The following is a 47,307-nucleotide window of genomic DNA, read 5'->3' on the forward strand; positions in this document are numbered from 1 at the left end:
GGGATACCAGGATTTGAACCTGGGAATGCCAGGATCAAAACCTGGTGCCTTACCGCTTGGCGATATCCCAACAATAACAATTGATAGTTTTAATTCTTATCAAGAATTATGGTGCGGAAGGAGAGACTTGAACTCTCACATCCTAAGATACTGGAACCTAAATCCAGCGCGTCTACCAATTCCGCCACTCCCGCACACAAGGTAGTTATTTTAAACTCTTCATTGAGCAACAAAAAAATATGGTGGCTAAGACGGGATTTGAACCTGTGACCCCATCATTATGAGTGATGTGCTCTAACCAGCTGAGCTACTTAGCCATCTTTTTTTGTTAGCACTTCATCGCTGAGTGCGGGGCGTATTATGCTGATATGACCCAAATTCGTCAACACCTTTTTTGCAAAAAAACACTTAACTGTGTTTGTTTGCAGGAAAATTAAGCTAAGCGGCTAAATTTTAATAAAAATGATGATTTTTTGAGTGCAATCCACATACAAAATTTGTCGCTAAATAAAAAAAGCAAAAACCAATAGTTTGAAGCTGTTTGATTATTCAACAAATTATTACGCTCTGGTTAAATCTTAACATTAATTTGTTTAAGAGGTACTTATTATTGAGGTTTGATCTTCTGCGGAGTGTGTTTTTTAAATTAAACGTAGGCATTTAGGTTGGGGCTATATCAATTTTATAAGTTTATAACGTTGGAGGTACAAAAAAGGCTCGTAAAAACGAGCCTTTAAAATTATTACCAATACTAATTTGGTTTCATTTAACTTATACGTTGAACAAGAAGTTCATTACATCGCCGTCTTTAACAATGTACTCTTTACCTTCTTGACGCATCTTACCTGCTTCTTTTGCGCCGCTTTCACCTTTAAAGGCAACAAAGTCGTCAAAAGCAATCGTTTGCGCACGAATAAAGCCACGCTCGAAGTCGGTATGGATTTTACCCGCTGCTTGTGGCGCTGTTGCACCTACAGGGATTGTCCATGCACGCACTTCTTTAACACCCGCAGTGAAATAAGTTTGTAATTGTAGTAATTCATAACCACCACGAATAACAAGATTAAGGCCGGGCTCTTCTAAGCCAAGATCAGCCATAAACTCAAGCTTGTCTTCGTCATCTAATTCTGAAAGCTCAGATTCGATAGCAGCACATACAGGAACAACAATCGCATCTTCTGCTGCAGCAATAGCGCGTACACGGTCAAGGTATGGATTATTTTCAAAACCATCTTCAGCAACGTTTGCAATATACATAGTTGGTTTAATAGTTAAGAAGTTGATAGAGCTGATTGCTGCTTTTTCTTCTTTAGTTAATGCTAAAGCGCGTAAAGTTAAGCCTTCATCAAGATGCACTTTTACTTTTTCAAGTACTGCATTTTGCTCTTTGGCGTCTTTATCACCACCTTTTGCTTTTTTTGCGTTACGGAAAAGGGCTTTTTCAGCGCTATCCATATCAGCAAGTACTAACTCAGTGTTGATTACGTCAATATCGTCAGCAGGGTCAATAGTGCCTGCTACGTGAATGATGTTTTCATCTTCAAAACAGCGAACTACGTGGCCAATTGCATCGGTTTCACGAATGTTAGCTAAAAACTGGTTACCAAGGCCTTCACCTTTAGATGCGCCTTTTACTAAGCCAGCAATGTCTACAAATTCCATACTAGTGGTAAGAACTCGTTGAGGATTAACAATTTTAGCAAGTTCGTCTAGACGAGGATCTGGCACAGGTACCACACCTGTATTAGGCTCAATGGTACAAAAAGGAAAGTTAGCGGCTTCAATACCCGCTTTAGTTAGTGCATTGAAAAGCGTTGATTTACCTACGTTAGGCAAGCCAACGATGCCACATTTAAAACCCATAGTAAGATACCTTGTTTAGAATTCGTTTAAACGGTGTACTTGGACCCAAGTTACTAGGGTTTAAACGAATGTAGTCTGTTTTGTGCTTTTAACACACCATCTTTTGCAAGTATTTCCATGCAACGAACTGCTTCATCAACAGCAGCATCCATTTTTTCTTGGTCTTCTTTGGCCGCTTTTCCAAGCACCCAACCAGTTACCATTTCACGATGCCCCGGATGACCTACACCAATGCGCAAGCGCATAAAGTCTTTTTGATTTGCCATTTTTGCAATAATGTCTTTTAAACCATTATGACCGCCATGCCCGCCACCTTTTTTTAATTTGGCAACGCCTGGGTCTAAATCCAATTCGTCATGGGCAACTAAAATGTCCTCGACAGGGATTTTGAAAAAATTAGCTAAACTACTGACCGCTTTACCACTTAAATTCATGTAAGTAGTGGGGATCAATAATTTGAATTCTTGGCCTTGAATGATCACTTTGCCTGTAAGGCCGTGATATTTAGGATCGTGTTTTAGAGTGCAGTTATAGCGTGCAGCGATTTGCTCGATGAACCAAGCACCTGCATTGTGGCGTGTGTTTGCGTATTCGGGGCCTGGATTAGCCAGGCCCACAAGCATTTGAATAGAATTCAAGGTTGCGAGACCTTAAATATTATTCTGCTGCTGCAGCGTCGTCTTCAACTGGAGCTGCTTTGTTTGCTTTGATAGTCAGGATAGACTGATCATGGCCTTCGCCTTTAGCTAAATCTACAGAGCTAACGCCTTTAGGGAAAGTTAGGTCAGAGATATGAACTGAATCGCCAACAACAAACTTAGAAACATCTACTTCAATGAATTCTGGAAGTGCTTTTGGAAGACACGTAATTTCAACTTCAGTTAACTGGTGAACAACAGTTGCGCCAGCTTTAGTTACAATCTCTTCACCGATGAAGTGTAGAGGAACTTTAGTTTGAAATTTATGAGTAGCATCTACACGTTGGAAATCAAGGTGAGTAAGCTTAGGCTTGAATGGGTGACGTTGGATATCTTTTAAGATTACTTCAACAGCTTCGCCATCAACGTTAAGCGTAAGGATATGCGTGTAGAAACCTTCGTCTTCTTGAGCTTTGATCATATCTTTATGAGCAAAAGTAAGAGATAAAGCTTCTTTATCAGCTCCGTAAAGGATTGCAGGAACTTTGTCTTCGCGACGTAGGCGGCGGCTCGCACCAGTACCAGTTTCTACGCGAAGTTCAGCGTTATACGTATAAGTTTTGTTAGACATGATGTCTCCAGTTATTTAAATGTGTAGGGCCTTTGCGACCAAGGTCCCTAGCCAAAAGGCGCGCTATCATACCACCACGCCCAGATAAAATAAACATCGCTTACAAAAAAAGCGCCAAAAGGCGCTTTTATATTCAGGAATGTTTAATTTTAGTGTTCAAACATCGCTGAGATAGATTCTTCGTTACTAATACGACGAATAGTCTCTGCTAACATGTCAGCAAGCGTAAGTACCTTAACTTTATCAAGGGCTTTAAGCTCATCAGATAGCGGAATTGAGTCAGTTACAATTACTTCATCAATCATTGAGTCACGTAAGTTTTCGGCTGCTTTACCTGAAAGGATAGGGTGCGTTGCGTATGCAAATACACGCTTAGCGCCATGTTCTTTAAGTGCTTCTGCGGCTTTACACAATGTACCACCGGTATCAATCATATCATCTACGATAATACAATCACGACCTTCAACGTCACCAATAATGTGCATTACTTGAGAAACATTTGCTTGAGGGCGACGTTTATCAATGATTGCTAAATCGGTATCGTTTAGTAGTTTTGCAATTGCACGAGCACGTACAACACCACCAATATCTGGAGATACAACAACGACGTCTTCAAAGTCGCGTTCTTTCATATCTTCAAGTAATACAGGGCTGCCAAATACGTTATCTACAGGTACATCAAAGAAGCCTTGGATTTGTTCAGCGTGTAAATCAACCGTAAGAACACGGTCAACACCAACACTTGATAAGAAATCTGCAACAACTTTAGCGGTAATTGGAACACGAGCAGAACGTACACGACGGTCTTGGCGCGCATAACCAAAATAAGGAATGACGGCAGTAATACGACCTGCAGATGCACGACGTAGAGCATCAACCATAACGATAAGTTCCATAAGGTTATCGTTTGTAGGGGCACAGGTTGATTGCAAGATAAAAACGTCCGAGCCACGAACATTTTCATTTATTTGAACACTGATCTCACCGTCGCTAAAACGGCCAACAACAGCATCGCCTAATTCAATATATAAACGTTTTGCAACTTTTTGAGCTAACTCAGGTGTTGCGTTACCAGCGAAGAGCTTCATGTCAGGCACGGTAGGGTTCCTCAGGCACTGAATATTTGGACTAACGGGCAATGATAAATATCACTGCGGGTTAACTTATGATTACTTGTACGTTACTTCATTGATCGAATATGGCGGTTAACTCCGTATGAGCAGGTGAGACATTTGCGCTTGAAGCCACAAAACCCTGCCAAGTATGGGGGAGATTTTCAAGTACATCTTGTGCTTGAACTTGACTAGCAAATTCGACAAAACAACATGAACCTGTTCCGGTCATCTTCGACGGGGCGTATTTTAGCAACCACTGGAGGGTTTTTTCAACCTCGGGGCAAAGCTTTTTAACTAAAGGCTCACAATCGTTGGTCAAAGTATGGTGTTTCCAGTCGCCTATTATTTTTGGTGTGTCGCGTTTTAAATCTGGATGTGTAAATATTTTTGCGGTACTTACATGTTGGTTAGGGTGTACAACGCAGTACCATTTTTGTTCAAGTGTTACGTGGTGTAGTTTTTCACCAATACCGTGCGCTATGGCGCTTTGACCTTGTATGAACACTGGAACATCTGCCCCTAACTTGAGCCCTAGTTGAGCTAGTGTTTCTAAATTTAGTGCCAATTTCCATAACTTATTTAGGGCTAATAAAGTACTCGCTGCGTCAGATGAACCTCCTCCAACACCGCCCCCCATCGGCAAGCGCTTAATTAAATTTATTTTTACACCCAAAGAGGTTTTACAGTGTGTTTGTAATAATAAAGCCGCTTTATAGATAAGATTATCATTTAGAGGGATGTCTTTAGTATCACCACCGACAGAAATACTCCCATCTGTTGTTAACTCAAAATGCAGCTCATCACCAAAATTTAAAAAAGTAAATAAGGTTTCAAGTTCATGATAGCCATCTTCTCGGCGAGCATTAATGTGTAAAAATAAATTGAGTTTTGCCGGAGCAATAAGTGAAAAAGAGGTTTTGTTATTCATACTTATTTAAACTGCCAATCGTATAGTTGAATTTTAATTTTTATTTGTTGGTGCTTTAACGTCAGTTTAGTAGGTAACCAGTAACCTGCGTTTTGTACATAAGTGCCATAATCTATTTGCCATTTTTTGCCTGTATTATCAAACCATAATACTTGCTTTGCACGCCCAAGCTCATCAACAATTAAACTTTCATCGTCAATAGTGCCTTTAAGCCAGTTATCGGCATTATCAACCGGTAGTGTAAAACCCGTTAATCGTTTTAAAAGCTCTGCAGCGTTAGTATCAAAGTATTGTTCACCGTCAAACTCTAATTCAGCACCGTTAGCTGTTTGTTTAAGCGACAAAATACGAGTACCAATAAAAGTAGTCAGTATTAAATTATTGGAATTTGTTGTTTGCTGCCAATTTAAGTTTGCAGATTGACGCTCTTCTGGGCTAATAAATGCAAGTTTACCTTCTACTTGCCAAGTTTTTTGAGCAGCTAAACGTGGTTTCCAATCATCATAAAGTGTTGTTTTTGTATCAATTTGATGAGCACAGCCACCTAAAAACAAAAAAAACATGAATAAAATCAAATATTGTCGAATCAAATGTTGTTCCTTACTTTCCATATTCCGCTGATTTTTGGTAAAATTACCGCCTTTGAAGTAGGGCTCAGCAATATTTGGCAAATATGACCATAATAGCACTAGGTATAAATCACAAAACCGCATCCGTAGAATTACGTGAAAAAGTGGCTTTTTCGCCTGAGCAAATTTCAGAGGCGTTGCAACAATTAAGTGGCCATGCCGACTTTAATGAAGCGGTTATTGTGTCTACCTGCAATCGAACCGAGATCTATTGTAGCCTCGCTCAGCAAAATTCCCAAACACTGTTGAGCTGGCTTGCCAGTTTCCATGGTTTGGATGAACATGAACTGAGCAAAAACATTTATTGTTACGAAGATAACGATGCTATTAATCACTTAATGCGCGTGGCGTGTGGGTTGGATTCTTTAGTGTTGGGCGAACCGCAAATTCTGGGGCAAATAAAGCAATCGTTTTTTAGTGCTAAAAACCACGATGCAGTAGGTGTTACGTTTGATAGGTTGTTTCAAAAAACATTTTCGGTAGCGAAACAAGTTAGAACTGAAACCGATATTGGCGCAAGTGCGGTATCGGTAGCGTTTGCTGCAGTTAACTTGGCAAAGCATATTTATGGCAAGCTTGATAAGACCAATGTGTTATTAATTGGCGCAGGTGAAACCATTGAATTGGTTGCTAAACATTTATACCAAAATGAGCCTCAAAATATCACTGTTGCAAATAGAACTATTGAGCGAGCTCGTAACTTAGCTGACGAAGTGTCGGCAGATGTGATTGCTTTGGCGCAATTGCCTGAGCGTTTGCATAAAGCCGATATAGTGATTAGTTCTACAGCCAGCACTTTACCTATTATTGGTAAAGGGGTGGTTGAGCAAGCGCTAAAGCAGCGACGTCACAAACCTATGCTATTTATAGATATAGCGGTTCCCCGTGATATAGAAAGCCAAGTTGGGGAGCTAGATGCTGCCTATTTATATTCCGTTGATGACTTACAAACCATTGTAAGCGAGAATATGGCAGCGCGCGAGCAAGCTGCACAGCAAGCGCAAATAATTATTACTGAACGCACCAAAGAATTTGCAATGTGGATGCGTTCACTCGATTCGGTAGATTTAATCCGCCATTATCGAAATGATGTACAAACAATTAAGTCTGAACTTGTAGAGCGTGCTGTTAGTCAGCTCAATACAGGTAAAGATGCAGAAAAAATTATATTAGAGCTCGCCAATAAATTAACCAATCGCTTAATGCACGCGCCTACCCGTGCAATACAAGATGCAGCGAAAAAAGGTGAAGTGGCGCAGCTAAACCAGTTGAAAAAAATGTTAGGTATTGATCAGGAATAACCGTTAAATGAAAGAGTCTGTTTATAATAAATTAGAAACCTTAGTAGAGCGTTACGAAGAAGTACAAGCGCTGCTAAGCGACCCGTCGGTCATTAGTGATCAAAACCGTTTTCGTGCGCTTTCAAAAGAGTATTCTGAGCTTGAAGAGATTGTAAAAACGTTTTTAAACTATAAAGAAACGCAAGACGATTTAGCCAGTGCAGAAGAAATGCTTAAAGATTCTGACCCTGAAATGCGTGAAATGGCGCAAGAAGAATATAAAGAAGCAAAAGCACAAATACTAGTGATTGAAGATCAAATTCAAGTATTAATGTTGCCAAAAGATCCGCGAGATAACAACAACGTGTTTGTTGAAGTACGTGCAGGGACGGGCGGCGATGAAGCGGCTATTTTTGCTGGTGACTTATTTCGTATGTACAGCCGCTACGCAGAAAATAAAAAATGGAAAGTAGAAGTTGTAAGCACCAATGAAGGTGAGCATGGCGGTTACAAAGAAGTTATTGCAAATATCAGTGGCGAAGGCGTTTACGGTCAATTAAAGTTTGAATCAGGCGTACACCGCGTACAACGTGTACCAGAGACTGAATCACAAGGTCGTGTTCATACCTCAGCGTGTACTGTTGCGGTTATGGCAGAAGTACCAGAAGCTGAAGCGATACAAATTAATACAGCAGATTTAAAAGTTGATACATTTCGTGCATCAGGCGCAGGTGGTCAGCACGTAAATAAAACTGATTCTGCTATTCGACTTACACATATACCTACCGGTGTTGTGGTTGAGTGTCAGGATCAGCGTTCGCAGCATAAAAACCGCGCTAAAGCGATGTCAGTACTTGCAGCTCGACTGCAACAAGCTGAAGATGAAAAACGCCATGCGGCAGAAGCTTCTGAACGTCGTGACTTGGTAGGTAGTGGCGATCGTTCTGAGCGTATTCGTACTTATAACTACCCGCAAGGTCGTATTACCGATCACCGTATTAACTTAACACTTTATCGTTTAAACGAAGTGGTAGCCGGTGATTTAAGTGCGATTATTGACCCATTAATGCAAGAGCATCAAGCTGACTTACTTGCGGCCATGGGCGACGAGTAATTGTGGCTCACACTCTTGAACAAGCAATTGCTGCAGGTGCTGACTTATTAGCATCTAGCAGCGAAAGTGCTAAATTAGATGCACAAGTTTTACTTCTTCATATACTTCAAAAACCTCGCAGTTACCTTTTTACTTGGCCAGAACATGTGCTTAGTGATGAGCAACAATCGCAATTTAATGTATTTATCCAAAGACGTTTAAAAGGTGAGCCCGTAGCCCATATAACTGGGCTGCGTGAATTTTGGAGCTTATCGCTTGAAGTTAACGCAACGACCCTAATACCTCGACCAGATACTGAAACATTAGTCGAGCAAGCACTTGAAATAGCGCTACCCGCTACAGCAAAGGTGCTTGATTTAGGCACTGGTACTGGTGCAATAGCGTTGGCACTGGGTAGTGAAATGCCTAGTTGGCAAATTACTGCAGTAGATAGAGTAAGCGATGCAGTTGCACTTGCTACACGTAACCAGCAGCGATTAGCGATTAATAATGTACATGTTAAACAAAGTAACTGGTTTAGTGAGTTGCATGGCGAAAAATTCAATTTAATTGTCACGAACCCTCCTTATATAGAAAGTAGCGATATACATTTAAATCAGGGTGATGTGCGCTTTGAGCCTTTATCGGCATTAGTGGCTGATGATTGCGGAATGTCTGATATTAAACAAATAATTACACAATCACGTGACTATTTGTCATCTAATGGCTATCTTTTAATAGAACACGGTTTTGAGCAAGGTGAAGCTGTTCGTCATTTCTTTGAAAAAATGGCGTTTGTTAATATTAAAACAGTGAAAGACCTTGGTAACAATGACCGTGTAACACTTGCACTGTGGCCCTAGAGAATAATAATTGCCTACTAGTGCGTTAAATAATGCCATGAAGGAATTTCGACTATGATGGGTGATTTTTTATTTTCAGATGAACCAGAAGAAACAATCGATGAGATTGAACACGGTACCTGGAAAGTATTAATCGTTGATGATGAACCTGAAGTTCATGCTGTTACAAAACTAGCACTGAGTGATTTTGAGTTTCAAAATAAACGCTTAGAGTTTATTAGTGCCTACTCAGGTGCTGAAGCGAAAGAGCTCATAAAGGAGCATCCAGATGCCGCTATTGTGCTACTTGATGTGGTAATGGAAACCGACGACGCTGGTTTGCAGGTTGCTAAGTTTATTCGTGAAGAAGCTAAAAATAATCATATACGGATTATTTTAAGAACGGGCCAACCTGGCCAGGCACCTGAACGCCAAGTCATTATTAATTATGATATTAACGATTACAAATCGAAAACTGAGCTAACGGCTCAAAAATTATTTACTGTTATTATGTCGAGCCTACGCTCGTATCGGGATATTATTTCGATTGAGCAGTCACGCGAAGGGCTTGAGAAAATAATTATAGCGTCTCGTGATATTTTTTCTGCGCATTCAATAGAGCACTTTATTGAAGGCGTTATGCAGCAATTAACATCTTTATTGGGTATTGCTGATCAAGCTATGTATGCCACCACTTTAGTTGCACAAAACCCAGAACATGAAATAAATAAAAAACTAATAGTTTGCTCTGGCACTGGCGATTTTGAAAAAAGTGAAGGTAAAGAGCTTGATGAGGTATTACAAGCTGAGCAGTTAAGTGCGTGTCATCAGGCGCTAAATGATAAAAGTATCATTTATAAAGATAATTACTTATTTGCGTACTGCAGTAGTGAGTACAATCATAACTCAATGCTGTTCATATCAGGTGTCCCAAAGGATTTAACGGATACTCAGCGTCATTTAATCAAAATATTTTCTCAAAATGTGCAACTTGCCTTTGAAAATGTGCAGCTTCAGTCTGAAATAGAAGCGACACAACAAGAGCTTGTTTATAGGTTAAGTGAAGCAGTTGAGCAGCGATCAACCGAGACAGGTAATCATGTTAAACGTGTAGCACATATTTGTCATATTTTAGCTGAGGGCTATGGTTTATCTAAACATGATGCAGATTTAGTAAGATTGGCGTCGCCTCTTCATGATGTAGGTAAAGTGGGCATTCCTGATGCGATTTTAAACAAACCAGCAAAGTTAGAACCTCAAGAATGGGAAGTAATGAAAACCCATACTGATAAAGGCTATACTATTTTAAAAGACTCTCCCCATGAAATTGTGAGTACAGGTGCAATTATTGCAAAAGAGCATCATGAAAAATGGGATGGGTCTGGTTACCCACAAGGTCTAAGCGGAAACGCAATTAATGTATTTGGCCGTATAGTCGCACTTGCTGATGTATACGATGCACTTCGCCATAAACGGTGTTATAAAGAGCCTTGGACATTACAAAATGTGGTTGATGAAATTAATGCTCAAAAAGGCACACATTTTGAACCAAAAATGGTTGAAGTATTTAACGAAAAGCTTGATGAGTTAGAGGCGGTTCTTAGCCGTTTTCCTGATTAGATTTTTATAAAACAGAAGTACAGGGGCATATGGATTATTTAGCAGTAAAGCACTCGCACATGGCAATTGCGATGTTAAGTGTAATATTATTTTATGTTCGCGCTTTTTCGCGGATGGGCAGTGGTAAATTAGCAAAAAATAAAGCGGTAATGATTGGTAGTCACAGTATAGATACTTTGTTATTAGTGTCTGCACTTACGCTTATATTTATGGCTAAAATTAATCCGTTTGAACAATATTGGCTATTAGAAAAAATAGTTTTAGTGGTTATATACATCGGTATTGGGGCTAAAAGCGCCCGACAAACTAAAATGGCGGCTAAAGTTGCTTACGTTTTAGTTAATACCGCTGTTATTTTAGCGATAGGTTATTTAGCGACGTCTAAATCAGCTTTTTTGCTTTAAGTAATACCTGACTATTTGAGCTTTATAGTTGTTTTGTAAAGCTCAAATACAACTCCCTCTCAGAAAATATTCAAATACACCTCTATATTGGTATATAGCTTTAAAGTTAGGTAAACTACGCCTTCGTTTTCTAAAATGTTGCAGTATTAATGACTACCCTCGGGTTTGACGAACACGATGAATCTTATCTTGATGATGCTTACGATGAATTTACACCTCCAGCGATTTACCGCTGTATTAAAGCAGAGTCAAAGTGGGACCCTCAGATAGATTTAACACCATGTTATGAAACTTTAACTGACTTTGAACAGCAAATTTCAGCGCTGTGTTTAAAAGTGAGTGATGAGCACGATCGCCTCGAAAAATTATTAGATATGTTTTACAGTGATTGGCTATTTAGTGCATCAGGTCTAAAAGTGCCTGAATATAAATTAAATACATTAAGCTATACGCTTTCTATGCGCAGTGGTTCACCTACAACACTGGCAATTATACTTTGTCATTTTTTACAACAAGCTAACTGTGACGCGAACCTTAGTCTTACCCAAGGTGATGTTGGCGTACATGTGGCGATTAGTGACGAAGAAGGCTACATAATAGAGCCAAGCAGTGGACAACAAAGTTGGTATATTATCCCTGAAAACGCAGATGAAGATGATGGTCAAGAGCAAGAGCCACTAGAACTGATTTTTGATGACGAAGTATATAAGTTATTTTTAGCTCAGCAAAAATGGTCTTTCATTAGCGAAAATAAATTTGGTCATGCTTTAACCTGTGTAGAGATGCTAATGGAGTTAATAGGCGACGACCCGTATGAGAGACGCGACAGAGGTTACTTATTAAATCAGCTCGGTTGCCCTAAAATGGCACGTGATGATTTACAGTTTTTTGTAGATGAGTGTCCGGACGATCCTGCAATAGAGATTATTCAACACCAAATAGAAGAACTAGAAGATAATAATAAAACGCACCATTAAGAATAGGAATAATTATGGTTGAAACTCAAAGCGCATTAATTACAAATGATGCCGTTGTGCTTGGTTTGCTTGCTATTATTTTGGGGTTTATTTTTAAAACCTCAAACAGTGAGCGTCCAGCTTTAAAACGATTTTATAAATACGTACCTGCTTTATTACTGTGTTACTTTTTACCTTCGTTATTAAATACCTTTGGTATTGTAGATGGTAATAAATCTAATGTTTATTATGTGGCTTCGCGCTACTTACTACCTGCCTGTTTAATACTACTTACCATTAGTATTGATTTAAAAGCGATTATTAACTTAGGCCCTAAAGCACTTATTATGTTTTTAGTGGGTACTTTAGGCATTGTTATTGGTGGGCCATTAGCTATTTTAGTAGTGAGCGCATTTGACCCAAGTATTGTTGGTGGGCATGGCCCAGATGCCGTATGGCGCGGTATGACAACTGTTGCAGGTAGCTGGATTGGCGGCGGTGCTAACCAAGCATCAATGAAAGAAATGTTTGAAGTTGGTGGTGATATATTCTCAGTAATGATTACAGTCGATGTAATTGTCGCTAATATTTGGATGGCTGTTTTATTGTTAATGGCAGCAAATCATAAAAAGATTGATGCAGCGACGGGTGCTGATACAAGCGCAATTGAAGATTTGAAAAAGCGTGTGGAAGAATATCAAGCAGAACATGCACGCATCCCAACTCTTAATGATTACATGACGCTGATTGCAATTGCATTTGGTATAACTGGCTTAGCACACTTTTGCGCTGACTTTTTGGGGCCGTACTTTGGCACTACTTATGAATGGGCAAAAGAATACAGCTTAAACAGTAAATTCTTTTGGCTAATTGTTATATCAACAACGATTGGTATAGGCTTATCGTTTACTAAAGTGAGGCAAATAGAAGCGTTTGGCGCTTCAAAAGTAGCTTCTAGCTTTTTATATATTTTGGTTGCATCGATTGGTTTACACATGAATGTAACCGCTATTTTCAATAACCCCGGGCTATTTTTAGTGGGCGCAATTTGGATGTTAGTGCATGCAAGCATTATGTTAATTGTGGCTAAACTGATTAAAGCACCGTTATTTTATATGGCTGTGGGTTCTCAGGCTAATGTGGGCGGTGCAGCGTCTGCACCTGTTGTAGCATCAGCGTTTCATCCCTCATTAGCGCCTGTTGGTGTTCTGTTAGCTGTACTGGGCTATGGTGTGGGTACGTATATGGCTTATATTTGTGGATTAATGATGCAAGCAGTTGCACCGTAAGGAATTTAAATGAAAGACCAAATTATTAAAATTAATGAAATTGAACTAGCAAACAACAAACCGTTTGTATTGTTTGGTGGTATTAACGTATTAGAATCTCGCGATTTAGCTATGCGTGTTGCAGAGCATTACGTAGAAGTTACGACGAAACTAAATATTCCTTATGTATTTAAGGCCTCATTTGATAAAGCTAATCGCTCTTCAATCAACTCGTACCGTGGTCCAGGTATGGAAGAAGGTTTAAAAATATTCGAAGAAATTAAAAACACGTTTAAAATTCCACTGATTACTGACGTACATGAACCGCATCAAGCTTCACCTGTTGCAGAAGTTGTTGATGTAATTCAGTTACCTGCTTTTTTGGCGCGTCAAACAGATTTAGTTGTGGCGATGGCTAAAACAGGTGCAATTATTAATGTGAAAAAACCACAGTTTTTAGCGCCACATGAAATGCGTCATATCATTACTAAATTTAATGAAGCTGGTAATAACAACGTAGCCCTTTGTGAGCGTGGTTCTAGCTTTGGTTACAACAACCTTGTGGTTGATATGCTGGGTATGGATGACATGAAGGCAATGGCACCTGTTATTTTTGATGCAACACATGCGTTACAACGCCCTGGTGGACGAGCTGACTCTGCTGATGGTCGTCGTGCACAAGCTGCAGAGCTTGCTCGAAGTGGCATGGCGCTAGGTATTGCAGGTTTATTTATTGAGGCGCATCCAAATCCTAACGAAGCTAAATGTGATGGCCCATGTGCGCTAGCGCTTAGTAAGTTAGAAGGGTACTTAACGCAAATGAAAGCGGTTGATGATTTAATTAAAAGCTTTGCCCCACTTGATACAAGTGCAAGCGATTTATAATTAAGCATGATGTTTATTAAAAAGCGACTCAGGTCGCTTTTTTTATGCCTTTAATATACACAAACTTATATGATGTATATAATCTCACGCATAAGAAAAACTAATTCTAAGCTTGGTTATTATGTCAAGACGGGTACCTCCATTAAACGCATTAAAAGCTTTTGAAGCGGCTGCACGCCATTTAAGTTTTACAAAAGCTGCTGAAGAGCTTTATGTAACGCAGGCGGCAGTAAGTCATCAAATAAAAACACTTGAAGAGCATTTAGGGCTGAAGTTGTTTTTACGTAAAAACCGCTCTTTATTATTAACTGAAGAAGGCCAAGGCTATTTTTTAGATATTAAAGAGATTTTTACTCAGCTTATTGATGCAACTGAAAAGCTATTAGCTCGTGGCGCTAAGGGCTCACTAACGGTAAGCCTAACCCCTAGTTTTGCTATTCAGTGGTTAGTGCCTCGTTTGAGTTTGTTTAATGAGTTACATCCAGAGATAGATGTGCGAATAAAAGCACAGGACCAAGATGAAAACTCACTCACTGATGACGTAGATATTGCTATTTATTATGGAAGGGGTCATTGGAATGGCGTACAAGCGTACAAGCTTCATACCGAATATTTAGTACCACTTTGTAGTCCTATGTTATTAAGCGGGTTAAAACCGCTTGATCAACCTAGTGATTTAGCGCATCACACACTATTACACGACACTACACGTAAAAACTGGAAAACGTGGATGAAAACCGCAGGCGTGCGTAACATCCAGGTAAATCAAGGGCCTATATTTAGCCACTCCTCTATGGTGTTACAAGCAGCGGTACATGGACAAGGTGTGGCAATTGGCAATAGTGTATTAGCTAAACCCGACATAGACGCAGGGCGTTTGGTAATTCCGTTTAATCATAGCCTAGAAAGTAAAAATGCTTATTACTTAGTGCTTCGTGAGTCGCAAACAGAGCTTGGTAAAATAGTTTCGTTTAAAGAGTGGATGCTGAGCTTAGTAGAGCATGAGCAAGAACATGAGTATTAATAATGATTGAATGGTTTAAAAGCACGGAGCAACCTGCAATAGCACAGTTTATATTTGCACATGGCGCAGGTGCTGGTAGCGATTCTGACTTTATGCAGCACATGGCAAAATTAATAAGCGAGCAGGGGGTTGATGTTGGTTTATTTGATTTTGAATATATGCAAATCGCTAAACAAACTAATAAACGCAGGCCTCCTGAGCGAGCACCAAAGTTACTTATTTATTATGAACGAGTGCTAACGAATGCGCAGCCAGATTTACCGTTGTTTATAGGTGGTAAATCGATGGGCGGTCGCATGGCATCAATGCTTGCATGTAGTTCAGAGCAAAGCCTTTCAGGTGTTATAGCATTTGGTTATCCATTTCATCCGCCGGGTAAGCCAGAAAAATTACGCACCGATCATTTTGCTGATATTGTTTGCCCTTTTTTAGTATTACAGGGCGAGCGAGATACATTTGGTACACGTGAAGAACTTCTTACTATGAAAATGCCAAAGCAGCCTTTGTTTACTTGGCTGAGTGATGGCGATCACTCATTAAAACCACGTAAAAAAAGTGGCGTAACTGAACTGCAAAATAGAGAAACAGCAGCGTTAAGTGCCGTTGAATTTATTAAGCAACAAATTGAGATACGTTAAGACTCGAGCAGGGGGTTAGATGATTAAATTATTTTTAATGACCGGTAGTATTTTTTGTATGCTTTCGGTGATGTTAGGTGCATTTGCTGCCCATGGTTTAAAAAGCCGCTTATCGGAGTATTCATTAGGCGTTTTTAAAACGGCTGCTGAGTATCAAATGGTACATGGACTTGCACTTATTGCGGTGGCTATTTTAATTAAATGGGGCATAAACCTGAGTTGGGCTGGTGGCTTTTTTATAATGGGCACACTACTTTTTAGTGGTAGTTTATATTTACTCGCTCTAACAGGAATGAAGTGGCTTGGGCCTATAACACCGCTTGGTGGGTTGTGCTTTATTATTGGTTGGATTGTTATTTTAGTGCAAGTTGCACGATTTAAGTTTTAAAGAGTTTAAGGGTTAATATGTCTAGTGTTGTGATTTTTTGTCGTAGTGGTTTTGAAAACGATGCCGCTGCTGAAATAACGTTTCATGCTGCAGAGCAAGGTTTTGCAGGGTATGTAAAAGCAAAACCAAATACAGGTTATGTTGTTTACGAATGTTTTGAAGCGCATCACAGCGACGAAATAATCAAAAAAGTTGATTTTAAAAACATGGTGTTTGCACGTCAATGGTTTGCCGGCACATTACTTGAAAACATGCCAGTAGAGGACCGTGTGAGCGCAGTAGTTGAAGCTGCTAAAGATTTTACATTATGCTCAGAACTGCGCGTTGAAACGCCAGACACAAACGAAGGCAAAGAGCTTTTAACGTTCTGTAAAAAAATCTCAACACCGCTTAAAAAAGCCCTCGAAAAACAAAATACTGTACTGCGTGAGCCAAAAGCAAATCGCCCAGTAATGCATGTTATGTTTTTAACTAACAATACGGCTTATGTTGGTTACTCGTATAGCTTTAATAATTCTCCATTTTTCATGGGTATTTTGCGCCTTCGTATGCCAAGCGATGCACCGAGTCGCTCAACGTTAAAACTCGATGAAGCATTTAACGTATTTATACCTGAGCAACAACGCGAGTCACGCGTAGCTGCCGGTATGCGCAGTGTTGATTTAGGCGCATGCCCAGGTGGTTGGACTTATCAGCTTGTACGCCGTGGTATGTTTGTAAGTGCGATTGATAACGGCCCAATGAATGACGATTTAATGCAAACTGGGCAAGTTAAACATTTTAGAGCCGACGGTTTTAAATATCGCCCAGAAAAAAGAAATATTACTTGGTTAGTATGCGATATGGTGGAAAAACCGACCAAAGTGACTACGCTAATGATTGACTGGGCAGTAAATGCATACGCAAAAGAGTTTATATTTAACTTAAAGCTGCCTATGAAAAAACGCTTTGATAGTGTTTATGAATGTCTTTCGATGATCAGAAAAGAGCTTGAGAAACAAGGTATCAATTACGAGTTGCAAGCTAAACATCTATATCATGATCGTGAGGAAATAACCGTTCATTTAAACGTTACTAAGGTGCCACAAAATTTGTATAGTTAATATGTAGAGGCTAAAAGTGGTAAAAAACAATATTAATAAATGGCTAAGTTTACTTTTTTTATCACTTTTAATCACAGGTTGTGGCGGGGGAGGCGAAGGCAGTGATTCAACTACGGCCCCTGGTAACACTGCGCCCAGTGTTACGCTTTCGGTTAGCAGTAACGTTATTACTTCTAATCAATCATTTACTATTACAGCGCTTGCAAGTGATAGCGACGGACAAATTGCCAGCTATCAATGGCAACAACTTAGCGGGCCCGAGTTTACGTTTACCTCTAACGGTAACACGCTTACAGCCACTGCACCTAGTGTAACAACCGATACGACCTTTAGCTTTTCGGTTACAGTTACTGACAACTCAGGTGCTACTGCACAACAAGTTTTTTCAGGCACTATCACCTCTCAAAATAATGCTCCTACAGTTAATATAACAGGCCCAAGTAGTGCACTTGCCAGCACACAAGTCAGTTTAGTTGCTAACGCTCAAGATACAGATGGCACTATAAGTAATATTAATTGGATTCAGTCTGCTGGGGACAATGTTGAGTTTTCACAAACTGATGGAGTCCTTAGTTTTACCGCCCCTAATGTATCTGAAAATACAACACTAGGTTTTAGCGTAACCGTAACTGACAATGCAGGTAAAAGCGCTCAAGCGAGTAAAACGGTTTTAATTAATCAAGTAAATAGCGCGCCAACAGTCATTGTTACAGGCCCTGAAGAAGCTAAAAAAGATGACAGCGTAACCCTAGTTGCAGATGCACAAGACAGCGATGGTAGTATTAATAGCATAACTTGGCAGCAAATAAGTGGTCCTGTAGTTGAACTTACTCAAACACAAACAAGCATTAACTTTAATGCGCCCACTGTTGCACAAAATACCAATGTTACATTTGTGGTTACTGTAACCGATGACGATAACGCTACAAATAGCGCTCAAAAAACAGTTGTAGTATTAGCACCAAACAATCCACCTGCTGCAGATGATGTAAGTATTAGCGTGCAATATAATCAAGCCACAGAATTTAGTTTAGTAGTTAGCGATGCTGATAACGATACCGTTCAGATTGATTTTGGGGATGATTTAAATGGTGCACAAATTAGTGTTATTGATGCACAAGCCTTACTTTTTAGCTACACGCCTCCTGCAAACAGTATCACTTCACAAAGCTATACGTTAACTGCGTCTGATTCAAAAGACACAACCGAATTTACACTGAATATTACGGTGGTTGATTCAACGCCGGCTACAATTAGTAATGTAACACCCCAAAGTAATAATGACCCAGTTCTTGTAGATAGCCCTGTTAGTATTACATTTTCAGATATTATGCTAACGAGCACTTTAGCCGTTAATTCTAGTAGTGGTGCTTGTACAGGAAGTGTACAAGTGTCGGCAGATAATTTTACTACTTGCTTGGCCTTAAATATTGAAAGTTTGTCGGGTACTACTAGTGACACAAGTACTTATTTTCATACTGTAAATGTAAGCGCAAGCTTTAATGAAGATACCCAATATATTGTCCGTGTTACAGCTGATTTAACTAATTTTGATGATACGGCCATTGAAACACAAACAGCTACTTCTTTTACTACCTCTAGCCAAGATATAAAAATAACTGAAGTTTCTTCTGTGCAATTTAGTAACGACTTACCTTGGATTGAAATTTATAACGGCACAGGGGCTGCTGTAAACTTACAGAGTTATTCGCTTAAAACCCGCAGTATTAATATGATTAATAGCTCGACCAGTGCAGAAACAACTTTTTCACTGCCCAATAAAGAGTTTGAAAATGGTGAGTACCTTATTTTACAAAGTAAGTTTGGGGATGATTTTTTAGTCAATGCATCAGTTAACAATCCTAAAATAGCGCTTGTGGGTAATGCTAGTGATGAAATTAGACCTTATTGGTACATAAACGGTTTTGTAGAATTACTTAATAGTGCAGGTACACAAACAATCGACTTTGTAAAATTTGGTAACTCAGTACAAGAACCAGTAACGCCATCACAATGGCAAGGTGGTAACGCAGAACAAATCATCTCCGAGCAAGGAGGCAGCTTAAAGCGCGAGCTTAATGCGACAGACACTAATCAAAGTACTGATTGGAATTATTCTGTGTTTAACACACCCGCTGGGCCAAACAATATAAATTGCACAATAGATGATGATGAGGATGGTATTCCTGATTGCGCTGAGCAACAGGGTACAACATTCGCGGGTTTACCACTTTATGAGTGGGGGGCGCGTACCTCACAAAAAGATATATTTATTGAAGTTGATTATATGGACAGCAGTGATGTAGGCATTACTCCACATCGAACCGCACTTGAAAAAGTAGCCACTGTTTTTGCAGAAAAAGGCTATACAGTCCACTTTGACGTAGGTGATTTGTTTGATCAAAATACAAATACAGCACCGCAAAACTTTGATTTAGGTGGCGGAAATCTTGTTCCTTTTAACAGCTATACCCCGTTTGAATACGATTTAAGTAGCCCTAATTTATTTGCTTATAAAATGGAATATAGCGATATAACTCGCAGGCCCATTTTCCATTATTTATTAATGGCAAGTAGTGGTAACGAAGACGGTAGTATTAGTGGGTCGGGTATTGCTGAGATAAGCGGTAATGATTTAATGGTAACTATGGGAGGCTGGGGTTTAACGCTTGATACGCAAGTAGCAACCAATGTAACTTATAATTATCAAGCATCAACAATATTTCATGAGTTAGGTCATAACTTAGGTTTGTACCATGGCGGTGATGAAGAAGTTAATTTTAAGCCTAATCATTTAAGCTCTATGAATTATTTATATCAATTAGCGGGTTTATCAACAATAGGTAATAACGAAGGCGATCGTTACTATGAACGTTTTTACCTAGGCAATGCTAGTTGCGATATTGCACCAAATACTAATAGTCATTTAGGCTCTACGGATGATTTTATTATTGATTATTCAAATGGTAGTTCAGCAGATTTAAATGAAAGCACCATACTTGAAGTACAGGGGTTAAATAGAAATGGCTCACTACCTGTTGATTTTAATTGTAATGCAATTAACACCGAAAGCTTAACCAGCTTTGATACTAACCAAGATAATACAATATCAATACTGAGTGATGTAGATGAGTGGAGCATGCTTAATTTACAGTTTTATATGCAAAGTGCAGGTAATCGATTTGGTGTGCCAAATACAAATAACAGTAAGGTGCATAATTTACAAAGCTCGCCTACTAATATTGAAACGCTGCCCATTTATATAAAAGAAGCACAGCCAAGTAGTGCAATTATTGCTGAGTTAAAAGCAATTAAAGAGCAATAGTATGAAGCCAATGCTAAGCACTAAGTTTATTATCTTGAGTAGTTTTTTTAGTTTACTAATAGCGTGTAGCGATACTAACAATGCACGTGAGTGGTTACTAAAAAATGATAATTTGTATTATAAAAATACAGCTGTTGACTGGCGAATTGAATCAGTAAAGGACTGTAATACATGCGTTATAAGCCAAGATGTTGTTTATCAGCCTGAAGGTATTAGTCGTTATAATACGTTAATGCAGAGTCACAATTGGGTCGCGGTACATGAACTAAGTAAAATCAATGTCATTCGTTTAAAGATGCCAGACCAAACACCTTATTTATACGTAGAGCGTGTAAAAGGTCAAATACTAAAGCTGTTTGATCAGCAGCAAAACTACAGTATAAAAATTGGTGAAGTTACAGCCGTTAATATTAATAATCAGCGCTTTAGTATTTTGATTAAAAAATTTGAAGAAGTAGATAAACAAAGCGATGCATTACCAAGGCGTGCATCGCTTGAGTTTATTGCTTTAAAAATAGATTAAAAAAAGCACCTTAGGTGCTTTTTAATCTAGGGTGCGGTGTCCTTCGAATATTAAAAAAGTAAGCAACCTTTTAATTAACTACGATATTTTGGACGATAGTTATCTACCCATAAACGTGTTGCGCCGCACACTGCGACTGGCATAACTATTAAGTTTATAAAAGGGATAGCAGTTAACAACATAACAGCAAAACCAAATCCGTATGACAAACCTTGCTTAGATTTTAAATCGTCTTTCATTTGCTTAAAGTCAATTTTATGATTATCAAACGCATAGTCTTCGTATTGAACTGCGTACATCCAACAAGTAAATAACACCCATAGTATTTGACCAATGACCGGTAAAACCCATAACAATATAAAAAAGCCAATTGCGCGAGGAAGGTAGTAGCATAGTTTTGTCCACTCACGGGCAAGCATGCGAGGTATATCTTTAACTAGTTCGGCAAAGCCGTCATCGTTAATTTTTTGACCTGTTAGGTAAAGCTCAACTTTTTCACTCAAAAGCGCATTGAAAGGGGCTGCAATAAAATTAGTGATAACTGTAAAGAGCATACTATAGCTAAACAGAACAACTAATACTGCAATAGGCCACATTAGCCACTCTAACCAGCTTAACCACTCGGGGAGCATGTTGTTAATGTAGCTAAAACTATCACTTAACCAGCCAAATAAAAAAAACAGCGAGCTACCAAATAGCAAAATATTAATTAATAACGGAATAAGGACAAAACGCTTTAGCCCTTTTTGGCTAATTAATTTAAACCCCGAAAAAAAGTATTCCATACCTTGTGTGATCTGCACTGTAACCTCAAAAAATATTTACCATTACTTATAGTATAAATAGCTTAATAATTTTGAACAGTACTTTTAAGTAACAAAGTGTTAGCTTTAATATTGTGATTTTGTTTATATAGTAACAATAGGTGTTCAGTAATACGCAACTATGATTATTTAAGACAGGCCCGATTATTTTTACCAATAAAATAAAAAACTTACTAATCATGACTATAATGAACTTTACTGCGTAAGAAAAAAGCGCTTACTTAAAGCTTTTGTTGTTTCAATGTGTATAAATAATACGGGTAAAGGAAAATGGGTACGGATAGGTTAAAAAAGTTATTATCTCACCAGCAAGGCATTTTATCCAAAATTGCATTAGGGGTACCTTTAAGTGAGGTGCTTACTGAAATTTGTTTATCAATCGAGCAGATTATTGATGATGAATCCGCTAGGTGTTCCATCTTATCAGCTAAAGGCCAACAGCTTTTTCATTGCGCAGCCCCTAATATTCACCCAGAGTACTGTAGTTTACTGAATGGAGTCTTTATAGGGCCAAAAGTGGGCTCATGTGGTACTGCAGCATTTTCGAAATCACGCACAATTGTAGAAAATATCGAAACTTCACCGCTGTGGGAGGACTTTAAAGATTTAGCGCTAAAGTTTGATCTTAAGTCATGTTGGTCAACGCCTATTTTTTCAACCCAAGCCGATTTATTAGGCACCTTTGCTATCTATCACAGCACTCCTAAATCACCATCAAAGCAAGATTTAGAGTTAATTGATTTTTTTGTACACTTTTCTAGTATCGCTCTTGAAAAAAGTAACGAGTTTGATAAAGCAAAACAGCTTGTAGTGAATTTACAGCAAAGTAATGAAAAGTTTAAAGCTTTCACTAAGGTAATGCCCGATCTGATCCTTATTTTAAGTGAAGAAGGAATTTATACCGATGTGTATGGTACCTCTAATGAGTTACTGCTTGATTCAAACAAGGACCTTATTGGTGAAAATGTTAAAGACCTACTTCCTTCAAAAGATGCACAAATGATAATGGACGTCATTAAAAAAACACTCTCGACCAACGAGACGCAAATTTTTGAATATGAATTAGATGTACCCAAAGGGAGTATAGTTTTTGAAGGCCGGGCAGCAGCATTAGATCATTACCATCCCAATAGTCCTACAAAAAGGCACGTAGTATGGATGGCCAGAGATATTTCAATAAAGAAAAAGGCCGAACAAGAAGTACATAAGCTCGCCTTTTACGACCCATTAACTAATCTTCCAAATAGAAGAATGCTTAGCGACAAATTAAGCACGTGTGTAGAGAGTATTAAACGTAATAAAAATATAGGGGCGTTATTATTTTTAGACCTAGATAATTTTAAGCGTATTAATGACTCACTTGGGCACAGTGCGGGTGATGAAGTACTTGTAGAATTATCAAAAAGGTTAAGCGCAATAATAAAAGGCTCAGATACATTGGCCAGAGCGGGTGGTGATGAATTTATTATTTTACTCAAACACTTAGGGCAAGATACAAAGCAAGCAACCATAGAATGCAAAGCTCTTGCCAAAGAGATTCAAAGAGCTTTTCATGATAAATTTGAAGTGGGCAACCTTGCATTTCAAGTAAGTTGTAGCATAGGTATCTGCCTAATTGATAGCGTAAACGCACAGGCAGACAATATATTAAAATTTGCAGACACGGCTATGTATCGTTCTAAAAATAAAGGGGGTAATAGCAGTAGTTTTTACGATCCTGCCTTGCAAACACTACTTGAAAAGCAAGCCGAGCTAGAAACCGATATAGTCAGGGCGATTGCATCTGATGAGTTTTGTGCTTACTTTCAGCCACAGGTAAATATGCATGGTGATGTTATTGGTGCTGAAGCACTCATTAGATGGAACCATCCTCAAAAAGGCTTAATAGCAGCAAACGAATTTATACCTATTGCAGAGCAATATGGGCTTATACAAAAGCTACAAAATATTGTTTTACATGATATATGTATTTTAATTAACGAGCTTAAAGCAGATAACATAATTGACGACTCGTTTAGTGTTTCAATTAATATTAGTCAAAGCCAATTTAACTCATCAAATTTAAAAGGAGAGCTGTTTAGCACTATCAATAAATTTGATGTTCGAGCACAACAAATTAAGTTAGAAATAACCGAGTCAATGCTCTCAAGCGATGTAGATTATACAATTATGCAAATGAAAGAACTCATTGCTGCTGGCTTTATATTTTCGATTGATGATTTTGGAACCGGGTACTCCTGCTTAGCTTACTTAAGTACGTTTCCTGTTAAAGAATTAAAAATAGATAAAAGCTTTATTGATAAAATTTTAGATAACACGGTTGGCTTTAATATTGCGCAAACAATTATCAGCCTAGGAAAAAGTCTACACTTAGAGGTAGTTGCAGAGGGTGTAGAAACAACAGAACAATATGACTTACTTAAAAAAATGAATATTGACACCATGCAAGGCTATTTAATTGCAAAGCCGATGGATAAAGAATGCTATTCAAAATGGCATAGCGCTAATACCAATATGCGATAATACTTGAAGTTTACTGTCTATTAATTAGTGATAATCTAGCAAGATTACGCATGTGGTAAGCCACTTTTGCTCTTTTAGCTTGTGAAATGTCATGACCTATATGCTAAATAAGGAGTAAAGATTTTTTAGTTAAACAGTGCTAAGCTATGTCCGCTTAAATATATTATTTAAAGCTTAATAAACTTATAACAATGAATGGAAGCTTTATGCAGTTAGTCGATTTGAACCCGAATGATCCCGACGTGGTAAATGTATTTGATGATATAGACCGACTTATAAACTCTTTATATCCTGTGGCTACCGCACAGTCTCTGGAGTTAAACGAATTAACCTTACCTAATGTGTATGCTATTGGTTTAAAAACTGAAGAAGGTATTATTGCCTGCGGTGCAATAGTAGAGAAATTTGATACTCAGCCTTATGGCGAAATAAGACGTTTATATGTAAAACCAAGTCATCGTGGTAAAGGGCTATCAAGACGTATTATGCAGATTTTATTGCATCAAGCTGGCGAAAAACAAATCCCGTTAATACGCTTAGAAACAGGCCCAAAACAAATAAAATCAATCAATTTATATGAAAATTTAGGCTTTAAACGCTGTAGCAGTTTTGGCTCATATGTAGATAATCCACAAAGTGTTTTTATGGAATTAGGGCTTAGTAAATAAGTTAATTAACGCTGCGACATATTAAAGCTTAATGTGTCGTAAATATCTGCCTTCATTATTATCTTGTAATAAAAGTCATACTCAAACTAGTAACTATAAAAGCAGCTTTTATAGTGATGCAAAAATACTTCACTGTTTTTAACACCTGTCTTCGTATAAAATCTGCCTCGATAATTAGTGACTAACTTACAAAGCGAGAATTTTTATCTTTTCTAAAAGTAGCAATAAACAAATGAGCGAAATAACAGTAGTAACCCACAATGGTAATTTTCATGCAGATGACGTTTTTAGTATTGCGGTACTTAAACATGTTTTGCCAACGTTTAAATTGGTACGCACACGCGATAAAGCGCTTATAGAAAGTGCCGACTACGTAATCGATGTAGGTGGGGAATACGATCCTGAAACTAATCGCTTTGATCATCATCAACGCGGTGGTGCAGGCGAGCGAGAAAATGGCATTCCTTTTTCATCATTTGGATTAGTGTGGAAGAAATACGGCTTAGCGCTGTGTGATGATAACCAAGCCGTTGCTGATAGAGTGGATTCAGGCTTAGTTTCAACTATTGATGCCATTGATTGTGGTCATGTTGAAGGTGTATCAAAAGGGATAAGCTTGAGCCAAACAATTTCAATGTTTAACCCTACATGGGAAGAAGAAAGTAACTTTGATACCTGCTTTGATGAAGCCGTTGAATTTGCAGCTCGCATGCTCATTCGTTTTATCGCCTCAGCTCACGGTAGTGTTAATGCAAAAGAGATTGTCGCCAAAGCAATTGAAAATGCAGAAGATGCTAGAGTAATCGTGCTTGAAAAGTACACACCGTGGAAAAAAACAGTGCATATTTTATCAAGTGAGGCGCTATACATGGTTTACCCATCGCATTCTGGGCAATGGATATTACAAACAGTACCCGTTGAGCCTGGCTCGTTTGAAGATAGAAAACCGCTTCCTAAAGCATGGTCTGGTTTATCTGATCAAGCGTTCGTAGATGAAACAGGTATTGCCGATGCCGTGTTCTGTCACAACGGTTTATTTATAGCGGGTACCAAGTCGTTTGAAAGCACAATGAAACTTGCCACTATGGCGCTTAGCGAATAACAACGCACTAAGCATAACAATTTATATAGATTGTTATGCTTGTTATTTTTGCGCGGAGCATTATGTTTGAATTAAAAACAATCGCACTTTTTACTATTACAGCCTTAGCAGAAATAGTGGGTTGCTATTTGCCCTACCTTTGGCTTTAACAAGATAAGAGCATTTTACTTTTAATTCCTGCAGCGTTAAGTTTGGCACTATTTGCATGGTTGCTCTCTTTACATCCTACTGCTGCCGGGCGTGTGTATGCAGCTTATGGCGGCGTATATATTTGCGTTGCGCTATTATGGTTATGGGTTGTAGATGGCGTAAAGCTTACTATGTGGGATATTATCGGTGGTCTAGTTGCACTGCTAGGTATGGCAATAATTATGTTCGCCCCAAAAAGTGCATAGCTAGCTTATACTTAATTAATCGAATTCGCCTATACATTACTGCAATTTCCCACTTTCAATACCACAGGCAATACCTAACGCTCCATATGCGCCAAGTCATGATTGAAGCTGGTGGATGTATGCTGCGCGTTTTTGACGTGCAGTTTTTATTCACTTTGCAGAATACATAGGTATTACTTGGCCACAACACGTTGGCTCAACTGTGAGTAATTGAGGTGTTGAGAACGCCTTGCTCTAATCCATCAAAAGTAAATTTTATAAACAAAGTAACTCAAGATGAATTTTATTGAATGAGCTAATTCATTTTTGCTAATAAAATTTATAATGAGTCATTTAAAAACAGCCATTTTTTACAACTTTTCTTATCTTTAATAATCATCAAAGTCCTATTTTATATACGTTAGCGAGCAATACGTGATTGGTCGTTTTATCAACATCAAAAATCACTCGTTACGAGCAAAAATACTTGTTGGACTTGAATCTCTATTTTTCTTTTAATGCGCGGCACTAGCCGAGTCGGCATTAATTAAATAAAAGAGAAAGATAAATGAAAGAAACAACATCACTAGAACAAGCTCGTACGAGCTACAATGTTCGTCATTGGAGCCAAGGTTTTTTTGGTATTAATGATCAAGGTGATGTGTATGTTGCACCCAAGGCTCATGCACCAGAGCAAACCATTGCATTAACAGATATCGCAAAGCAACTTCAAGATAAAGGCTTAAGCTTACCTGCTTTAGTTCGTTTTCCGCAAATTTTACACCATCGTGTACACAGCTTATGCGGCGCATTTAATACTGCGATTGAAAACTATGGTTACCCTAAAGACTACCTATTAGTTTACCCAATAAAAGTAAACCAACAACGTGAAGTGGTTGAAGAAATAGTAGCAAGCCAAGCACAAGTAGAAAAAAAGCAACTTGGTTTAGAGGCAGGCAGCAAGCCAGAACTACTTACGGTACTAGCACTGGCTGAAAAAACCAGCGCTGTTATTGTATGTAATGGCTACAAAGATAAAGAATACGTACGTTTAGCACTTATTGGCGAAAAGCTAGGTCATAAAGTGTATATCGTACTTGAAAAGCTTTCTGAGCTAGACATGGTACTTAGCCAAGCAAAAGAGCTTAACGTAAAACCACGCATTGGTATTCGTGTACGTTTAGCGTCGCAAGGTAAAGGTAAATGGCAAGCGAGTGGCGGCGAAAAATCAAAATTTGGTTTATCTGCATCGCAAGTTTTGCATGTAGTTAATCGTTTAAAAGACGCAAACCAGCTTGATTTACTCCAGCTAGTACATTTTCACTTAGGGTCACAAATGGCGAACATTCGTGACGTACGTTTAGGTGTAAGCGAAGCTGCGCGTTTTTATTGTGAGCTACGTAAATTAGGCGCAGAAATTGATTGCCTTGATGTAGGTGGCGGTTTAGCTGTTGATTACGACGGCACACGTAGCCAGTCGCATAACTCTATGAATTACAGCTTAGCTGAATATGCAAATAACATTGTGTACACCATTGGTGATACATGTAAGCAATATGAGCAACCAATGCCGACTATTATTTCTGAGTCGGGTCGTGCGCTTACGGCGCATCATGCTGTGCTTATTTCTAATGTTATTGGTACTGAAAGTTACACGCCAGAAGAGTTAGTAGCGCCAGCGGCAGATGCACCTCTGTTATTAAAAAACATGTGGGCATCGTTTGTACAGTTAACTGATTTAACGGATGACCGTGCATTAATTGAGATTTATCACGACAGCCAAGGTGACTTAGCTGAAGCGCATAACCAATTTGCACTCGGGTTACTTGATTTATCGCAACGTGCATGGGCTGAACAAATTAATATCCGTATTTGTTATGAACTCAACAAGCACATGGATAATAAAAACCGTTTTCATCGTCCTATTATTGACGAGTTAAACGTACGTTTAGCCGATAAGTTTTTTGTAAACTTCTCTTTATTTCAATCGCTTCCAGATGCATGGGGCATTGATCAAGTGTTTCCGGTATTGCCATTAAGTGGCTTAACTGAAGCGCCAAAAAAACGTGCCGTATTACTTGATATAACCTGTGATTCAGACGGCGCACTTGAGCATTACGTAGATGGACAAGGTATTGAAAGCACACTACCAGTGCCAGAGTTTAGTGCTGATAAACCTTATTTAATGGGCTTTTTCTTGGTGGGTGCTTATCAAGAAATTTTAGGTGACATGCATAACTTGTTTGGCGATACGCACAGCGCAATTGTTAATATGGATGAGCAAGGCGTTGCAAGTATTACCGAGATAAACCAGGGTGACACTGTTGCCGATATGATGCGCTATGTACATTTAGATGTTGAAAGTTTTCAGCAATCATACGAGCAGTTAGTAAGCACTAAAATTGAAAAACACGAACAGCAAAGCGTTTTAGACGAGTTGCAAAGCGGCCTTGATGGCTACACTTATTTAGAAGAGTTATAAGCAATGTCAACTTTGTTTGGTCACGCAGATCACTCATTGTACTCAAATGGGATGACATTTTTACGTCGTCCTATGGTGCAAAACATTAATGCAATTGATGCAGACGTAGTGGTTTTAGGCTTACCATTTGATTTAGCGACCTCGGGCCGCCCTGGTGCGCGCTTAGGCCCTGATGCAATTCGTCGTGCATCGGTTCATTTAGCATGGGAAGACACTAAATACCCGTGGACTTTCCCGTTGTTTGAGCGTTTAAAAGTGGCAGACGCAGGGGACTTTACTTACCCTGTTGGCGATCCTGAGTATTTTACTGCGCAACTAGAAATGGCTGCTGATCAAATACTTCGCCAAGGTAAAACACTATTAGGTTTAGGGGGCGATCACTTTGTAACGCTTCCGCTATTACGTGCTCATGCAAAAATACATGGCAAAATGGCGCTGGTACATTTTGATGCGCACACCGATACTTATAGCAATGGCTCGCGTTTTGATCACGGCACTATGTTTTATCATGCGCCAATGGAAGGGCTGATTGATGTTGAGCACAGTATACAAATAGGTATTCGTACCGACTTTGATCAAAGTAAACATGAGTTTGCTGTGATTGATGCAATGCAAGCCAACGATTTACATGCAAATGACATTGCAGCGCAAATACTTGAACGAGTAGGTGACCTACCTGTTTACTTAACGTTTGATATAGATTGTTTAGACCCTGCGTTTGCGCCTGGTACAGGCACTCCTGTGTGCGGTGGTTTAACGTCAGATAAAGTACTTAAAGTACTGCGTGCGCTAAAAGGCATACACATGGTAGGTATGGATGTGGTAGAAGTATCACCTTCGTACGACCAAAGTGAGCTTACCGCAATTGCTGCAGCAACCATTGCGAGCGAATTACTGCATTTGTGGACGCATAAAAATAAGTACTAATTTTACAAATTTTGTACTACAAAAAGGGTATGCATTTGCATACCCTTTTTTATTTAGAGATATCGATTATTCAACTGCTTAATTTCTTTTAACCAAATAACGCTTAGCCCAATAAGAGGCAGGTTAGTAGTTACAGGGTTAAATGCTTCAATAAGCAATTGTGGCTGCATTGCAACTACAGCGAGTAAAAGGCCAATTAATGCTAAAACATTTAAAATTACTAGATATTTATTTTTATAAAATACAAATAAACACACGCCAAATATAATTTCACCAATTCCCGCTGAACGTGTAATTAAATCAGACACCTGTTCAGAATAGCCCGCACTGCCAGTCATTAATTTTTCAAGTGGTGCTACGTGATAAAGCTTTGGGAAAAAGCCATGATATATCCAACTTAAACTCACTATGTAGCGAGCAAGTTGAATATAACCGCGATTATTTCCTAGCATTGTCAATACGCTCTTGTGCACTTGGGTGGCTAGATAAGTACTCTAAAAAGTCATTTACTTTTTCGAGGTGTTCGTTTTCGCTGGTATGGCTTTCTTGTAGGGCTTCTATTGCATCAGCAAAGTCATTACTCGAATACCCAAGCGATTCTAATTGGGTGAGTGCAAAGCTATCTGCCTCACGCTCCATGTCACGTGAAAACCCTTGCTGAGCAAACGATGCACCCGTACCTAACGCTACTTCGGCAACCCCCTCTAAATCACCAAATACAACCGCTAACACAATAGTACTTGCGGCAGATTGTGCTGTAATACGTACGCTATGCTGGTGGACTACATGGCCCATTTCGTGTAGTAATACCGCTTTTAAGGCATTGGGTTTATCGGCAAGTAAATTTGCTAAATCATCGGTGACCACGATACGGCCATGGGGTAGTGCAAACGCGTTAGCACCAAAGCTGTCTGATTTATAAAACGATAATCTATAAACCGATTGATCAAGCGATAACGCATTAAGCATATTTGTAAAATGTGCTTGTACTTTAGTTTGCTGCTCTGCGGGCAGCTCACTTGGGTCAAGCGCAATCTTTTTAATTAGTGTAAAACTTTGCTCCCCCATTTGTTCTACGACATTACGTGGCAGGGTATCAACACTGTAAACAGCAATGGCGGGTACCGCTTTATAAAGTACTAACCACATAAAAAGCGGTGTAAATATTACTGCGGCTAAAATTGCCCATTTACTTTTTTCAAGGCGCTCCATTACGTGGTGGTTATTTTCTTTAAATGGCCATCTGTAACTTACGTCTTGAGGAATAAAACGACTGCCATCTTCAAAGTTTAGTTCGTCAGCAAGTCCTGCCATCCCCGAGCTTAATTTTAGACTTGAGATTACGTGGCGAGCGATAACGTGTTCATCGTTGATAACCTCAATGTGTGTGTCGCTAATAGTGGCAACACACACTTGATAGTTACTCGATGCGATGGGGAAAAAATGTCCCTTTACATGCATGGTGAGCTCTTAAGTTAAAGAAAGGTCAATATCAAATACGTTTGCAGCTTCTTCAGCAAATGATGATTGCTGTTCTTGCGCGGTATCAATTAGGTTTAATGCACCAGGATAAATAGTGACGTTAGTTACATCAGCGAGCATTTTTGATGTACGTACTTTTGTCCATGGGTATGCAAGGCCTAAAGAAAATACAATAGCCAACATATTAGTTAATAGTAAAACAGCGAAAGGAACTGGTTTTAGCTCTGATTTAAATGTAGCAACGCCTTCAAAATGGCTGTTATCAAAAATGTGATTTCTAATAGCGGCGTGCCATACAGCAGAAACAATGGCAATCATTAGCACATAGGCAATCATCATAAAGATAGGAAGCATAACCATAGCTGCAGAGTTTTCTAAATTTTGTTGGTTTTCAATATCTACTAAGTTGAGGCCAAATAATCCTAAAATCCCCATAAATACCACCATGGTGATAGAGCTCACTACAAAGCAAATAAGCGCTGTGAGGTAATAGGTCTCGCCTTTTAGATTTACAGTAAGCGGTTTGTCGCCATAACTAATATTGCTATGTATATAGCTATCAATACGCTTTATAACGTAAGGCATTAATAAATAAAGCGTAAATATGCTTGCAATAGGTAAAAGTATAAAGTTAACAAAGGCTTCGCCATAACTGCCTTTAAAAGCAAAGCGAACATTACGATGGCGGGTCATACGCAGATTAAAACGTAAACCTTGGTTAATAATCCATGGCATTAAAAAGATAAAACCAAGAGCAATAAACAGGCCTAAAATAGGCATAAAGCTAATAGAAAATGTATAAATAAAAAATACAACAACCGCTAAAATCCGACCTTTTAAAATTTGTATTGGTGTTGCTAGGTAGTCAAAACTATGACCATCTATACGGGTGTGGCCGTAAAAATAGCGATGCGTACGTACTTTAGCCCACGCTGAATATATGCCAAGCGTAATAACGCTAAGTAATATATTTACAATCCAAATTCCAAAAAACTCACCGCCTTTACCACTAAATTGCACTTTTCCGCTAAAAATTGGTTCAGCAGGCTCATTTATTGGTGGGGTTGTTTCAGATGGGGTAGGGTGTATTGATTCCATTAAATTATATCCATGTTGTTTTTTTGTTAATTTACCCATTTTTAGTGCAAAACTCAATGTTTATAATTATCCAACCCTTCTGCAAGCAGCTATAAATAGGCGTTTTAAGTATTGGGTTTAATACTCTAATACTTTTTTATAAATAAACCTCGCTGGTTTATGTATTTGGCTGGTAACTGGGGTCTTTAGCTTTTTAATATGCGATTTAGCTACTATACATAGTTAGTGCTGCTTAAATGTAATGGCATTAATTATGTATTAAGCACACCTACGTACAATTAAGCTAATTGATTTATATGCCAAAATAATAGATTGTAAGAGTAGTGCGGATGTAAATTTATTTAGGTTTTACAGCTTTTATCACCGCTTTAAATAACATTAGGATATTTATTATGTTTCAAGCAGTCGTGTTAGGGGGATTAGAGTTTAGCCCGCTGATTGTTTACTTCCCAATTGCATTTATTTTAACGGCGTTGACTCGTTTTGCTTTGCATCGACTAGATTGGCATGACCGTATTTGGAAAGTGGCTTGGTTTGAGGTGTCACTATTTGTTTGTTACTTGGCACTCACCGTCTATTTATACCAATCTGTTTAATTAATTGAGCTATTTTGAGGCAAGAAAACCGTGTCGATAACAAGGCAAAAATTTCGTTATTTAGTTGTTCTATATCAGAAATTTTTAACACAGTTAGCGTCAGGTTTAAGCTCTCAAATTACTCAAGTATTATTGCGGGTTGGTATTACTAAGTGGAAGATAAATTGAATGATTAAATATCTGCGTATTACTTTTACTATCTTGGTTGTTATAGCTGCGGTTTTTGCTGGGCGTTGGGTATGGACTGACTACATGCATACTCCTTGGACGCGTGACGGGCGTATTCGAGCAGACATAGTTACAGTTGCTCCAGACGTGTCGGGTTGGGTAACTGCTTTAAATATTAAAGATGGCCAAAACGTACAAAAAGGCGAAGTACTTTTTAATGTTGATAAAAAGCGTTATCAAGCAGCGCTTGATAAAAGTAAAGCAAACACAGAAAACGCATTGTATACATGGGAACTTGCCAAACACAAATACGAAAGACGTGTTGAGCTAAACACTCAACAGGCAATTAGTGAAGAAACGCTAGAATCCACTCGTATTAATACTAAAATTGCTGAGGCAAATTATAACCTAGCCAAGACAGAGCAAATAATTGCGCAGTTAAATGTTGATAGAACTAAAATTGTTGCGCCTGCATCAGGGCAAATAATTAATTTGAATTTACGCCAAGGTAACTATGTTGCTCAAGGCACACCTGTTTTTGCTATTGTTCAGTCAGATTCATTTTATGTAACGGGTTACTTTGAAGAGAGTAAAATACCGCTTATTTATCCTGATCAAAAAGCTAAAATAGCCCTTTTAAGTGGTGGTAAGCAATTAACAGGGCATGTAGTGAGTGTAGGTAAAGCCATTGCAAATACGAATACACAAAGTAACGGACAGCTTTTACCACAAGTACAACAAACATTTAATTGGGTACGTTTATCACAGCGTATACCTGTTGATATTAAGTTAGATTCATTGCCCGAAGATACACAGTTAAGCGCAGGAATGACCGCCACAATACATCTCGCTACACGTTAAGGGGAATACAGTGGGCGTAGTATTCCAAAATTTGTTTTTTCCTAAAAAACAGGCAATTATTTTTGCGACTAAAGGTGTTATAGCCATGGTGATGGCGCTGACTATTGCTATGTCGCTTAATCTTGAAAGGCCTTATTGGGCGTTAGTCTCGGCTATTTTTTTGCAATTACGCCCGCAAAGCGGATTGGTTATTGAAAAAGCAATTTGCCAAATAATAGGCACCATAGTGGGCGGTTTATTTGGCATATTGCTTTTAACTCAGTTAATTCTCTACCCTTATTTAGCGCTCGGTGCACTTGCATTATGGTTGGGGGTGAACTCTGCGTTATCGGCAATGGTACGCCAAGCAAACTTTGTGTATGCGTTTGCTATGGCCGGTGTAACAGCCGCCATTATTGTACTTTTAGTCATGGTTACTCCGGCAATGGTGAGCAGCCAAAGTATATTTGATATTGCACAAGCGCGAGTAAGCGAAATAATAATAGGGTCTGTATGTGCTGGGCTTGTGAGTCATCTATTTTGGCCTGTAAAGGTTAAACATTTACTGCAAACACAAGCGCGGTCGGTTATAAATCAAACGTTACATTATTTAGTTATTGAGCTTGATTCTAAGGGCTCTCACGAAAACCGTCACCAGCAAATAGATGGCATTATGGCAACATTGGGATCAATAAACGAAGATTCCAGCGCAGTAAGGTACGAAGGACCAAAAGGTCCAGGGCGCTCGCGTGCTGCAAATCAGTTGTCGCAAAAAGTACTTTCTTTATTGGCCTTAATTCAAATAATTGGCCGCCTACAGCGAAACCACGAAGACCTTATTACACCTACTTTAGATAAATTAATAAGTAAACTTAAGCACGTATTTGCGCAAATTAAAGAGTCTGACGATTTTGATTACTGCGCTGAACAAGTTAAAACGCTGCGTAAAGAGCTAACCGACTATAGAGCAAATACGGTCTGTGATTCGCCATTTGAATCTCACATGCTCAATGTGAGCTTAGAAGTAGCAGCCGACTTAACAATTTTACTACGCGCATACAGAGCGTTAGAAGAGCGTGATAAAACATTATTAAATGCACCCAGTATGCTTACATATCGCGACCCATTAGCTGGCATAATTGTTGGATTTAGAACTGCTTTGGTGTTTTCTATCGGCGCATTTATTTGGATTAATACAGGCTCTTCTGCTGCATTATTAATTATGATTTTACCGGTCATATTTTCGATAATGTTGGCGAGAATACCGTTAGCTATTTTACAGGTGGTAATAAAGCGTTTATTGGTAGGCGTGGTGGTTGCTGCTATTGTAACTATTTTTTACGCACTCAATTTATTATCACAAAGTGGTGGGCAATTAGAAATATTACTACTTGTATTAGCAGGGCCTTATTTTCTGGGTTTACTGCTGCTAGCTGATCAACAAACATTGCCATATGGCTTGGGGTTTTGTATCCCATTTACGATTTTGGTAAGACCCAGTACCGATATGAGCCTTGCGTTTTCAATCGATTACACACTTAGCTCTGCCATGGCAATTTTTGCGGGGGTGAGTATTTTATTTTGGATTTTTCAGTTATTCACAGGTCCGAGTGTACAATTACTTGTTCATCGTGTTTTTAAGGCTACTTATAAAGATTTACTCGAAATAAATAACCATCCAACCCCAAGTATTTGGTATAACCGCCGCATGGCCGATAGGCTAATACGCTTAACTAATTACGATCAAGGTTCACACTCACGCGTAATTACTGATCTTGCACTAACCGCTCTAAATTTAGGGCATGCGTCGGTTCGATTAAACTCAATTTGTGAAAATTTGGCTGGTAATACAAAGCTAAAGTATTTAAATGAGTGGCAGCGTACATTAGCCGATGCATTTATGTTGGCAACCAAGGGCAAGTTTAATAATAAGTTTAAGCAAGCGTCAGATAATCTTTATGGGGAATTGGCTCAGACGGTTGACGATTCAAATCAATTAGAAGCAATAAAAGGCATGTTTATTCGCATTAATCTGACCTTTGAAAGAAGTGCGAGTAAGATAAATTAGCCCCATTCGCTGCTTTTCGAGTTCAGATGTTATAACGAAATCTGTTATACTTGCTGGATAATTTTATGGGGCTGTTATGATTTCAAAAAACCAACTCAAACTTATTCGCCAACTTGGCCAAAAAAAGTACCGAAAGCAATATAATCAATACCTTGTACAGGGTGAGAAAAACGTACTTGAGTTATTAAACAGCCCATTAAATGTGGTTAATATTTTTGCTACAAACGAATTTATAAATGCGTACCAAGGTAAGTATCCGCAAGCTAACTTTATAGAAGCTGATGAAGAGACCCTCACCAAAGCCAGCACGCTAGTTAGCAATAATGCAGCCATTGCTATTGTTGATATGCCAAAGGCAGCTTTACCACAAGCAAGTGGCTTAATACTCGCACTTGATGGCGTATCAGACCCTGGTAATTTAGGCACAATAATAAGAGTGGCAGACTGGTACGGTATTAAACATATAGTAACTAGCAGCGACAGCGCAGACGCTTACAACCCAAAAACAATTAGCGCCACGATGGGCTCATTTGTAAGGGTATCGGTAAGCCAAGTAGATTTACCTGATTACCTACAGTCTTTAAATTTACCTGTTTACGGTGCTTTTTTAGATGGGCAAAGCGTGCATAAAACCCAATTTACGGGCTCTGGCGTTTTACTAATGGGCAGTGAGTCGCATGGAATACGCGAGACATGTGCAAAGTTAGTAACTAATAAAATCACCATCCCCGCTTTTGGTGGAGCAGAGTCGCTTAATGTGGCAATGGCGACCGGTATTATTTTAGATAATTTTAAACGACAAGCTTAACAATTTAACTGTTAATGAGTTAAATTGTTTGTAATCAATAACAATAATAATCGGTAATAACAATAAGATGCGCTTAAGCACTATTAAATTAGCGGGCTTTAAATCGTTTGTAGAGCCCACTAAAATTCCATTTCCTGATCAAATGACGTGTGTTGTTGGCCCTAATGGCTGTGGCAAATCTAACGTTATTGATGCAGTACGATGGGTGCTAGGTGAAAGCTCTGCTAAAAACCTGCGTGGCGATGCCATGACCGACGTTATTTTTAATGGCTCAACTAATCGAAAAGCCATATCACAAGCCTCTGTAGAGCTTGTTTTTGATAACGATAAAGGAAGTCCTTCAAACACATTTGCCGATCGAAACCAAATTGCTATTAAGCGCTTAGTAACGCGCGACGGGCAGTCACTGTATTTTTTAAATGGCAGTAAATGCCGTAAGCGCGATATTACCGATATATTTTTAGGCACCGGTCTTGGTCCACGTAGTTACGCAATTATTGAGCAAGGGATGATCTCGCGCTTAATAGAAAGTAAACCACAAGAGCTGCGCGTATTTTTAGAAGAAGCCGCTGGCGTTTCTAAATACAAAGAGCGTCGCCGCGAAACACAAACTCGTATAAAGAGCACTCGCGAAAATCTTGAACGTTTGTTAGATGTGCGTAAAGAACTACAAAGCCAGCTCGATAAATTGGCTGTGCAGTCGGTTGATGCAAAAAAATACCGCGAATTAAAAGCACAAGAACGTACGCTAAAAGGCCAAATTGCCGTTTTAAAATGGCAAAAGTTACATCAGCAGCAACTTGAAAAAAGTGCCCAAATTAAAAAACTTAATGATCAAATTTTGTTTTTTAAAACCGCTAACTCAGGGCATGACGATGTACTTGCAAGCTTAGAAGGGCAAGTACAAGCTCAGCAAGATAAACTAAGCGATGCACAGCATCAGCAACATGTAATACACACAGAGCTTACTCGCGCTGAGCAACAACAAATCAATGTAAAGCAGCAAACCCAAACGCTTAAACAAAGTTTAATTAAATTACAGCAACGCCAAATTCAAAGTGCTGAGGTAAAATCGCAGCAGCAAATTGTGTGCGAACAACTCAACGAAGCCCTGCAAGAGGCAAGTGAAAATGCCTTAATATGTGAAGAGCAAGTTAGTGGGTTAACGCATGAACTTGAGGAATTATTAGCACTTAAGCAGCGCCACTATACTCATTGGCAAGCTTTGTGTGAGCAACAGCAACAGCTTAATAATAACGTGCAACTACATAGTAGTCACATTAAACAAACTCAGCAGCAAATAAGCCACGTTAACGAGCAAATTGATCAGTTAACTGTTCAGCTTAGCGAGCTACAAAGTAGTGATGTAGAGCAACAGTTAATACAGCAAACACAGCAAACACAAACATTAACTCAAGAACTTGCCGCTAAACAAACAGCACATACGAAGTGCATTGCTAAGCTTGAAATGCAAAATGAGCTTGTTAATAACTCACAAACACAATATTCGACGCTCACTCAAACAATAAACGAGTTAAAAGCCAGTATAACGGGGCTTAAAAGTACATTAGGGCTTGATGAAAAAAGTGAACGTACTAATGGTTTGTTTAATCAGCTAAGTGTTAAAGAAGGCTTTGAGCTTCTAATAGAGCAAGCACTTAAATCTTTAGAGCACTTAAATGTAAGTGAGCAGCAAGCTGATAACAGTGTGTGGCCAAATAGTGATAAAAGCATGCCAACAAATAGCTTAGCTACATATATAACAAGCGGTGTTTATCCAGAGCATTTAGCACGTATTGCTTATAGTGAAAGCGGTGATTTAGAAATACTAAAAAATAGTTTTTATACAGCTGTTATGGATAAAAACGGTGCTTTATATGGTCGTAACTGGCATGTAAGTGCCGAATGTAATGCAGAAAACTCATTACTTTTAAAGCATAAGCAATTGCAAGATAAAGCGCAGCAGTTAACTAATGCCGAGGACGAGCTACAACAAGTAACACACACTCGTGACGAACATACAGCTGAGCAAATAAAATTAATTAACGAACAAAGCGAGCTAAAAGAAGCGATACATGAGCTTGCGCAAAATATAGCAGTAGCCAGTACGCGCAGCGATATGCTCAAACAGCAAGTAGCACAATTTAAGTTACAACTAGAAAAGCTACAGCAACAAAAACAGCAATTAACCACTGCGCTTTTACAATTAAATACCGTGCTTGATGAGCAAGTAGCGCAATTTGAAGTGTTGAATGAGCAGCAAGTCAACTTAGCGGATGAAGTAGACGCTGCAAATAGCTTGCGCTCACAAAGTGATAAAAGTTATAGCGAAGCATTAAGCATGCTTGAGCAATATAAAACACAAGCACATAAGGCAACGCTCTCAGAGCAAAAGGCACGCAGTGAATGGCAGTTAAGCCAAACCAAATTGAGCCATGCAGAGCAAGAGCACGTTAGTGCATCAGAAGGTGCGCAAGAACTACTAAATGAAATAGAAGAGCTGCTGATACCAGAGCAAGAACTTAGCGATAAAATTACGCAGCTCTTAGCACAGCATCAAAAAGGTGAGCAGGCATTAGTATTGCTACAAAAAGAATTAGCTCAGGCGAAAGAGAGCTTAAACACTAAGCAAGTAAGCCTTAAAAATTCACAAGGGGAGCTGGTGGGCTTGCAAGAGCAGCATCAAAAGCTAACAATTGAAGAGCAAAGCTTAGTAATAAAAGCGCAAGTTGCGCTTGAGCCATTAGAAGAGTTGAAACAAAGCTTAAAAGCAATACTTGATGAATTACCTGATTCATTGAATTTAAGTGCAGCGCAAAATCAGTTAACCGGATTTACTAATCAGTTAGATAAATTAGGTGCAGTAAACTTAGCGGCAATAGAAGAGTTTGATTTAGCCAAGGCACGTAGTGATTATCTTGATAATCAATTAGATGATTTAACAAAAGCGTTAAGTACCCTTGAAGGTGCAATTCGTAAAATTGATAGTGAGACCAAAACACGCTTTAAAGCGACGTTCGATCAAGTTAACGAAGACTTTGCTGAGCTATTTCCTAAAGTTTTTGGTGGTGGAAGCGCGTATTTAGAATTAACCAGTGACGATTTACTCGAAAGTGGTGTTAGTATAATGGCACGACCACCGGGTAAGAAAAATTCAACAATTCATTTGTTAAGTGGTGGAGAAAAAGCGCTGACCGCATTATCATTAGTGTTTTCTATATTCAGGCTCAATCCAGCTCCTTTCTGTATGCTGGACGAAGTAGATGCACCATTAGATGATGCCAACGTTGTGCGTTTTTGCCGTTTGGTTGAAGAAATGTCACAATCAGTGCAGTTTATTTATATTAGTCATAATAAAATTGCGATGGAAATGGCAGGTAGATTAACAGGTGTTACTATGGCAGAACCTGGCGTATCGCGTATGGTTGCTGTAGATATAGAGCAAGCTGTGCAACTTGCACACGCATAAATTTTTATAACAAGTGTATTAGTTTTTCATTAATATACAGGTTTTAGGCATATCAAATAATAAAAGGTGAGGGGATGGCCGAACAATTAAGATGGGTTTTAATCGTTATCAGTGTAATTGTCATTGGTGGTTTATTAATACATGGATTGTGGTCAGTTAGAAAAAAAGACCGCCCAGAAGTATCGGATAATGAACGGGTTGAGCCATTACAACAAAGCGCACCAGCTTCATCTAAACCGTTTCGTACTGAGGCTGAGCCAAAAGAGCCAATGCAAGACGAACGTGATGAGCCACAATTTGGCGAGCTTAACTTTGATGCAAATGAGCCGCAAATTGATACAAGCGTGCCAGAAACACCGATTGAAGATGACTTAGAAATAGTTGATGATCTTGAAACAAAAGATCAAAGTGCTGAAGAAGCGCCTGCTCAAATGTCTGACTTTGTTATTGTGCATATTCAAATGCCAGAAGAGCTTAGTATGCAGGGCAGTAAACTATTACCAGCAGTTAATACTTTAGGTTTTAAATATTCTGAGGAGGGCTTTTTTAATCGCCACTTAGATCCGGCTGGCCAAGGCCCTGTTTTATTTAGATTAGTAAATATGTATAACCCAGGTACGTTTGATATTGATAATATGGAACAATTTAGTACCGCTGGGGTAAGCTTATTTATGACGTTACCGTGCGACGGCGATGGTCTAGCGGCATTTAATATGTTGCACAGCGCAGCTAAAAAGTTAGCGGATGAATTTGGTGCGCAAATTTTAGATGCTGAGCGAAATGAAATGACAGTAGAGCGCATCAGGCAATATGTTGAACAGGTTCGTTCTTTTTCAGCGTAAATAACGCATACATTATATTTTTATAAGCCACTGGACGGTGATTCGTCAAAGTGGCTTTTTTTATGTTTATTGAGGTTTAAATGTCTAGCAGCATTAGTGAGCAAATTAATCATCTTCGTACTACATTAGAGCAACACAACTATAACTATTATGTGCTCGACACCCCCAGTATTCCTGATTCTGAATACGATAGGTTATTACGCGAACTAAGCGCACTAGAGATGCAGCACCCAGAATTTTTAACCGCCGACTCTCCGACACAAAAAGTAGGCGGTGCCGCACTGAGTAAATTTGAGCAAGTAGCGCACCAAGTACCCATGTTATCGCTTGATAACGCGTTTAGTGAAGAAGAATTCACTGCGTTTAATCGCCGTATAAAAGAGCGTTTAATGAGTACTGATGAGCTTACTTTTTGTTGTGAGCCAAAACTTGATGGATTAGCCGTATCAATTATTTATCGTGATGGTGTGCTTGTACAAGCGGCTACGCGAGGTGATGGTTTTACCGGTGAAAACATTACTCAAAATGTTAAAACCATTCGTAATGTACCGCTTAAGTTACGTGGTGATTACCCAAAAGAGCTTGAAGTGCGCGGCGAAGTATTTATGGACAGCGCTGGCTTTGATAAATTAAATACTGAAGCGCAAAAACGCGGTGAAAAAGTATTTGTTAACCCGCGTAATGCAGCCGCGGGGAGTTTGCGTCAACTCGACTCTAAAATTACAGCTAAACGCCCACTCATGTTTTATGCCTATAGTACCGGGCTTGTAGCTGATGGCAGTATTCCTGAGGATCACTATCAGCAATTAGAAAAGTTAACTGACTGGGGGTTGCCACTGTGTCCAGAAACAAAATTAGTTGAAGGTCCTAAAGCCGCGCTTGAGTACTACAGCGATATTTTAACGCGCCGTGGCGAGCTTAAATATGAAATTGATGGCGTAGTAATAAAAATAAACCAAAAGGCCTTACAAGAGCGTTTAGGCTTTGTGGCACGAGCTCCCCGCTGGGCTATTGCGTATAAATTTCCGGCGCAAGAGGAAATAACCCAACTACTTGATGTTGATTTTCAAGTCGGTCGTACTGGCGCCATTACACCGGTTGCACGTTTGAAGCCTGTTTTTGTGGGTGGCGTTACCGTATCAAATGCAACGCTTCATAACAGTGATGAAGTTGCACGTTTAGGCGTAAAAGTAGGTGATACAGTTATTATTCGCCGTGCTGGAGATGTAATCCCACAAATAACGCAAGTTGTACTTGAGCGCCGCCCTGATGATGCCAGAGATATCGAATTTCCAGTAACTTGTCCTATTTGTGACTCTCATGTTGAAAAGGTTGAAGGCGAAGCTGTCGCTCGTTGTACGGGTGGGCTTGTATGTCCTGCACAACGCAAACAAGCAATTAAACACTTTGCGTCACGCAAAGCGCTGGATATAGACGGCCTTGGCGATAAAATTGTTGATCAGTTGGTAGACAGAGAGCTTATAAAAACGCCCGCTGATTTGTTTATTTTAAAACAAGGACATTTTGAATCACTTGAACGCATGGGACCTAAGTCAGCCAAAAATTTAGTAACAGCCCTTGAAGAGGCGAAAGGCACTACGCTTGCTAAGTTTTTATATTCATTAGGTATTCGCGAAGCAGGTGAGGCAACAGCACAAAATTTAGCTAATCACTTCCTTACCCTTGAAAATATAATAAATGCCAGCATTGATAGTTTAACGCAGGTAAGTGATGTAGGCGAAATAGTTGCAACACATGTTCGAGGCTTTTTTGATGAAGAGCATAATTTAGAAGTTGTTAATGCGCTTATAGAGCAAGGCGTAAACTGGCCAGCGTTGAGTGCACCTTCTGAAGAAGAACAACCGCTTGCTGGGCTTACTTATGTACTTACTGGTACGCTAAATACGCTTAATCGTAATGACGCAAAAGCACGCTTACAGCAACTAGGTGCTAAAGTATCTGGTAGCGTATCAGCGAAAACTGATGCGTTAGTCGCGGGTGAAAAAGCGGGTTCAAAACTGACAAAAGCCCAAGATTTAGGTATCGACATACTCACGGAAGATGAATTAATTGAGCTGCTTAAAAAGCATAATGGTTAGGACGCAACAATGAGCCGATACGGTCCTGAATACTGGGATAAGTACGGAAGTTACCGAACTCCTATTGCATTTAATTTAAGTTTGCTTGTGCTATTACGTGGCTATTTTATTTGGGTGATTGCGGCTTTAAGTCGCAGACCTGAACTTGATTTAATGTCGTTATTTTTTAAAAATAAAAATGACTTTTTTATTGCAATAGCAATTGGAAGTATCGCAATAATACCGACTATTTTATTTTGTTTACGCAGACCACGAGATTCACACAGTGCAAGCGATAAGTTAGCAAAAATATGGCGGCATATGCGCTGGCCCCTTATTGTATGTGCTGTTGTTGATTTAACATGGTTAAGTATTCAAGCCGCGCATAGCCATTATCGATTTTCATCATTTTTAGCAGTACAAATGATGATTGTTTTATGGGTATTGTGGTATTTGGTGAAAAGCCGTTATTTAACCGTTTTTTTTAATGATTGGCCTGAGCCGACAGAAAAAGCATCAGAAGAAAAAAAGCGACTTAAAAGGGATTAGTTGTGGACGCTGTAAATAAAAAAATAGCGATAGCTATATCGTTAATAGGCTTAGTGCTTATTATTTTAATGATTAGCACTGAGCTTTTAGAGTCTATGTGGTTTAAAGTGCTATTTGGGTTGTGGGTATTTGTTTTTTGCTCAAGCGTTTATAGGCTAACGCCCTTATTTAAATCAAGAAACAGGCTAGAGGATTTTATTCAGCGAGATGCCCAACATTTACTACTTTTTAGTTTGATGGGATTTTTTGATAAAAAGCATGGTCCAAATTGGTTAGTTATTGAGAGTATTGAACGCATAACAACAAAGGATGATGAGCTAATTATTTACAGTAATAACGAGCGCCAAATGAGTGTTAGTTTACCTGTAAAAAAAGCAGAGCTAGATAGTTTTATTAAACGAATACTTACCGACTCAGAAAAACAAAATATTACCTTTAGCTGAGGAGATTACCTTTAAGATTGAACGAGTTTTAGTCTTAAACTGTCAACACTCCTTAGCTGATCTTTAGTGTATTAAATAACGTAATAATTAGCCGTACTTTTTATGACTTTATAAAGTATAGCTAATCAACTATTCAATGAGGCTATTATGTTGAAGTGGAATGATGTTATTAACTTTGCCACCAACGGCAATCCTACCCCAAATAAAAAAGTAGTCAAAACTGACGAGCAGTGGCGGATGCAACTATCAGAAGATGAATATTACGTAACACGTAAGAAAGGAACAGAGCGCCCAGATAGCTCGGGTAGTTGTACATTACTCGAACCTGGCAAGTATGTGTGTATTTGCTGTGATAACCTATTGTTTGATGCCGATGAAAAGTTTGATAGTGGCACTGGTTGGCCGTCATTTACGCAACCTGCGACAATTGAAGCGATTGGTTATGTAAACGATACAAGTCATGGTATGGAGCGCATAGAGGTGGTTTGTAATGTGTGCGATTCGCACTTAGGCCATATTTTTCCAGATGGCCCATTACCAACAGGTTTACGTTATTGCGTTAATGCCGCAGCAATGAAAAAGCTCTAATATTTTATTTACTAGCGCTTTGAATATTTAAATTCATTTCTTTTGCTATATGCAAAATCTTATCTAAACGCTGCGTCTGATCTGCTTGTAATTTAGCTTTATCAAGAAGGGCGTAGCATCTTCTAGCAAGATCCATATTAAATGAGCTGCCAGATTGCTTGGTTGAATCAAATAGGCACTGTAATAAATTAAGTGCAATACTCTGATTGCGAGGCATGACTCTAAACGCTTGTGTAAAAGCTTCCAGCGCAGTATTTAATTGCCCTTTATTAAATTGATTAACGGCATGGTTATTAAGCTCTTTTGGACCCATTTTAATATCGCGTCGCTCACTTTGTTGCTGCTGAATATAACGCAAGTAAGTTGTGTCGCTAACTGCAGGGTGTCTTTCACAGTGGCTAATTATTTGTGTGAATAAGGTTTGCGCCTTCTGATGAAACCCCAGTTCATGAAATGCTTTTGCTTTATCAAGTGCTCCATCAACCGATCGGATATGAGTATCGTCGTCATCAAGCTGCTCAATTAGCTTTTTCGCTTTTTGATGCTCGTCTTTTAAGTAATGAAGTCGTGCATTTAGTACATCAATTTGAGCTTGATTTGCATTATTAGGAAACTGTTTTTTTAAATCATTAATGTACTGATTTGTTTGTCTAGAAATTCGTTGAATTTGATCAGTTTGATCAGTCGTTAACGCAAAGTCGATACCGGCACGTGCTGCATTCAAATATACATCGGGGTGGTCGTGTATTGAGTGCTTTGCAAAGGAGGCTATATCTTTTTGAGTTAAATAGCTTTTTTCGTAGTCGTGATTAATTAGTGACACATTACTTAACGATTTTTGGCGTGTGATGTTTCGCGGTGCAATGTCTGCTGCTTGACTTAAAAAGCTTTGTGCTAGCTCAAACTGATTTAGCTTTATTTCTAATCTGCCCAACAAATCAAGGGCTACTAAACGAGTTTCTTGGCGCTCTAACATTGTCTTGAGCATTCGCTGCGCCAAAATATGTTCGTTATTCGCTATAAGTGCCTCTACTAAACCTACTTTTGCCCAAGCAAATTTTTGAATATCGAGAACAGACTTAAAAAAGTCTTTTGCATCTTGAGCACGCTTTAAGCGAAGTAGGGCATCGCCTTTTAAGCGAAGTAGGATAGGACTGTAATTATTATTTTTTTTATCCAGAGCGGTATCAATAAATTTAATAGCTTTTGAATCGTTACCATCATCAATTAATGAATACACTGTTTGTAAGTCGTGTTTACGTTTTAAGATTCGTTCAATGCGTGTTTTAAGCTCTTGTACTGTAAAAGGCTTAACTAAAAAGTCATCTGGCTGCAGCTCAAGAACACTATGAACGAGTGAGCCACTTGTTTCTGCTGAGATAAAAATAAAGCCAGTCGAACTTTTTATGAGCTGCTTTACACGTAGCTCTTCATAAAGCTGGTAGCCATCTTGGTGTTTGTTTAAGTTGAATGAGCAAACTATTAGATCAAACTCTTCACTTAAACACTGCTCTTTTGCAGAGTTTGCATGATCAGCAAAGCGCAACTGCCGAAAGCCAAGCCTTTCTAACGATTGTTTCATATAGCTTTGAGCAAGTGGCTGCTCCTCTACTATAAGTATTTTGGCTTTTGAATAGATCTTAGTTGGCATTGGCTTAAGCGTAATTGTATTTAACACAGACTATAATCAACAGTTTAACTCCTTACAAGGGAATTTAAATGATAGCTGTATTTATTAGGTACTTAACTTTGCCTAATACGTTTATCTAACTACGAAAGTACTGAGCCGAATAACATAATTAAAAACCAAATAAGTAAAATGGAAACGCTATATTTGATGAGTGCTTTGATATGGAAATTTAGATTTTAATAAAAATATGAAATGTATTTAAGGTAAAAATTGGAGTTAAACGTATTTAATATGGGAAAAGTTATTACTAGAGAAGTTGTCTGATGGTATTTATATGTGGTGGGTGATTACTTGGCTTGATACCAGTGACCCTGGCCATTATTTGTAAAGGGTGGTGATGCTCTTTTTCTTACGGCTAAGTTAATTACACACGATTTATATATTGAGTTTTTATAAAGTTCTTAAATGTATTTAATATGAAAAGAAAGAGTTATTACTAGAGAAGTTATCTGATGGTATTTATATGTGGTGGGTGATACTGGACTTGAACCAGTGACCCTCGCCTTGTAAGGGCGATGCTCTCCCAACTGAGCTA

The 47,307-nt window shown here is 38.8% G+C and carries 40 protein-coding genes, 2 tRNA genes and 1 pseudogene; 30 read left to right on the forward strand and 13 right to left on the reverse strand.

Annotated elements, in window-relative coordinates; translation table 11 throughout:
- Positions 1–109 precede the first annotated feature (109 nt).
- From QMA08_RS10780 to lolB, 8 genes are all read right to left on the reverse strand, one after another.
- Positions 110–194 (reverse strand) — tRNA-Leu (locus tag QMA08_RS10780).
- Between the two features lie 46 nt (positions 195–240).
- Positions 241–317, reverse strand: a tRNA-Met gene (locus QMA08_RS10785).
- 454 nt (positions 318–771) lie between these two features.
- The gene (ychF, locus tag QMA08_RS10790; RefSeq protein WP_002958547.1) at positions 772–1,863 is read right to left on the reverse strand and encodes a redox-regulated ATPase YchF; all 1,092 of its coding nucleotides are present in this window, start codon (positions 1,861–1,863) and stop codon (positions 772–774) included.
- Between the two features lie 53 nt (positions 1,864–1,916).
- Positions 1,917–2,501, reverse strand: a complete 585-nt coding sequence (pth, locus tag QMA08_RS10795) for an aminoacyl-tRNA hydrolase (RefSeq protein WP_002958548.1) — start codon at positions 2,499–2,501, stop codon at positions 1,917–1,919.
- Between the two features lie 19 nt (positions 2,502–2,520).
- Positions 2,521–3,132, reverse strand: a complete 612-nt coding sequence (locus QMA08_RS10800; protein ID WP_002958549.1) for a 50S ribosomal protein L25/general stress protein Ctc — start codon at positions 3,130–3,132, stop codon at positions 2,521–2,523.
- Positions 3,133–3,281: 149 nt separating this feature from the next.
- On the reverse strand, positions 3,282–4,229 hold the full coding sequence (locus QMA08_RS10805; RefSeq protein WP_002958550.1) for a ribose-phosphate pyrophosphokinase: 948 nt from the start codon (positions 4,227–4,229) through the stop codon (positions 3,282–3,284).
- An 88-nt stretch (positions 4,230–4,317) separates the two neighbouring features.
- Positions 4,318–5,175 carry a 4-(cytidine 5'-diphospho)-2-C-methyl-D-erythritol kinase gene (gene ispE / locus QMA08_RS10810; RefSeq protein ID WP_154903382.1) on the reverse strand — a complete coding sequence of 286 codons (858 nt, stop codon included), beginning with the start codon at positions 5,173–5,175 and terminating at the stop codon, positions 4,318–4,320.
- A gap of 2 nt (positions 5,176–5,177) precedes the next feature.
- A complete protein-coding gene (gene lolB, locus QMA08_RS10815) occupies positions 5,178–5,765 on the reverse strand; it encodes a lipoprotein insertase outer membrane protein LolB (RefSeq protein ID WP_033020640.1) in 588 nt (195 codons plus the stop codon).
- Between the two features lie 83 nt (positions 5,766–5,848).
- Here lolB and hemA point away from each other — a divergent pair, with 83 nt between their 5' ends.
- The 14 genes from hemA to QMA08_RS10885 all read left to right on the forward strand — a co-directional run bounded on the left by hemA (position 5,849) and on the right by QMA08_RS10885 (position 21,153).
- A complete protein-coding gene (gene hemA / locus QMA08_RS10820; protein WP_175413900.1) occupies positions 5,849–7,105 on the forward strand; it encodes a glutamyl-tRNA reductase in 1,257 nt (418 codons plus the stop codon).
- 7 nt (positions 7,106–7,112) lie between these two features.
- Positions 7,113–8,198: a peptide chain release factor 1 gene (gene prfA, locus QMA08_RS10825; protein ID WP_002958554.1), complete on the forward strand. Its 1,086-nt coding sequence runs from the start codon at positions 7,113–7,115 to the stop codon at positions 8,196–8,198.
- A gap of 2 nt (positions 8,199–8,200) precedes the next feature.
- The gene (prmC, locus tag QMA08_RS10830) at positions 8,201–9,040 is read left to right on the forward strand and encodes a peptide chain release factor N(5)-glutamine methyltransferase (protein ID WP_149602955.1); all 840 of its coding nucleotides are present in this window, start codon (positions 8,201–8,203) and stop codon (positions 9,038–9,040) included.
- Between the two features lie 54 nt (positions 9,041–9,094).
- The gene (locus QMA08_RS10835) at positions 9,095–10,639 is read left to right on the forward strand and encodes a response regulator (protein ID WP_188085202.1); all 1,545 of its coding nucleotides are present in this window, start codon (positions 9,095–9,097) and stop codon (positions 10,637–10,639) included.
- A gap of 29 nt (positions 10,640–10,668) precedes the next feature.
- The gene (locus QMA08_RS10840) at positions 10,669–11,043 is read left to right on the forward strand and encodes a SirB2 family protein (RefSeq protein WP_024605422.1); all 375 of its coding nucleotides are present in this window, start codon (positions 10,669–10,671) and stop codon (positions 11,041–11,043) included.
- Positions 11,044–11,192: 149 nt separating this feature from the next.
- Positions 11,193–12,020, forward strand: a complete 828-nt coding sequence (locus tag QMA08_RS10845) for a tetratricopeptide repeat protein (RefSeq protein ID WP_002958558.1) — start codon at positions 11,193–11,195, stop codon at positions 12,018–12,020.
- A 14-nt stretch (positions 12,021–12,034) separates the two neighbouring features.
- Positions 12,035–13,288, forward strand: a complete 1,254-nt coding sequence (locus QMA08_RS10850) for a DUF819 family protein (protein ID WP_290174499.1) — start codon at positions 12,035–12,037, stop codon at positions 13,286–13,288.
- Between the two features lie 9 nt (positions 13,289–13,297).
- A complete protein-coding gene (kdsA, locus tag QMA08_RS10855; RefSeq protein ID WP_290174500.1) occupies positions 13,298–14,152 on the forward strand; it encodes a 3-deoxy-8-phosphooctulonate synthase in 855 nt (284 codons plus the stop codon).
- Between the two features lie 121 nt (positions 14,153–14,273).
- Entirely contained in the window at positions 14,274–15,176 is a 903-nt protein-coding gene (locus QMA08_RS10860; protein WP_002958561.1) for a transcriptional regulator GcvA, read from the forward strand.
- A gap of 2 nt (positions 15,177–15,178) precedes the next feature.
- Complete coding sequence (locus tag QMA08_RS10865; protein WP_200219259.1) at positions 15,179–15,814, forward strand: alpha/beta family hydrolase; 636 nt, start codon at positions 15,179–15,181, stop codon at positions 15,812–15,814.
- Between the two features lie 19 nt (positions 15,815–15,833).
- Entirely contained in the window at positions 15,834–16,202 is a 369-nt protein-coding gene (locus QMA08_RS10870; protein WP_024595287.1) for a DUF423 domain-containing protein, read from the forward strand.
- Between the two features lie 17 nt (positions 16,203–16,219).
- The gene (rlmM, locus tag QMA08_RS10875) at positions 16,220–17,305 is read left to right on the forward strand and encodes a 23S rRNA (cytidine(2498)-2'-O)-methyltransferase RlmM (RefSeq protein WP_024605425.1); all 1,086 of its coding nucleotides are present in this window, start codon (positions 16,220–16,222) and stop codon (positions 17,303–17,305) included.
- Between the two features lie 16 nt (positions 17,306–17,321).
- Positions 17,322–20,630, forward strand: a complete 3,309-nt coding sequence (locus QMA08_RS10880) for a hypothetical protein (protein ID WP_290174501.1) — start codon at positions 17,322–17,324, stop codon at positions 20,628–20,630.
- 1 nt (position 20,631) lies between these two features.
- Positions 20,632–21,153, forward strand: coding sequence for a hypothetical protein (locus QMA08_RS10885; RefSeq protein WP_290174502.1), 522 nt, complete (start codon positions 20,632–20,634; stop codon positions 21,151–21,153).
- 74 nt (positions 21,154–21,227) lie between these two features.
- On the opposite strand, the gene cysZ is transcribed toward QMA08_RS10885, so the two are convergent.
- On the reverse strand, positions 21,228–21,956 hold the full coding sequence (gene cysZ, locus QMA08_RS10890; RefSeq protein WP_002958567.1) for a sulfate transporter CysZ: 729 nt from the start codon (positions 21,954–21,956) through the stop codon (positions 21,228–21,230).
- A gap of 291 nt (positions 21,957–22,247) precedes the next feature.
- On the opposite strand from cysZ, the gene QMA08_RS10895 reads away from it, so the two are divergent.
- The 6 genes and pseudogenes from QMA08_RS10895 to speB all read left to right on the forward strand — a co-directional run bounded on the left by QMA08_RS10895 (position 22,248) and on the right by speB (position 30,053).
- On the forward strand, positions 22,248–24,500 hold the full coding sequence (locus tag QMA08_RS10895) for an EAL domain-containing protein (RefSeq protein ID WP_290174503.1): 2,253 nt from the start codon (positions 22,248–22,250) through the stop codon (positions 24,498–24,500).
- 206 nt (positions 24,501–24,706) lie between these two features.
- Complete coding sequence (locus QMA08_RS10900) at positions 24,707–25,168, forward strand: GNAT family N-acetyltransferase (protein ID WP_002958569.1); 462 nt, start codon at positions 24,707–24,709, stop codon at positions 25,166–25,168.
- Positions 25,169–25,400: 232 nt separating this feature from the next.
- Complete coding sequence (locus tag QMA08_RS10905) at positions 25,401–26,270, forward strand: MYG1 family protein (RefSeq protein WP_024597468.1); 870 nt, start codon at positions 25,401–25,403, stop codon at positions 26,268–26,270.
- Positions 26,271–26,332: 62 nt separating this feature from the next.
- A pseudogene (locus QMA08_RS10910) lies at positions 26,333–26,665 on the forward strand (YnfA family protein).
- A 547-nt stretch (positions 26,666–27,212) separates the two neighbouring features.
- On the forward strand, positions 27,213–29,126 hold the full coding sequence (gene speA / locus QMA08_RS10915) for a biosynthetic arginine decarboxylase (protein ID WP_024593856.1): 1,914 nt from the start codon (positions 27,213–27,215) through the stop codon (positions 29,124–29,126).
- Between the two features lie 3 nt (positions 29,127–29,129).
- The gene (gene speB, locus QMA08_RS10920; protein ID WP_290174504.1) at positions 29,130–30,053 is read left to right on the forward strand and encodes an agmatinase; all 924 of its coding nucleotides are present in this window, start codon (positions 29,130–29,132) and stop codon (positions 30,051–30,053) included.
- 53 nt (positions 30,054–30,106) lie between these two features.
- On the opposite strand, the gene QMA08_RS10925 is transcribed toward speB, so the two are convergent.
- From QMA08_RS10925 to QMA08_RS10935, 3 genes are read right to left on the reverse strand one after another with little or no spacing between them, the layout of a single operon-like run.
- Complete coding sequence (locus tag QMA08_RS10925) at positions 30,107–30,505, reverse strand: DoxX-like family protein (protein ID WP_193226057.1); 399 nt, start codon at positions 30,503–30,505, stop codon at positions 30,107–30,109.
- The gene (locus tag QMA08_RS10930) at positions 30,492–31,514 is read right to left on the reverse strand and encodes a M48 family metallopeptidase (protein WP_290174505.1); all 1,023 of its coding nucleotides are present in this window, start codon (positions 31,512–31,514) and stop codon (positions 30,492–30,494) included. The genes QMA08_RS10925 and QMA08_RS10930 overlap by 14 nt, the downstream gene beginning before the upstream one ends.
- A gap of 9 nt (positions 31,515–31,523) precedes the next feature.
- Positions 31,524–32,633: a YjgN family protein gene (locus tag QMA08_RS10935; RefSeq protein ID WP_290174506.1), complete on the reverse strand. Its 1,110-nt coding sequence runs from the start codon at positions 32,631–32,633 to the stop codon at positions 31,524–31,526.
- 392 nt (positions 32,634–33,025) lie between these two features.
- Here QMA08_RS10935 and QMA08_RS10940 point away from each other — a divergent pair, with 392 nt between their 5' ends.
- The 10 genes from QMA08_RS10940 (at position 33,026) to msrB (ending at position 45,082) form a co-directional block, all read left to right on the forward strand.
- On the forward strand, positions 33,026–33,229 hold the full coding sequence (locus QMA08_RS10940; RefSeq protein WP_149602947.1) for a DUF1656 domain-containing protein: 204 nt from the start codon (positions 33,026–33,028) through the stop codon (positions 33,227–33,229).
- 168 nt (positions 33,230–33,397) lie between these two features.
- The gene (locus QMA08_RS10945; RefSeq protein ID WP_290174507.1) at positions 33,398–34,258 is read left to right on the forward strand and encodes an HlyD family secretion protein; all 861 of its coding nucleotides are present in this window, start codon (positions 33,398–33,400) and stop codon (positions 34,256–34,258) included.
- Between the two features lie 10 nt (positions 34,259–34,268).
- Positions 34,269–36,305: an FUSC family protein gene (locus tag QMA08_RS10950; protein WP_182692630.1), complete on the forward strand. Its 2,037-nt coding sequence runs from the start codon at positions 34,269–34,271 to the stop codon at positions 36,303–36,305.
- Positions 36,306–36,381: 76 nt separating this feature from the next.
- Entirely contained in the window at positions 36,382–37,113 is a 732-nt protein-coding gene (locus QMA08_RS10955) for an RNA methyltransferase (RefSeq protein WP_290174508.1), read from the forward strand.
- Positions 37,114–37,180: 67 nt separating this feature from the next.
- Positions 37,181–40,582: an AAA family ATPase gene (locus QMA08_RS10960; protein WP_290174509.1), complete on the forward strand. Its 3,402-nt coding sequence runs from the start codon at positions 37,181–37,183 to the stop codon at positions 40,580–40,582.
- Between the two features lie 74 nt (positions 40,583–40,656).
- On the forward strand, positions 40,657–41,424 hold the full coding sequence (gene zipA, locus QMA08_RS10965) for a cell division protein ZipA (RefSeq protein ID WP_024596342.1): 768 nt from the start codon (positions 40,657–40,659) through the stop codon (positions 41,422–41,424).
- An 80-nt stretch (positions 41,425–41,504) separates the two neighbouring features.
- On the forward strand, positions 41,505–43,523 hold the full coding sequence (gene ligA, locus QMA08_RS10970; RefSeq protein WP_182673846.1) for an NAD-dependent DNA ligase LigA: 2,019 nt from the start codon (positions 41,505–41,507) through the stop codon (positions 43,521–43,523).
- 9 nt (positions 43,524–43,532) lie between these two features.
- Positions 43,533–44,051, forward strand: coding sequence for a DUF2919 domain-containing protein (locus QMA08_RS10975; protein ID WP_138489372.1), 519 nt, complete (start codon positions 43,533–43,535; stop codon positions 44,049–44,051).
- A gap of 2 nt (positions 44,052–44,053) precedes the next feature.
- Positions 44,054–44,494 (forward strand): hypothetical protein, encoded by a 441-nt coding sequence (locus tag QMA08_RS10980; RefSeq protein ID WP_290174510.1) that lies wholly within the window; start codon positions 44,054–44,056, stop codon positions 44,492–44,494.
- Between the two features lie 147 nt (positions 44,495–44,641).
- Positions 44,642–45,082: a peptide-methionine (R)-S-oxide reductase MsrB gene (gene msrB / locus QMA08_RS10985; protein ID WP_290174511.1), complete on the forward strand. Its 441-nt coding sequence runs from the start codon at positions 44,642–44,644 to the stop codon at positions 45,080–45,082.
- A gap of 4 nt (positions 45,083–45,086) precedes the next feature.
- On the opposite strand, the gene QMA08_RS10990 is transcribed toward msrB, so the two are convergent.
- Entirely contained in the window at positions 45,087–46,733 is a 1,647-nt protein-coding gene (locus QMA08_RS10990) for a tetratricopeptide repeat-containing response regulator (RefSeq protein ID WP_290174512.1), read from the reverse strand.
- Positions 46,734–47,307 lie beyond the last annotated feature (574 nt).

The sequence above is a fragment of the Pseudoalteromonas sp. APC 3355 genome, from assembly GCF_030407615.1.
GTDB lineage: Bacteria > Pseudomonadota > Gammaproteobacteria > Enterobacterales > Alteromonadaceae > Pseudoalteromonas > Pseudoalteromonas distincta.

Excerpts from the sequence above, each read along its gene's own strand:
- msrB (WP_290174511.1), top strand. The coding sequence starts at position 44,642 with ATGTTGAAGTGGAATGATGTTATTAACTTTGCCACCAACGGCAATCCT.
- QMA08_RS10850 (WP_290174499.1), top strand. The coding sequence starts at position 12,035 with ATGGTTGAAACTCAAAGCGCATTAATTACAAATGATGCCGTTGTGCTT.
- speB (WP_290174504.1), top strand. The coding sequence starts at position 29,130 with ATGTCAACTTTGTTTGGTCACGCAGATCACTCATTGTACTCAAATGGG.
- QMA08_RS10800 (WP_002958549.1), bottom strand. The coding sequence starts at position 3,132 with ATGTCTAACAAAACTTATACGTATAACGCTGAACTTCGCGTAGAAACT.
- QMA08_RS10955 (WP_290174508.1), top strand. The coding sequence starts at position 36,382 with ATGATTTCAAAAAACCAACTCAAACTTATTCGCCAACTTGGCCAAAAA.
- kdsA (WP_290174500.1), top strand. The coding sequence starts at position 13,298 with ATGAAAGACCAAATTATTAAAATTAATGAAATTGAACTAGCAAACAAC.
- QMA08_RS10935 (WP_290174506.1), bottom strand. The coding sequence starts at position 32,633 with ATGGAATCAATACACCCTACCCCATCTGAAACAACCCCACCAATAAAT.
- QMA08_RS10885 (WP_290174502.1), top strand. The coding sequence starts at position 20,632 with ATGAAGCCAATGCTAAGCACTAAGTTTATTATCTTGAGTAGTTTTTTT.
- ligA (WP_182673846.1), top strand. The coding sequence starts at position 41,505 with ATGTCTAGCAGCATTAGTGAGCAAATTAATCATCTTCGTACTACATTA.
- QMA08_RS10865 (WP_200219259.1), top strand. The coding sequence starts at position 15,179 with ATGATTGAATGGTTTAAAAGCACGGAGCAACCTGCAATAGCACAGTTT.
- QMA08_RS10845 (WP_002958558.1), top strand. The coding sequence starts at position 11,193 with ATGACTACCCTCGGGTTTGACGAACACGATGAATCTTATCTTGATGAT.
- ychF (WP_002958547.1), bottom strand. The coding sequence starts at position 1,863 with ATGGGTTTTAAATGTGGCATCGTTGGCTTGCCTAACGTAGGTAAATCA.
- QMA08_RS10860 (WP_002958561.1), top strand. The coding sequence starts at position 14,274 with ATGTCAAGACGGGTACCTCCATTAAACGCATTAAAAGCTTTTGAAGCG.
- QMA08_RS10870 (WP_024595287.1), top strand. The coding sequence starts at position 15,834 with ATGATTAAATTATTTTTAATGACCGGTAGTATTTTTTGTATGCTTTCG.
- rlmM (WP_024605425.1), top strand. The coding sequence starts at position 16,220 with ATGTCTAGTGTTGTGATTTTTTGTCGTAGTGGTTTTGAAAACGATGCC.
- QMA08_RS10990 (WP_290174512.1), bottom strand. The coding sequence starts at position 46,733 with ATGCCAACTAAGATCTATTCAAAAGCCAAAATACTTATAGTAGAGGAG.
- QMA08_RS10835 (WP_188085202.1), top strand. The coding sequence starts at position 9,095 with ATGATGGGTGATTTTTTATTTTCAGATGAACCAGAAGAAACAATCGAT.
- speA (WP_024593856.1), top strand. The coding sequence starts at position 27,213 with ATGAAAGAAACAACATCACTAGAACAAGCTCGTACGAGCTACAATGTT.
- hemA (WP_175413900.1), top strand. The coding sequence starts at position 5,849 with ATGACCATAATAGCACTAGGTATAAATCACAAAACCGCATCCGTAGAA.
- QMA08_RS10895 (WP_290174503.1), top strand. The coding sequence starts at position 22,248 with ATGGGTACGGATAGGTTAAAAAAGTTATTATCTCACCAGCAAGGCATT.
- ispE (WP_154903382.1), bottom strand. The coding sequence starts at position 5,175 with ATGAATAACAAAACCTCTTTTTCACTTATTGCTCCGGCAAAACTCAAT.
- QMA08_RS10900 (WP_002958569.1), top strand. The coding sequence starts at position 24,707 with ATGCAGTTAGTCGATTTGAACCCGAATGATCCCGACGTGGTAAATGTA.
- QMA08_RS10975 (WP_138489372.1), top strand. The coding sequence starts at position 43,533 with ATGAGCCGATACGGTCCTGAATACTGGGATAAGTACGGAAGTTACCGA.
- prfA (WP_002958554.1), top strand. The coding sequence starts at position 7,113 with ATGAAAGAGTCTGTTTATAATAAATTAGAAACCTTAGTAGAGCGTTAC.
- zipA (WP_024596342.1), top strand. The coding sequence starts at position 40,657 with ATGGCCGAACAATTAAGATGGGTTTTAATCGTTATCAGTGTAATTGTC.
- QMA08_RS10960 (WP_290174509.1), top strand. The coding sequence starts at position 37,181 with ATGCGCTTAAGCACTATTAAATTAGCGGGCTTTAAATCGTTTGTAGAG.
- QMA08_RS10945 (WP_290174507.1), top strand. The coding sequence starts at position 33,398 with ATGATTAAATATCTGCGTATTACTTTTACTATCTTGGTTGTTATAGCT.
- QMA08_RS10930 (WP_290174505.1), bottom strand. The coding sequence starts at position 31,514 with ATGCATGTAAAGGGACATTTTTTCCCCATCGCATCGAGTAACTATCAA.
- QMA08_RS10840 (WP_024605422.1), top strand. The coding sequence starts at position 10,669 with ATGGATTATTTAGCAGTAAAGCACTCGCACATGGCAATTGCGATGTTA.
- QMA08_RS10925 (WP_193226057.1), bottom strand. The coding sequence starts at position 30,505 with ATGCTAGGAAATAATCGCGGTTATATTCAACTTGCTCGCTACATAGTG.
- QMA08_RS10905 (WP_024597468.1), top strand. The coding sequence starts at position 25,401 with ATGAGCGAAATAACAGTAGTAACCCACAATGGTAATTTTCATGCAGAT.
- QMA08_RS10940 (WP_149602947.1), top strand. The coding sequence starts at position 33,026 with ATGTTTCAAGCAGTCGTGTTAGGGGGATTAGAGTTTAGCCCGCTGATT.